Below are 57,671 nucleotides of genomic sequence, written 5' to 3' on the forward strand. Positions count from 1 at the left end.
GCCAGCGTGCCGGCCTGCTGTTCCAGCGCATGCGAGGCCGCGGTGGCCTGCTCCACCAGCGCCAGGTTCTGCTGCGTGCTGCGGTCCATCTGCGCCATCGCCTGGCCGACCTGCTCGATGCCGGCCGACTGCGCCTGCGAGGCCACCGCGATCCCGGCCACGACGTCGTTGACCTCGCGCACCGAGGCCAGCACCCGGCCCATGGTCTGGCCGGCGCCGTGGACCTGCGCCGAGGCCACCGCGACCTGGGACAGGGATGCTTCGATCAGCGTCTTGATCTCTTTCGCCGCCCCGGCCGAGCGCTGCGCCAGCGCACGCACCTCGCTGGCGACGACGGCGAAGCCGCGCCCCTGCTCGCCGGCGCGCGCCGCTTCCACCGCCGCGTTCAGGGCCAGGATGTTGGTCTGGAACGCGATGCTGTCGATCACCGCGATGATCTCGCCGATCTTGCGCGACGACCCCTGCACGCCCTCCATCGCCGCCACCGCTTCGTCGATCGCCGCGCCGCCCTGGCGCGCGACCGACGCCGCGACGGTCGCCAACTGGTTGGCCTGGTCCGCGTGCGCGGCGTTCTGTTTGACCGTCTCGGTCAGTTGCGCCGCCGACGCCGCGGTGCGCTCCAGCGCGCCGGCCTGCTCGGCGCTGCGGCGCGACAGGTCCTGATGCCCGCCGGCGATGGCGCCAGCCTCGCTGTCGATCGCCGCCGCCGCCTGCTGGATGCCGGCCACGATCCCCGCCAACTGGTCGGCGGTGGCGTTGGCGTCGTCGCGCATGCCCGCGAACACGCCATGGAATTCGCCGTGCATGCGCACGCCCAGGTCGCCGCAGGCGATCGCGCGCAGCAGCGTCGACAGCGCGCCGAGGTTGCCGTCCACGGTGGCCATCAGCTGGTTCAGGCTTTCCAGCATGGTGCGGAAATCGTGCTGGTGGCGGCCGACGTCGCCGCGCGCGCTGAAATCGCCGGCCGCCGCGGCCGCCGCCAGGTGCCAGATGTCGCGGTTGAGCGCGCCGAGATTGGCCTTGATCGCGTCCATGGTGTCGGAGATCGCCGCCTGCTCGCCGGGCAGGCGCGGCATGTCCTCGCTGAGGTCGCCGATGGCGTAGCGCTGCATCAACGCGACCGTGGACTGCACCGTGCCCACGTGCAGGTCGACCAGCGCATTGGCATCGTGCAGCAGTTGCCCGTATTCGCCCGGGAACCCTGCCGCGTCGCTGCGGTGCGCGACCGCGCCGGCGGCGTGGCGCTGCGCCATCTGCCGTTGCTCGGCGAGCACTGCGCGCAGCTGCGCCTGCATGGTCTGCATGCTGCGCAGCAGCTCGGCGGCCTCGTCGTTGCCGTGCACCGGCAGCGGCGCGTCGAGCCGGCCGGCGGCGATCGCCGCGGCGATCCGCGTGCCTTCGCGCAGCGGCCGCACCAGGCTCTGGGTGATGCACCAACCCAGCCAGGTGCTGACCGCCAGCAGCAGGCCGCCGCCGATCAGCAGCATCCAGCGCGCGCGGTCCATCGTCGTCACCGCATCGGTATACGCCTGGTCGCTGAGCGAGCGCAGGTGCGTGGCATTGCGCTGGATCGCCTGCTGCCAGTTCGCCAGCAGCGGCTGCAGCGTGTACAGGTGCAGGGTCTGCGCGTCCAGGTTCTGGTTGTCGGCGGCCAGCGCCAGCACCTGGGCCTGGAACGGCTGCACCTGGACATAGGCCTGGTCGATCGCGGCGCGGCGCTGCGCGCCGGTGCGGTCGGCCGGATCCAGGCGCATCGCGAACAGCTTGCGGCGCACCTGCGCGTAGTCGCGCGCGGCCTGGTCGATCGCGCGCACGATCTCGCGCTTCTCGTCGGGGTTGGTCAGGATCACATCGTTGAGCAGGCCGATTTCCAGCCGCGCCTGGGCGGTGACCATGGCATCGGACAGGCGGATCTTCTCCATCTTGTCCAGGCTGATGTCGTCCAACTGGTGACGCGCCATGGCCATGGAGGCCAAGCTGGCGACGATCAGTGCGCCGCAGAGCAGCAGCAGGGCCGCGAAGGCGAAGGTCAGTCGGGGACCGACGGGATAACGGCGAAGGAGACGGATCATCGGGGCGGGGAAGGTTCGGGCGCAATTGCCCACGCGTACCCTGGCCAGCAAGCTTTACCGAAACGCGACCGACCTACGACAACATGACGAACTGTGACGCCGGGTGGATCGCAACCGCGGCGCGCCGCGCGTCCCAGGCGTTTATCGGCGGCGATGCCGGGAACTTGAGCAGGCGCTGGCGCCGTTCGTGCACGCGTTGACGTCTACAGGCGTGTGCTGGCGGTGCGACGGCATCGGTTCGGGTGAGGCGAGCGGCGCAGCGTCCCACTGCGGGGGTCGCACGATGCCGCGCTGGCAGGGCGGCGCAACGGCGCCGGCCGGCGGCTCAGAAGAAGTCGTGCAACAGCGCCGCCACCGCAGCCGGCTGCTCCATGTGCAGGTGATGGGTGCCGGGCAGCACGTGCACGCGGCCATGGCGCAACCGCGCTGCACGTTCGTTGCGCAACGGCTCGGGGAAATACGGCTGCGCCGGGTCGGCGTAGATCACCCGTGCCGGGCACTCGATGCCGGCCAGCAGCGCCTGCACCTGCGCCTCGCTCAGCCGCACCGCGGTAGGCAGGGTCAGGCGCCGGTCGCTGCGCCACACGTAGCCGCCCTCCACCGCCTCGACCCCGCGTTCCACCAGCAGCCGCGCCGCCGGCTCGCTGAGCTGGTTGGCCAACATCCGCGCGCGCACCGGCGCGGCCAGGTCGGGGAACACGCGCAGCGGCGAGGCGCTGGCGTTGGCGCGGCGGGTCGCGGCGACGCTGTCGCGCAGGCGTTCCAGCGTACCCTCCACGGTCTCGGCCAGGCCGCCGAGCATTTCGATCGCGACCAGCTTCTCGATGCGCTGCGGCGCCGCCGCGGCCAGGGTGCTGGCGATCGCCGCACCCATCGAATGGCCGATCACCGCGAAGCGTTCCCAGCCCAGCGCGTCGGCCGCGTCCAGCAGCGGATGCAGCGCGCCGGTCAGCAGATAGTCGGCGCCGGCCGGCAACGGTTCGCTGTGGCCGTGGCCGGGCAGGTCCAGCATCACCAGGTCCAGTTGCGGCAGCTGCGCGCTCAGCGGCACGAAGCTGGCGGCGTTGTCCAGCCAGCCATGCACCGCCAGCACCTTGGGGCCGTGCGGATCGCCGCTGCGCAGACCGGCCAGCGTGCCCACCCGCGACGGGCAGGCGAAGGTGCGCAGCGTCATGCGGCGCGGGCGGCCAGCTGCGCCAGCGCGCGCGCGTGCGCCGGGGCGTCGTTGAGGCAGGGGATGTAGCGCACCTGCATGCCGCGCGCAGCGCAGGTCTCGACGAAGCCCATCGCCACTTCTTCCAGCGTTTCCAGGCAGTCGGTGGCGAAGCCCGGGCAGATCACGTCGACCCGCTTGGTGCCCTGCTCGGCCAGCTGCCACAGGCTCGGCTCCGCATACGGCTGCAGCCATCGCTCGGCGCCGAAGCGCGACTGGTAGCCGAGCTGCCATTCGTTGGCGCCCAGGCCCAGCGCCGCGGCGATCGCCTGCGCGCTGGCCTCGCAGCGCTGCGGGTACGGGTCGCCGTTGTTGGCCACGCGCTGCGGCAGGCCATGGAAGGAGAAGAACAGGGTCTCGCCGCGGCCGTGCTGCGCCCAATGCGCGCGCACGCTGTCGGCCACCGCCTCGACCCAGGCCGGGTCGGTCGGATAGTCCTCGATCAGGGTCACCGGCAGCTGCGGATTGCGCGCCTGCCAGGCCTGTACCACGTCCTCGATCGAGGCGGTGGTGGTGGTCGAATACTGCGGGTACAGCGGCAACACCACGATCCGGCGCACGCCGCCGTCGCGCAGCGCGTCCAGCGCTGGCGCCAGTGCCGGGGTGCCGTAGCGCATCGCCCAGGCCACGCGGTGCCCGGGCAGTTCGCGCTGCATGCCCTCGGTCAGGCGCCGGGTGTACACCGCCAGCGGCGAGCCTTCCGGCAGCCACACCAGCGCGTACTTCTCCGCCGAACGCGGCGAGCGCCGCGGCAGGATCACCCAGTTCAGCAGCGGCCACCAGAACAGCTTGGGGATGGCGACCACGCGTTTGTCGCCGAGGAATTCGGCCAGGTAACGGGCGACCGCAGGCGCGGTCGGCGCCTCGGGCGTGCCTAGATTCACCACCAGCACGGCGGTCTCGGGTGCGTCGCTCATGCACGCATTGTGGCAGAGGCGCCCGCCGCGCGCGTCGCGATCGTGTCTATCGCAACGATCGATGCGCCCGCGCAACGCCGCGCGCACTCATTGCCGATTCATTGCGCTGTGACTAAGTTCAAGGACTTGCAGTATCTTGCTGCGGACCTATTTCGGAAGCCCGCCATGCCCCGCCTGCCGCGCCTCGCCCTGTTGTTGAGTACCACGCTGTTCGTCGGCCACGCCGTGGCCGGCCCGGAAGAAGACGAGCGCGCCCGCAACGCGCTGCGCGTGCTGAGCGACATCCAGGAGATCCCGGAGCAATCCATCCCCGACAAGCTGCTCGACGAGGGCCGCGCGATCGTGGTGATCCCGGACACGCTCAAGGCCGGCCTGGTCATTGGCGGCCGCCGCGGCCATGGCCTGATGTCGGTCAAGCGCCCCGACGGCACCTGGTCCAACCCGGTGTTCGTCAAGCTCACCGGCGGCAGCATCGGTTTCCAGGTCGGCGTGCAGTCCTCCGACGTGGTGCTGGTGTTCCGCAACGACCGCAGCCTGGACAACATCGTCAACGGCAAGTTCACCCTCGGCGCCGATGCCGGCGTGGCCGCCGGCCCGGTGGGGCGCAACGCGTCGGCCGCCACCGATGGCCAGCTCAAGGCCGAGATCTGGTCGTGGTCGCGTGCGCGCGGCCTGTTCGCCGGCGTGGCGCTGGACGGCGCGGCGCTGCAGATCGACGATGCCGCCGACCTCAACGTGTACGGCAGCAACACCACCCCGCGCATGATCTTCGAAGGCCGCACCACCGGCCTGCCGTCCAACGACGTGGTCGCATTCCGCGACAAGCTCGAGGAGGCCACCTACGCCGCGCGGCAGAACCGCGGCACCGACAGCGCCGGCCGCACCGCCACGGCGCCGCCGCCGCGGCCGCAATCGTCGGCGCAGGCCGCACCGCCGCCGGTCGCCGAACCCGCCGACGGCGCCAGCACCGCACCGTTGCAGGCTCCGCCGCAGACGCCGCCGCCACAGGGCGGCTTCCAGCCGGTGTCCGAAGGCGAGATCCGCACCGAATCGCTGGACGGCAACCGCTAGAATCCGCGGTACGGCGTGCAGCACTGAACGCACCGCGGCGCGGTGCGTTATCCTCTTTATTCCTTACGACTTCTCTGCGAGCGGATCATGGGCGGTTTTAGCATCTGGCACTGGCTTGTCGTGCTGGTGATCGTGCTGCTGGTGTTCGGCACCAAGCGGCTGACCAGCGGCGCCAAGGATCTGGGCAGTGCGGTCAAGGAATTCAAGAAAGGCATGCGCGACGAGGACAAACCCGCCGGCCAGCTCGGCGACGAGTCGCGCAGCAGCGAGCAGTCCCGCGAGACCCAGGCCGAACGCGACCGCGACGCGCGCTGAATAGGACGCTGTCGGCGTGTTCGATATCGGATTCAGCGAACTGCTGCTGATCGCAGTGGTGGCGTTGGTGGTGCTCGGCCCGGAACGCCTGCCCAAGGCAGCGCGCTTCGCCGGCCTGTGGGTGCGCCGCGCGCGCGCGCAGTGGGACTCGGTGAAGCAGGAACTGGAGCGCGAACTGGAAGCCGAGGAACTCAAGCGCAGCCTGCAGGACGTGCAGGCCTCGCTGCGCCAGGCCGAAACGCAGTTGCGCGACAGCGGGCAGCAATTGCAGCGCGAGACCGACGCGCTGCGCCGCGAGATCGACCCGACCGGACCGGAACCGCTCGCCGAGACCGCGCCTGCGGCGCCTGCCGCCATCGAATCGCCGGCGACGGCGGCGGTGCCAGCGCCGGAATCGTTGCCGCCGCAGGGCGCTTCCGCTCCTGCCGCCGCAGCGCCGGCCACCCCGCCAGCGGCAGCGGCGGCACCGGCGGCACATACGCACGTACCCGCCGACACGACGTCACCCGCCGCGCACGACCCGGCCCCCGCACCGCCAGCGCCTGGCGCCGCACCGCCCAATGGCGATCCTGAGGCGCCGCGATGAATCCGGAAGCCGAAAGCAGCCTGATCGAGCATCTGGTCGAACTGCGCGCGCGCCTGGTGCGCGCGCTGCTCGGCCTGGGCGTGGTGGTGCTGGCGCTGCTGCCCTTCTCCAAGCCCATCTACACCTGGCTGGCCGCGCCGATGCTGGCGCAGCTGCCGATCGGGCAGAGCGTGATCGCCACCCACCCGGCCGGCGCTGTGTTCGCCCCGCTCAAGCTGACCTTCTTCGTGGGCGTGTTCATCGCCGTGCCGTGGCTGCTGTACCAGGCCTGGGCGTTCGTCGCCCCGGGCCTGTACCAGCGCGAGAAGCGCCTGGCGCTGCCGCTGCTGGCCTCGGCGGTGCTGCTGTTCTACGTGGGATGCGCCTTCGCCTATTTCCTGGTGCTGCCGGCGGTGTTCCACTTCCTGACCACGTTCAAGCCGGACATCATCCAGCTCACTCCCGACGCCGGCGCCTACCTGGATTTCGTGCTGGCGATCTTCTTCGCCTTCGGCGCCAGTTTCGAGCTGCCGGTGGCGCTGGTGATCCTGGCGTTGCTGGGCTGGGTCACTCCCCAGCAGTTGCGCGAAGGCCGCGGCTACGCGGTAGTCGGCATCTTCGTGCTGGCCGCGGTGCTGACCCCGCCGGACGTGGTCTCGCAGCTGATGCTGGCGATCCCGATGTGCCTGCTGTACGAGATCGGCATCATTGCGGCTAGTGCGGTAACCAAGAAGCCGTCTGAAGCAGAGATTCGGGATTAGGGATTGGGGATTCGCGAAGGCCGTGGCGGCCGCGCCTTCGCCACGTAGCGCGGCTCCAGGAACCTCAGGCTTCGTCAATCGCGGCAATCCACGAAGCCGAAAGCGTCGGGGCTGAAGCCTCTCCTACAGATGCGACGACCTGGCAAGGCCAGAGCTCTGCAAAAGCGGACGACCGGAAAACCGTCAGCTCCCGCTTTTACGAATCCCCAATCCCGACTCCCAAATCCCGGCCCTTAAGCCGCAAACACATTAGAAGGCGGCGGCGGCACCGCCGGCGCGGCGTCGCCGCTGTGCACGAACATCTGCTTCCAGGCCGCGTAGACCGCGCCGGCCAGCGCCGGCATCGCCAGCGCCATCAGCAGCAATTGCGCGACCAGGGCGGCGATGGTCGGCCCGGCCAGCGCCTGCACCAGCAGGATCACCAGCACCAGGGCGAAATACAGCGCGAACATCGCGATGAAGGCGAGGATGAAGAACACCAGCATCGCCGGCAGGTTGTGCAGGCAGGCGCGCAGGCTGTTGCGCATCGCCGCCAGGCCGCCGCGGCCGTCGAACATCACCTGCGGGGCGAGCACGAACAGGGTCAGCGTCACCGCCACGAAGCCGACGAACACCAGCAGCAGCCACAGCAGGATGCGCATCGCCGGCAGCGTGGCCACCAGCTGCTCGACCTGCGCCGGATCCGGCTGGGCGCTGGACTGGCCGAGTTCGTTGAGCTTGTTCATCACCGTGCCCAGCTGCTCCCAGCCGCTCTGGCCGACCACCACCAGCGCCAGCGCGCCCAGCGCCAGGCCGACCAGCACCTGCGGCAGCAGCGCCACCAGCAGGCGCGGCGCACGGCCGTCGTGCAACCCCTGCAGCAAGTGCGCCGGCTGCGCGACGCGGCCCTGATCCACTTCGCGCACCGCCCACACCAAGCCGCCGAACAGCAGCGGTCCGGCCAGGCCCAGCAGCAATTGCGCCAGCATGCCCAGGGTCGGGTTCAGCGCGCCCATCAGCAGCGCCAACAGCGCCGCCAGGCCCCAGATCACGCCCAGCAGGCCCAGCGCCAGCGGCGCCCGGCGCAGCAGCGCAATTCCGCTCAACAGCCATTCCGCGCCGGCCGAGGCCGGCAGCTTGCGAATCTCGATCATTGCCAATCCGAAGTGGGGGAACGCCGTACAGCGCGGCGCCTGTACAGATTATCGCGGTTTTGCCTGGCCGCCGGCGGTTTGCTGGCCGCGCGCGTGCTGAACGAAGCGCCGCAGCAGCTTGCGCGCCAGCGGCGCGGCGCTGACCTCGCGGGCGATGGTACGGGCGCAGCGGCCAGCGCTGCGTAGACACTCGGCGCGGGCGTGCACGTAGCCGCGCATGTGGTGGGTGGCGAATTCCGGGTGGAACTGCACGCCCCAGGCCGCCTCGCCCCAGCGGAAGGCGTGGCACTGGTCCTGGGCCGAGCGCGCCAGCACGGTGGCGCCGGCCGGCGCGCGCAGCACCGTCTGCAGGTGCGTGGCGTGCGCCGGGAAGCGTTCGGGCAGGCCGGCGAACAGCGGATCGTCGAACGCCGGCGGATGCAGGTCGATGTGCACGGTGCCCGATTCGCGCCCGGCCGGGTTGTACGCGACCTCCCCGCCCAGCGCATGCGCCAGCAGCTGATGCCCGTAGCAGATGCCCAACAGCGGCGTGCCGGCGTGGGCGGCCTCGCGCAGCCAGTCGGCCGAGCGCTCGCTCCAGTCGGCGCGGTCGGTGACGAAGGCGGCCGAGCCGGTGACGATGATCCCGGCGAACCCGGCGCGCGCGGGCAATGCGGCGCCGCCAGCGACATTGGCGACCACCGTGTCGCGCTCGGCCAGGCCGGCGGCGACGCGGATCCAGTGCGGGAAGCGCCCATAGCGCCGCATCGTCGCCACCGGCTCGCCGGTTTCGAGGATCAGGAAGGGCGCTGCAGGCATTCGGGCGAGTCCAACGGCATCGCCTGATTCTAGACGCCAGCGCAGCGCTTTTTCCAAGTGACGTCGTTGCCGGCGGCATAGCGAGATAACCAGGGCTCATGAGGCCAGCACGCTCGGCGGCGGCCGCATGCAGAGGCTCGGCTTCGACAGCGCCTTGGCCGCGAGCCGATCAGAGCACCGATAGCGGGTGCGCCACCGACAGGCGCAGGTCGATGTCCAGCAGGCGGCCGTCCGCGGCATACAGCAGCAGGTGTTCGGCTTGCTCGCGCGCACCCAGCGGCAGACCCGCCGGCGTCTCCAGTGTGGCGATGCAAGCGGCATCGGACAAACGGATGACGAAGTAGCGGCTGCACTCGTGCAGATGCACGCCGACCAGGATGCCCTGCTCGAGCGCGACGAAGTGCTCGCCCTGGAGCGCTTCCGCCTGCACCTGCGGCAGCACGCATGCCCTCTGCTGCAGGCCGTCGCGGTAGACGAAGGCGACCTCGCCGTCCTCGCGCACCTCCAGCTGCGGCTGTTGCATCGCGCCGCAGCGGTGTGGCAGCACCGGCAAGCCGTGCAGCAGCACGCGCTCGTCGCGGCCGCGCAAGCGCCTGTGCGGCAAGGAATACGTCCAGTCCTGCAGCGTGTTGCCGCTGCGCACCAGGAACACTTCGCAGTCGGCGAAGAAGCCGGCGGCGGCGACCGGACCGGGCAGGTCGCCCACGTGCCACAGCACCTCGCCCAGGCCCTTGCCGACGTCGACCACCAGGATGCGGTCGTTCACCACCACGGTCCAACCGGTCCCGTTGAGCGTGGGGGCGGAGAACTGCAGAGCCATTGCGCCGAGCTCGACACTGCTGCGGGTCGCCAGGTCCAGGCGTGCGATCCGCGCCACATGCTCGCGCGGCGCCACCGCCAGGGCCACCTGTCCGCTCGCCGCGAGCACCAAGCGGTACGCCGGCACCGCGTAGCGCTGGGTCACCCGGCCGCGTGCATCCAGCACGGCCACGCCGGCTTCGCCCAGGGCGACCAGGTAGTGGCGGTCGGGCAGCACTGCCGCATCGTGGATCCGTTGCACGCCGGCGGCGGGCAGCGGCAAGTCCAGGGCCGCGTCCAGGCGCCAGAACGGCGACGGGCTGCCGGCCTGCGCAACGCGCCACGCTGGCATGTCTCTCTTGAGGCAGGCGTCGGCAGCGAGCTGCATCAGCCGATCCAGGTCGCTGCGCCCCATGCCGTTGCGGCCCGCGCTGCAATCGGCGGCGACGGCCGGCAGCACGCAGGCGGCGAGGCGGCGCAGCGCGACCCCGTTGCCCTTGATCGCCAGCAAGGCCTCCGCCAATGCAGCCCGCGGGTAAGGGTCGGTGCCTGGATCGGCCAGCGCCTCGATCCTGGCCGCGTACTGCTGCAGCGTGTCCGGCAGCAGGCTGGCGCGCTGCACCAGCGCGCGCGCCGACAGGGCATCTCCCGCCTGCTCGGCCGCCAGCAGCCATTGCAGCGCCAGGTCGCGCGCCTCGCGCAGCGGCCAGACCACCTCGACCGCTTGCAGCCAGTGGCCGCCTTCGACCAGGGCGTGGCCCCATTCCAGGCGCAGCTGCCGCGCCAGCGCCGGGTGGGCGCCTTGCAGCTGCTGTACCGCGTCGGCGAAAGCACCGTCGCGCCGCGCCACCTGGATCGCGCGGCGATGGTCGCCGGCCAGCATCAGCAGGCGGATGATCAGCGATGGCGGCATCTCCCAGCCCAGCGCCAGTTCGGCGGCCTGCGCATGGCGCCCGTGCTGGACCAGATAGTCCAACGCCTCCTGCCGCGCATTGAGCAGCTCGGCCAGCACGAACACGGCCTCGTCGATCCTGCCCTTGCGGTCCAGCGCGGCGAACGCCTCGCGGTACATGCGCCGCAGGTGCGCGGTCAGGTCCTCGCCCAGGCCGAGGTTGGCGCTCTGCCCGATGCGGCCGGACAGCTGCAGGCTGTCGCGCCGGCCCGGGGCGCCGAACGCCTGGCCCAGGGATTGCCCGACACCGTCCAGCGGCAGGGCATTGCGCAGCGCCTCGTCCAGATCGCCCTGCTCGAACATCGCCATCATGCGCCGGAGATAGGCGCCGTGCCGATAGCCGATCAGCTTGCCCAGGCGGCTGATCGCGGCCAGCCGCGCGAGCGCGTCGCGCCAGGCGCTGGGACGTCCGCCGGACTGGCGTGCGGCCACGCTGCCATGCGGCGCGGCAACCGCGGTCTGCCGCGGCAGCATGTGCGACAACAGGGCAAGGACGACGCCCAGCACGCCTTCGCGCACCGCGGCCATGCCTCCCCGCGGGGATCCTGACGGACGTGCCCCGGCCATGGCCTGCAGGAACGCTTCGCTGTCGGCACTGCGTGGTGGGATGACCTCGCCGAGCGCACCGCGCACGTCCTTGCCTTGCAGCTGCGCCACGTCCAGCGCCGGCGGCGGGATGCGGCAATCGTAGGTGTCGTGCAGCGGGTAATCGTCCAGCGCGATCGCTTCGGACAGGTCCAGCAGCGTGCCTTGATCGAAACGCAGCCCCACCACCGCGGCACCGGCGACCAGGCCGAGATCGATGGCCGGAAGCGCGGCCAGCTCCGCCTCGGTCAACGGCGCGGAGCACAGCGCGCCGTGCAACCGGCGCAACGGCACCGCACCCACGCGTTCGCAGTACAGCGGCTGCGCGTGGGCGAAGCACAGCGCGTCGCCGGCGTCGAATCGATAGGCCCGGCAGCCGGGGTGCCAGGCGGCCAGCATGCGCGCCAGCCGCAGTGGCGCAGGCAGGATGCCGGCAGGCCACCACAGGCCGTCGAGCTCCTGCAGACCGCGCCACAGCGGATCGCGCACGCTGCCGGCCGCGGTCGCCGCATTCACCGCTTCATCCATCGAGATCGCCTCCGCGCTGCCCGTGCACGCACATCAGCACCCGGCGGCCACCATCGCCCAGGACCAGCAACTGCCCTGCCAGGTCGACCAACGCCACCGCGTCGCCATCGAAGGAGACCGACGCGGCGCTGATGTCGCTGGATGCCTGGAACAGGATCTCCTGGCCGTGCTCGCCGATCCCGACCAGAGCGCGGCGATCATGGCGCAGCATCAACAGCTGGCTGCGTTCGGCGCTGTGCGGGTCCGGCACCAGGCCCAGCAGCTTCCAGCCCGGCGGCGGACGCAGTTCCAGTTCGGAATAGCCGTCTTGCGGCCCGCCTTGATACAGACGGTAGACACGTCCGCCATCGCGCTGGTCGCTGCGGTATTCCAGACAGATGGCGCCCTGCCACTGCCCATCTCGCATCAGCCCGCGGAACACCAGCTGGGTCGGTCGCGATGGCGCGGTCAGCTTGGTCAGCAGTTCCGTGTTGCCCTCGCGGTGCAGGCAGCTGATCCGCAGGTGGCCGGACGCGTAGCAGGCATACACCAACCGCTGCGCGTCGATCTGCTGCATCGCCAGCACGTCGTCGGCGACCTTGGCGTGGGCAGGAGCATCGCGCCCGGGCCTGGTGCTGGCGTTGGTCCACGACAGCAAGTGCCCGGCGCCATCCAGGACGACCACGCGCTGCGTCTGCGCCTTTTCCGCGCCGCCCTTGAGCCAGGCGCAGCGCAGCCAGCGCGCGGTGCCCGGTACCGCGTCGAAGGTGTCGGCCGGCGGCCGCGTGACCACGCTGAAGCCGGGCATCTTCCAAAAATACAGGCCTCTCCCCTGCGTCGCCACGACGCCGGCGAAATCCTTGTGCACGATGACCCCGCCGATCAGATCGGCGTCGGCGGTCCATGCGCTGTAGCGCGGCGCAGCCCGCTTGTGGCGGCCCTCGCGCGGAATCTTCAGCATCACCGCCTGGTGCTCGCCCGCCAGCGGCAGCGCCACATAGCGGCCATCGACGCTGAACAACGGTGGCTGGCGCAGCGACAACCTGCCCTTCAGCGTGTCGGCGGGGACCGCCGCCGGTTGCGTCGGCGACACGCTGAACTCCCCGCGCAGCAGGTGCGCGGCGCAGGGCGAACGCGGCATGCCGAGTGCCAGTTCGCGACGCGCGTGATGGGTCCTGACCACCACGTGCAACTGGCCATCGAAGCCCTGGCGGATCCTCACGCTGTGGTCGCCGGCGCCGGTGGCCTCGTCGTTGCCGCTCATCCACCAGCACTCGCTGGCCGCCTGGCCGCTGCCGGCGAGATGCGCGCGCCAGGCGCTGCGTTCGGCGTCCGTCGCCAGCTGGTGGGTGCGGGCCTGCAGCAGCGCGCGCAACGCGTCAGGCGTGCCCGCGTCATGCATCTCGCCCGGCCGCTGCAGCACACCCCAGGCGAAGCGGGCGCGTGCCGCCTGCGCGCGGCGCGCCAGCAGGATCCACATCGCCACGTGCAGCAGGCGCGGCGCGCCGCGCTGTGCGGGGCCGGCGTCGAACAGCGCGACGACCAGCGCGTCGGTCTGGCGCTGGATCAGCTTCGGCGCCAGGAACAGGTGTTCGTGGTGCGCGGCGCGGCGCAGGAACTCGTCCGGCAGCAGGTCGGCCACCGCCCACTCGCTCAACAGCAGGCGTTCGTAGGGTCCGCGCCGGCGCAGATCCTCGATGCCGTCCGGATCGGCGATGCCGTGCTGCACGCGCGCGGCGCCGCGGCCGAGCAGCGGCTCCAGCCGCACCAGCCAGTCGCCTAGCATCGCGGCGATCTCCGGCTCGAACCATGCCAGCCAGGCGTGCCATGGCTGCAGCGCCGGTGGCAGCGTCGGCGCCGCGGTCATGCCGCCCAGCGCCGGCGGATCTGCTCCGCAAGCGTCGCGCCGAGCGGCAGCAGGCGGTTCAGCGGAACCAGCGCCGCCGGCGCGCGCAGCATCAGCCACGGCGGATCGGGATGGCGGCGAGCAACGGCCTGGGCCAGCAGGTCCAGCGCGATGCCCGGACGCTGTGCGGTCGGCAGCCACAGCGCCGGCGCTTCGGGGCGCGGCGCGATGTACAGCACGCCGTCGAGCCAGGGCAGCGCCGTCGCCGGTCCGGTCAGGACCAGCAGCCCGTCGCTGGCCGTCGCCATCAGCGCATCTGCCGTCTCGCTGCGCGCGGCGCGCTCCAGCAAGCGCTGCGCGAGCTGGCCGATGCCCACGACGCCCTGCGGCGGTGGCGGCGCAGGATCGTCGTGCCACGACCACGTCATGCGGCGGCGCCGATCCGCTCGATCAGGCGCGCGCGCTCGGCGGCGAGCGCCTGCGGCAGCGACGCGGCGGTGAAATTGGCGTCGATCTCGCGCAACACGGCTTCGGCAGCGGTGCGCGCGGCGGCGTCCTCGGGATCGGCAGCGGCCAGGCAGCTCTGGGCGGTCTCGAGCAGCCGCGCCACGCGCGACATCGGCTGCAATGCCGCATGTTCCACCGCCGCACGCAGCGTCGGATTGGTGGCCAGCGCCAAGGTGTCGCGCAGCGCATCCTGCGCGGCGGCCTGCGCCTCGCGCGTCGGCATCACGTAGAACAGCGGCCACAGGTCCGCCTCGGTGGCGACGTTGCGCCCGGCCAGCACGGTGGCCGCCGCCACCAGGCGCTGCGTCTTGACGATGCGGCGGTCCGACAGCGTCAGCCCTGCCTGGCGCAATGTGCGGACCGCCTGCGCCAAGGCGCTGCGCGCTTCCTCCATCTGCACCTGCCGCACCTGGCTGGCGAGCATGTCCAGGTCGGCCAGGTCGGCCGCATGCACCACCTCGGCGCGCTCGGCCTGCCAGCCGCCGGCCAGCAAGGCTTCCAGTTGGTGGTCCGGCACCGCGTCGACGAACAGATGCAGCAGGAACCGGTCGGCGAAGGCGGCCAGCGACTCGTCCTCGGGCAGCGCATTGGCCGCGCCGACACAGATGCGCAGCGGGCAGGCCACATCGGTATGGCCGCGCCGGAACCGACGTTCGTTCAACACGCCGAGCAAGGTGTTGAGGATGGCGGTCGAACCCAGGAACACCTCGTCGAGGAAGGCGACTTCGGCCTCCGGCAGCATGCCGGCCACGTCGGTTTCGACCAGGCCCTCGCGCAGCTTGCGCAGGTCCACCGGACCGAACAGCTCGGATGGCTCGGTGAAGCGGCCCAGCAGATACTCGAAATAGCGGCCGCCCAGCGCGGCGGCGACGCGCCTGACCACCGCGCTCTTGGCGGTGCCGGGCGGACCGACGATCAGCAGGTGTTCTTCGGCGATCGCCGCCAGCACCATCAGTTCGGCGAGCTGGTCGCGCCCGACCAGACCAACAGTGGCGGAATGGACGGCCTCGCGGACGCGCGCAGCGGCAGATTCGATGGAGAGGGACATGTAGGCTATCGGCGATGCGCGCCATGCGCGGGAAAGCCGCCACGGCGCGCGAAGAAGGAGGGTCCGGCGCACTTTAGATCAATTCGAATGCAGCGCAAACCGCGCCGGGCACGGGCATGCTGCCGGCAGAACGCGGCCAAGGCGCACACCGATCGGCTGGCGCAGCGCTGCGGGGCGACGCTGTGTCGTGCATCTGCTGCCGACATGTTGGGCCGTGGTCGCTGATGCCGGCCTGCGCGCGCGCGTCACCGCACGCGCATTGCGCTCACTCGCGCGGCGGCAACACCGACAGCACTTCCTCGATGGTGGTCAGGCCGGCGGCGACTTTTTCCAGGCCGGCGCGGCGCAGGCTGCGCACGCCCTCGGCCTGCGCGGCGCGGCTGAAGCCGGCCAGATCCATGTCGGCGCGGATCAGCGTGCGCAGGCGCGGCGTCACCGGCAGCAGTTCGTACAGGCCGACCCGGCCCAGGTAGCCGGTGCGGCGGCATTCCAGGCAGCCGACCGGGGCGTGCACCTGCAGGTCGTCCGGCAGCGCTTCGCCGGGTTCACGCAGCGCGTCCCATTCGAGGTCGCTGAGCGTGTGCGGGCGCTTGCAGTGGCTGCACAGCGTGCGCACCAGGCGCTGCGCCAGCACGCCGTTGAGGGTGGAGGCGACTAGGTAGTGCGGCACGCCCAGGTCGAGCAGGCGGGTGATCGCCGAGGGCGCGTCGTTGGTGTGCAGGGTGGACAGCACCAGGTGCCCGGTCAGCGAGGCCTGCACCGCCATCTGCGCGGTTTCCAGGTCGCGGATCTCGCCGATCATGATGATGTCCGGGTCCTGCCGCAGCAGGGTGCGCACGCCGCTGGCGAAGTCCAGGTCGATGTTGGTCTGCACCTGCATCTGGTTGAACTCCGGCGCGATCATCTCGATCGGGTCCTCGACGCTGCACACGTTCACGTCCGGGGTGGCCAGGCGCTTGAGCGTGGAATACAGCGTGGTGGTCTTGCCCGAGCCGGTCGGGCCGGTGACCAGCACGATGCCGTGCGGGCGCTCGACCAGCGCCGCCCAGCCGGCCGCCTCCTGCGCGCTGAAGCCGAGCTGGTCCACGCTCTTGAACGCCGCGTCCGGGTCGAAGATGCGCATCACGCACTTCTCGCCGAACGCGGTGGGCATGGTGGACAGGCGCATCTCGGTCTCGCGCCCGCCCGGCGAGCGGGTCTTGATGCGTCCGTCCTGCGGGCGCCGGCGCTCGGCCAGGTCCATGCGCCCGAGCACCTTGATCCGGCTGACGATGGCGGTCATCACCGCCGGCGGCACTTCCAGCACCTTGTGCAGCACGCCGTCGATGCGGAAGCGCATGCGCCCGGCCTCGCGCCGCGGCTCCAGGTGGATGTCGCTGGCGCGCTGCTCGTAGGCGTACTGCAGCAGCCAGTCGACGATGTGCACGATGTGGTGGTCGTCGGCGTTGACGTCGCCGCCGCGGCCCAGTTCCACCAGCTGCTCAAAGCTGGGCAGGCCGCTGCTCTGCTCGTTGCGCCCGTCCTTGGCCCCGCGCACCGAGCGGGTCACGCCGAAGAACTCCATCGTGTAGCGATGCAGGTCCAGCGGGTTGACCACCGCGATCTCGATCCGGCGCCGCGCCAGGTGTTGCACGTCGGCCAGCCAGTCCAGCGCCAGCGGCTCGCTGGTCGCCACCAGCAGGCGTTCGCCGTCCAGCGCCAGCGGCAGGATGCGGTGGCGGCGCGCGTAGGCATGCGAGACCACGGCGGTGACCGCGGCCACGTCGACCCGGGTCGGATCGATGCGCAGGTAGCGCAGGCCGCAGCGCTGTGCCAGCCATTCGGTCAGCCGTTCCAGGCCCAGTTCGCTGCCGGGCGGACGGGTGGCGGCCAGTTTCAGGTTGGACAGCAGCACCAGCGGATGCACGTCGCTGACGGTGCGCGCGGACTGCGCCGAGAACTGCATGCGGCCGCGCTCGGCCGGCGCGACCAGGCCGTCGGCGAGCAGCGCGGCGACCACGCGCTCGAAATTCAGGCGCCCGGGCGGCAGCGACACGGCGGCGGGTACAGGCACGGCGGGCGGCTGCGCGGCAGGTCGCGTATCCATGGTCAGGTCCGGTGCGCGGAAGTCCCCGCAAGTCGGTCGCTATACTAGCGCACCCCCTTTGCCGGCCTTTGCTGCATGCCCGTCTCCCGGTCCGTTCCGATCACGTTCCAGGGTCTGATCCAGACCCTCAACCAGTTCTGGGCGCAGCACGGCTGCGTGCTGATCCAACCGCTGGACCTGGAAGTGGGCGCCGGCACCTTCCACCCGGCCACGTTCCTGCGCGCGCTCGGGCCGGAGCCGTGGAACGCGGCCTACGTGCAGCCGTGCCGCCGCCCCACCGACGGCCGCTACGGCGAGAACCCGAACCGCCTGCAGCGCTATTACCAGTACCAGGTGGCGATGAAGCCGAACCCGGACAACATCCAGCAGCTGTACCTGGATTCGCTGCAGGCGCTGGGCATCGACCCGCTGGTGCACGACCTGCGTTTCGTCGAGGACAACTGGGAATCGCCCACGCTCGGCGCCTGGGGCCTGGGCTGGGAGGTGTGGCTCAACGGCATGGAAGTCACCCAGTTCACCTACTTCCAGCAGGCCGGCGGCCTGGAGTGCAAGCCGGTGCTGGGCGAGATCACCTACGGCCTGGAGCGGTTGTGCATGTACCTGCAGAACTGCGACAACGTCTACGACCTGGTGTGGACCTACGGCCCGGACGGCGCGCCGGTGACCTACGGCGACGTCTACCACCAGAACGAGGTGGAGCAGAGCGCGTACAACTTCGAGCATGCCGACGTGGCCGAGCTGTTCCACCGCTTCGACGCCTGCGAGCGCGAGGCGCAGCGGCTGGTCGAGCTGGGCCTGCCGCTGCCGGCCTACGAGCAGGTGACCAAGGCCAGCCACGCCTTCAACCTGCTCGACGCGCGCCGCGCGATCTCGGTGACCGAACGCCAGCGCTACATCCTGCGCGTGCGCGCGCTGGCGCAGGCGGTGGCCAAGGCCTACCACGCGCAACGCGAGAAGCTGGGCTTCCCCGGCGTGAAGCGCTGAGGCATTGAGCCCCTCTCCCCCCGGGAGAGGGGTTGGGGTGAGGGTACGCCGGCACGAGAACCTGCCACTCCCAAACTCCACAAGGCTCCGCCGTACCCTCATCCGCCCCTTCGGGGCACCTTCTCCCGCAGGGAGAAGGGAACCGCTAGCAAGGTCTGACACATGAGCGCACTACATCCCCTGCTGATCGAACTGGGTACCGAGGAACTGCCGGTCAAGGCGCTGCCGGGCCTGGCGCAGGCCTTGTTCGACGGCGTGATCGCCGGTCTGGAGAAGCGCGGCATCGCGGTCGAACGCGGCGATGCCAAGCCGCTGTCCACCCCGCGGCGGCTGGCGGTGCTGCTGCCGGGCGTGGCCGCCGAGCAGCCGGAGCAGCGTTCGGAAGTGCTCGGCCCCTATCTCAACATCGCGCTGGACGCCGACGGCCAGCCGACCAAGGCGCTGGCCGGCTTCGCCGCCAAGGCCGGCATCGACTGGACCGCGCTGGAGCGCACCAGCGACGCCAAAGGCGAGCGCTTCGTGCACCGCGCCGTGACCGCGGGCGCGCAGACCGCCGCGCTGCTGCCGGAGATCCTGCGCGAAGCGATCGCGGCGATGCCGATCCCCAAGCCGATGCGTTGGGGCGACCACGACTACGGTTTCGCGCGGCCGGTGCACTGGCTGGTGCTGCTGTTCGGCAACGACGTGGTGCCGGTGCAACTGTTCGGCGTGCAGGCCGACCGGGTCAGCCGCGGCCACCGCTTCCTGCACGACGCGCCGGTCGCGCTGGCGCAGCCGGGCGACTACGTGGCCGCGCTGCAGGCGGCGCAGGTGCTGGTGGATCCGGATGCGCGCCGCGCGCGCATCGTCGCCGAGATCGAGCAGGCCGCGCGCCAGGCCGGCGGCAGCGCGCGCATCTCCGACGACAACCTGGAGCAGGTGGTGAACCTGGTCGAATGGCCGTCGGCGGTGCTGTGCCATTTCGAGCAGGCGTTCCTGGCGGTGCCGCAGGAAGCGCTGATCGAGACGATGGAGAGCAACCAGAAATTCTTCCCGGTGCTCGACGACGGCGGCAAGTTGACCGAGCACTTCATCGGCATCGCCAACATCGTCTCGCGCGACGTGGCCGAAGTGGCCAAGGGCTACGAGCGGGTGATCCGCCCGCGCTTCGCCGACGCCAAGTTTTTCTTCGACGAGGACCTCAAGCAGGGTCTTGAGGCGATGGGCGCGGGCCTGGCCAGCGTGACCTACCAGGCCAAGCTCGGCAGCATCGCCGACAAGGTGCAGCGCGTGGCCGCGCTGGCCGAGGCGATCGCGCCGCTGGTCGGCGTGGACGCTGTGCAGGCGCGCCGCGCCGCCGAATTGAGCAAGAACGACCTGCAGTCGCGCATGGTCAACGAATTCCCGGAACTGCAGGGCATCGCCGGGCGCCACTACGCCAAGGCCGCCGGCGAGCCGGGCGAGATCGCGCTGGCGATCGACGAGGCCTACCAGCCGCGCTTCGCCGGCGACGACATCGCGCTGTCGCCGCTGGGCAAAGTGCTGGCGATTGCCGAGCGCCTGGACACGCTGGCAGGCGGGTTTGCCGCGGGGCTGAAGCCGACCGGCAACAAGGACCCGTTCGCGCTGCGACGCAATGCGCTGGGGTTGGCGCGGACGGTGATTGAGAGTGGGTTTGATGTAGACCTACGGAATTATCTTTCCCTCTCGCGCCATTTTGCTTTGACTTCGGCAGCAACAATGGCAGAGGCGGCAGTTACCGGCGCGAAATCTGATAAGGAACGTAACGCGGCGATCCAGTACCGAGATGAAGTAATCCGAAAGCGAGATGGTGATCCTACTCAAGGAATCGAGGAGCTGTTCGACTTCATCCTCGACCGCCTGCGTGGCTACTACGCCGACAAGGGCGTGCCGGCCACGCATTTCAACGCGGTGGCCGCCCTGTTCTCGGTCGGGGTTGAAGGAAGCGCAGCTTCTGTAGGAGCGGCTTCAGCCGCGACCGCCACCCACGGCTCGCTCTACGACTTCGACCGCCGCATCGACGCGATCGGCATCTTCGCCACGCTGCCGGAGGCCGAGGCGCTGGCCGCGGCCAACAAGCGCATCCGCAACATCCTGCGCAAGGCCGAGGGTGCGATTCCGGCGCAGATCGACCCGACCCTGCTGCGCGAGCCGGCCGAAAGCGCACTGGCCGAAGCGGTGGAAGCGGCGATCGTGGAAACCGACGGTGCGCTGCGCCAGCACGACTACGTCACCGTGCTGAACTTCCTGGCGCGGCTGCGGCCGCAGGTGGATGCGTTCTTCGACGGGGTGATGGTCAACGTCGACGACCCGGCGATCCGCGGCAACCGCCTGGCCTTGCTCAAGCGCCTGGGCGACCGCCTCGGCAGCGTCGCGGCGATCGAGCATCTGTCGTCCTAAGTAGCGCGGCGGACAGAGGCATGTAGGGGCTGCGAAAGCAGCCTCTTCTTTTTGTGGGGAGCGATTCTGGGTCGCCTTGGGCCATCAGTCGCGACAAGCGAAGCCAGCACTCCCACAACCCAGTGAAACAGCGTCGGGACTGAAGTCCCTCCCACAGTGCACCCAGCCGGCTACGTCCGAATGCCTGCCGCGTGACGCTGCTTGAGAGAGCCGCAACCTCTGGCAACACCGCTTCTTGTGGGAGCGACTTCAGTCGCGACGCGCGAAGCTGCAATCCCCGTTGTGCTGAGAAAAAGCGTCGGGGCCTGAAGCCCCTCCTACAGTGCACTCGGCCGGCCATGTACAAGCACCTGTTTTGAGCCCCTCTCCCCTCGGGAGAGGGGTTGGGGTGAGGGTACGGCGCGAAGCGTCTCGCGGAGTTTGGGTACACGAGGCTGCGCCCGTACCCTCATCCGCCCCTTCGGGGCACCTTCTCCCGGAGGGAGAAGGGAACTCCAGCACATACCCGCGCTACACCAGAACCCGCCAACCGCGGCACCACGCACAACCGCCTTTACGAATCCCCACTCCCGGCTTTTCCACAGCCGAACGGCTGGTCATCCCCAATCCCCGCCGTCAATCAAACAACGCCTGGATCGCCGCCAGCCCCGCATTGGCGCGCTCCTTCTTGCGTTCGGCGTCGGCCACCGGGTCGGCGCCGTCGCGTTGCATTTCCTCGGCCGGGATTTCGTCGAAGAAGCGGCTGGGCTTGAGCCGGATGTGCTCGCCGAACTTGCGGGTCAGCTTGCTGTAGCTCATCCACAGCTGTTCCTTGGCGCGGGTGATGCCCACGTACAGCAGGCGCCGCTCTTCCTGCAGGTTGCCCTCCTCCAGGCTGACCTCGTGCGGCAGCACGCCGTCCTCGCAGCCGACGATGAACACGTAGCGGAACTCCAGGCCCTTGGACGCGTGCATCGTCATCATCCGCACCTGGTTGCCGCCGTCGTCCTTGTCGTTGCGCGACAGCAGCGCCAGCTGCGCCGCCAGGTCGCCGACGGTGGCGCCGCGCGGGCCGCCCTCGAACCACTTGGCCAGTTCTTCCAGGTTGCTGCGGCGGCGCTGGAACGTGGTTTCGTCCTTGCACTGGCTGCGCAGTTCGCGGATCAGCCCGGATTGCTCGGCGAGCTGGCGCACCACGTCGGCCGAGGACAGGGTCAGCGAGGCGGTACGCAAGTCATGCAGGACGTCGACGAAATCGCTCAGGCCGTTGGCCGCGCGCGGCGGCAGCTGCTGCAGCGCGCCCATCGACTCGGCCGCGCGCGACATCGGTAGATTTTTCGCCGACGCCAGTTCCGCCAGCTTGGCCAGCGAAGTCGCGCCGACCTCGCGCTTGGGCGCCTGCACCGCACGCAGGAACGCGGCATCGTCGTCAGGATTGACCAGCAGCCGCAGCCACGACAGCACGTCCTTGACTTCCTGCCGTTCCAGGAACGCGGTGCCGCCGGTGATGTGGTACGGCACGCCGGCGATCTGCAAGGCCTTTTCCAGCGGCCGCGACTGGAAGTTGCCGCGGAACAGGATGCAGAAATCGCTCCACGGCACCTGCTTGGCGGTGCCCAGGTAGGCGATCTCGGCGGCGACCTTTTCCGCCTCGTGCTCGCTGTCGCGGCATTCCCATACGCGGATGCGCTCGCCGTCGGCCTGGTCGCTCCACAGGGTCTTCAGGTGCTCGTGCGGGTTGTGCGCGATCAGCGCATTGGCCGCGCGCAGCACCCGGTTGGAGCAGCGGTAGTTCTGTTCCAGCTTGACGATCTGCAGCGCCGGATAATCGCGCCCCATCTGCATCAGGTTTTCCGGATTGGCGCCGCGCCAGGCGTAGATGCTCTGGTCGTCGTCGCCCACGCAGGTGAAGTTGCCGCGCGGACCGGCCAGCATCTTCAGCAGCCGGTACTGCGCGTCGTTGGTGTCCTGGCTCTCGTCCACCAGCAGGTAGCCGATGCGCTCGCGCCAGGCCATGACGATGTCCTCGTTCTCCTCCAGCACCTGCACCGGCAGGCGGATCAGGTCGTCGAAGTCCACCGCGTTGAACGTGCTCAGCCGCGCCTGGTAGCGCTCGTACAGGCTGGCCGCTTCCTGCTCGCGGTTGCTGCGCGCCGCGGCCATCGCCTGCTCCGGCGACAGCCCGGCGTTCTTGGCACGCGAGATCAGGTTCTTGGCGTCGTCGATCGCATCGGGCTTGGCGCCGTGCATCAGGTCCTTGATCTGCGCGGCGGCATCGTCGGCGTCGAAGATCGAGAAGCCGCGCTTGAGGCCGACCGCGGCGTGCTCGATCTGCAGGAATTTCAGTCCCAGCGCGTGGAAGGTGCAGATGGTCAGGCCATCGGCGGCGTCGCCGCGGATGCGCTTGGCCACGCGCTCGCGCATTTCCTTGGCCGACTTGTTGGTGAAGGTGATCGCGGCGATGCGCTTGGCCGGGTAGCGGCCGGTGGCGATCAGGTGCGCGATCTTTTCCACGATCACGCGGGTCTTGCCGCTGCCGGCGCCGGCCAGCACCAGCAACGGGCCTTCGCAATTCAGCACCGCGGCGCGTTGGGGGGGATTGAGACCGTGCATGAAGACTTCCCTGGGCCGCGCATTGTAGCGGGCGCCGGCCGGCGGCGAGGACCGCGTCGCCGCGCTGGCGCTGAACGGGTTTTCCCGCGCGCCTCCGGCCTGCGACGGGGCCGGCCGCCGCGCTAGAATCGGGCCATGGCGAAACTGTACTTCTACTATTCGGCGATGAACGCCGGCAAGACCACGACGCTGCTGCAGTCGGCGCACAACTATCGCGAGCGCGGCATGCGCACCGCGATCCTGACCCCGCGCCTGGACCACCGCGACGGCAGTGGCGTGGTCGCCTCGCGCATCGGCCTGCGCGCCGATGGCAACACGTTCGTGCCGCACACCGACCTGCTGGCGCTGCTGCAGGACGACATCGCCCGCGACGGCGCGCTGCATTGCGTGCTGGTGGACGAGGCGCAGTTCCTCAGCCGCGCGCAGGTCTGGCAGCTCAGCGAGGTGGTCGACCGGCTGCGCATCCCGGTGCTGTGCTACGGCCTGCGCACCGATTTCCGCGGCGAGCTGTTCGAGGGCAGCCAGTACCTGCTGGCCTGGGCCGACGAGCTGCAGGAGATCAAGACCATCTGCCACACCGGCAGCAAGGCGACGATGACAGTGCGCGTGGACGCCGACGGCCACGCCGTGCAGGACGGCCCGCAGGTGGAGATCGGCGGCAACGAGCGCTACGTGTCGGTGAGCCGCGCCGAGTTCAAGAAGATCATGCGCGGCGAGGGCCGCATCGATCCGTTGCAGATCGCGTTGCCGCGGTAGAAGACAGGGGGCAGGAAGCGGAGCGCCCACGCAGAACCGGAGCTTGAAAATACGCCCGGCCTGGTAAATATCGGCAATATCGATACATCATCAGGAAACCGCGCCGAAACCGCAGCAACCAGCCAAGCCCTGAGGCCGCCGCGACGCGCGATGCCGGACAGTCACGCGTCGGGACTGAAGTCCCTCCCACGGTGCAGCCGGCCGCTATCCGCACTGTAGTAGCGGCTTCAGCCGCGACAAACGATGTCGGGTAAGGCGCAGCAGCGCTCGGCCGCAACTCAATACAGCTTGCGCTCGGCCGCCGGCGGCGGCGTCCACTGGTATAGCCAGGTCTCGGTCAGCGGCTTGTCGCCGGCGCGCAGGAACAGGCGGATGTCGATCTGCTGCGTACCGTCGTCCGGCGGCACCACGTCGAACATCGCGCGGTAGCCGGAGAGTTCGTGCAGCGGCCGCGCCGAGACGATCTCGGTGCTGCCGCGGCTCAACTGCAGCACCGCCTCGACCTTGGCGTCCTTGTCCTTGCCGAGCCTGGCCAGTTCGCCGCCGACGAAGTCCACCGCGAAGCGCCAGGAGAAATGGCTGCGCTTCTGCCCGACCACGCCGCCCAGGCCGGTGCGCGTGGCCACGCATTGCGCCAGCGGCGAGGACGCTGGCGGCTTCGCGCCCCAGTACAGGCGATAGCCGAACAGCAGTTCCTGCCCAGGCTGCGGCTTGTCCTGCGGATTCCAGAACGCGACGATGTTGTCGAAGGTCTCGTCGATGGTGGGAATCTCCACCAGCTGCACCGAGCCCTTGCCCCAGCCCTGCTTCGGTTCCACCCACAGGCACGGGCGCTTCTCGTAGTACACGCCGTCGTCGTGGTAGTGGTCGAAGTTGCGGTCGCGCTGCAACAGGCCGAAGCCGCGCGGGTTCTCGTCCACGAACATGTTGAAGCGCAGCTGCGGCGGATTGCACAGCGGCCGCCAGATCCATTCGCCGCCGCCGGTCCACATCGCCAGGCCGTCGGTGTCGTGGATCTCCGGGCGCCAGTCCCAGTCCATGCGGCGGTCGTTCTCGCCGACCTGGTACATGCTGGTGCACGGCCCCAGGCCCAGCCGCTCGATGGCCTTGCGCGGATACAGCGCGCTGTCGATGTCCATCAGCAGCACATCGCCGTTGGTGATCGCGAAGCGATAGGCGCCGGCCACGCTCGGCGAGTCCAGCAGCGCGTACACCACCACGGTGTCCGAGCCGGCCTTGGGCTGCTCCAGCCAGTAGGCGATGAAGTCCGGGAATTCCTCCGGGCCGCCGGTGCCGGTATCGATCGCCAATCCGCGCGCGGACTGGCCGTACTGGCCTTCCTTGCCCACCGCGCGGAAATAACTGGCGCCCAGGAACGCGGCGAAGTCGCGGTCGGTGTCCTGCTTGGTGTTGAGGCGGAAGCCGGCGAAACCCAGTTCCTTGGGCAGGTGCTTGCCCTGCAGACCGCTCTTGCCGTAATCGAACGCGGCGCCGTCGTAGGCCAGTTCCTGCGCCTGCCCGTCGACCAGGTCGAACATGTGCACCGGCGACTTGAAGTACAGGCCCAGGTGGAAGAACTTGGCCTGGAACTTCGACTCGTTGTCCACCGCCCACAACGCGTGATCCTGGCGGTAGCGGATCGATTGGTACTGGTCCCAGTTCAACGACTCCAGCGGTCCCGGCAGCACCCGCTTGTGGCTCTGGTAGGGCGCCTGGGCCATGGCCCGGGCATGGCCCTTGAGCCAGGCGTAATCGAAGGGCTGCGGCTTGCCCAGCCGGCGCAGGCCGACCGCGGGGGCGGCCTGGCCGAGCATCGGCATCGCGGGCAAGCCCATGGCGGCGAAGGCGGCGGCGGCGTTCTTGAGGAAATCGCGTCGTTGCATGGGCCGGATCGAAGCGGAAAGGGCCTCCATCATAGACAAGCGGCGTTAAACGCGAGAGCTAGGGCGTGGCGCAGGCGCCCGCCAGCGCCAGCGTCGTGGCATGCCGGCACAGGAAGCTGCGCTGCTGCGCCGGGTCGTCGCCGCCGGTGTAGTCCAGCAACGTCCATTGCTCCTCGGCCTGCATGGTCTGGCCCGGCGCAAGGGTCCGGTACGGCGCGTGCACTTCCATTTCCAGCAGGCCGCTGCCCGGATCGGAGGCTGGCGCATCCAGGTAGAACTCGACCTGGCCCTGCTCGGGATGGATGCGCGCAAGCGGCTGGTGCGCGAAGCGGATCACCCAGGCCTGGCCGCCGGCGAAGGCGGCGATCCAGCCCGCCGACGGCTGCAGCAGCAGCTTGCCGCGCTGTCCGGCGCTGCCCGGCGGCGCGGTCGCCAGCGCCATCAGTCCGTCCTGCAACACGTACTGCGGTGACGCGTAGCCGGCGCCATCGCTGGGCTGCACGCGGATATCGGCGGCGGCCGCGACCGGCACCAGCACCCGCGTGGCCGCGCTGACCCGGGTGTTGAACCACAGGTCCCAGGCCACCGCGGTCTTGCGCACGTTCTGCGCCTGTACCTGCAGCAGCACGCTGTCGGCGCGCTGCGGCGAGACCGCGAAGGTCTTGCGCAGGCGCACGCCGCTGACCGGGCTGTCCACGCCGCGCAGCTGCAGGCGCTGCGGCGCGCGCGCGGTGACGGTGGTGGTGGCGAAGCTCAGATACGGATCCGGCGGCCAGTTGGCATGCGCCGCGCGCCGCGCCGGATTGGCGTCCTGGTGCTGCCACCACGCGCTCTGCGGCCCGACCCAGACGTCGTGGCCGAAATAGGGAATATCGTTGGCCGCCGCGTTGACCGTGGGCAGCGGCTGGCGCTGCACCGCGTCGCCGACCTTGATCAGGTTCGGCCCGCCGCTGCGCTGGAAGCCCAGCACGCGCCCGCCCAGGGTCGGTGTGACCGTGAGCCGGACCACGCCGTTGTCCATGATCCATGGCGCAGGCGCATCGGTGCCAGGCGCGGTTGCCGGGGCGGCGGCGGCGAGCAACGGCCAGGCGCCGAGTAGCGCGAGCAGCACCGCGCGCGGGCGCCGCCGTCCATTCTGCGTATCGGTGCGCATGGCGAACCTGCGATCGAGGAAGGAGGCCCGATTGTGGCGACTCTGCGGCCGCGGCGACAGTCGGCCGGTTGCGCATGCGCCGCGGCCGTTGCCGCTCGGCGCACTCCGGCGGACGTGGCTGTCGCAGAAGGGCGCGCAGCGTCGGCAGCGGGCCGATTCGAACACCTGCACGTGTCGCAGCAGCGAAGACGACGGTCGTGGCGATTTCGGTTGCGGCTGGCGAAGTCCTTGAGCAGACGCGATAGTTCCGCCACTTCTCGACGACGAGGTGGCGGAGGCACTGCACTGGCACAGTCGTAGCGAGCGGCGCCGTGCGACCGCGCGGCAAGTAAGACGTTCGCGGCTGCGCCGGTGGCGTCAGGCGTCAGGCCACGGGTTGCGGCGCGGCCACGCCGCGTGCCTCTCAAACCGCCGGATGACGCCGCGGCAGATGCGGCGTCACCGCTTGCTGCAGCCGCCGGACCAACGCCGGATCCATGAACGCATAGTCGTCGGGAATGTCCAGGCAGACGATGCGCTTGCCGCTCAGGTGCCGCTGGAACGCGGCCGACAGTTTGCTGCGGTGGCGCCGTTCCATCACGAAGATCAGGTCGGCCCAGGCCAGCAGCTCCGGCGTCACCGGGGTATCGGCATCGGCATTGACTCCGGCCGACGCGGTCTGGATGCCGGGCCAGTCGGCGAAAAGCTGTTCGGCGGTCGGGCTGCGCAGCCGGTTGCGGGCGCACAGGAACAGGACATGGCGGACGGGCACGGCGCGGCGGATCGAAGGGCGATGGCCCATGGTAGCGGCGATCGCCGGCGGTTCGGGGCGGCGATGCCAGGCCGCCGTCGGCTGTGGCCCACACTGCACCGGGAGCGGCCGGCGTCACGCCGCAGCAGGACTCAGCGCGCCGCAGTCAACGCCGCCGGCGCGGCGCATGCGGCACGCAGCTCCTCCACCTCGTGCACCAGCGTGCCGCCCTGCGGCTGCGCCTGCGCCAGTTCGCGCTGCAGCGCCTGCAGTTCGCCACGCCCGTCGCCCGCACCTCCGCGGCGTTGGCAATGCAGCTCGGCGGCATAGGCGCGGGCGCGCCAGCGCAGCTTGCGGCTTTCGATGCCGTCGCCGCCCTGCCGCGCCTGCGCCTCCAGTTCGTGCAGCGCCTGCGCGTCGCGGCCGAGCCGGCCCAGGTTGCGCGCCCAGGCCACGCGTACTGCGCGCGTGCGCGGATGGGTAGGGCCGTAGCCGGCCTCGGTGCGGCGCAGCGCCTGCGCCAGCAGCGCATCGGCCTGCCGCGGTTCGCCGAGCGCGGCGCGCGCCTCGGCGATCAACCGCTCGCTGTCGCCGACCGCCGGGTTGTTCTGGCCGAGCTGCGCGATCCAGCGCGCGCGCGCTTCGTACAGCGGCGCCAGCGCGTCGCGGTGGCGGCCCGCCGCCGACAGCGCCAGGCCCTGGTTGAGCAGCATGTACGGCAGCAGCGCCTGACTGTCGGGCGCACGCATGATCGCGACCGAGCGGTCCATGTCGGCGATCGCCTGCGCATCCTGGCCGCGCTCCAGTTCCAGCATCGCCAGCGAACTCCAGCTCATGCCGGTGTCGCGATGGGTGGGGCCCAGCCGTTCCACGGTCAGCGCATGCGCGGCACGCAGTTCGCGCTCGGCGATGTCCAGGCGGCCCTGGTCGATCATCACCGCCGCCCGCAAGCGCCGCAGCCCGAGACTGACCGGGTGGCGATCGCCGTTCAAGCTGCGCGACAACGCCAGCGCCGCGCTCACCGCCTGCTCGGCCTGGTCGACATCGCCGCGATCGCGGTAGGCCACGCCCAGGCTGCGCAGCAGGTTGACGCTGAGCGGATGCCGCGGCCCGGCCTGGCGATCGAGCAAGGCGAGGGCCTGCAGATAACCGGCGATCGCCGCATCGGTGTTGCCGATGTCGCTGTCCATCGAGGCGATGTCGGTCATGCTCTCGACGATGCCGGCCGGGTCCTTGAGCACGTCGCGGTGCAGCGCCAGCGCGCGCTCGAACCAGGCCCGCGCCGGCGTGCGTTCGCCGAGCACGCGCCGACAGCGTCCCAGTTGCGAGAAGAACCCCGCGGCCTGCAGCGGCAACTGCGCCTGCGCTTGCTGCGCCTGCGCCGCCAGCGGCTGCAGCAGCGCCACGCACTCCTGCGAACGGCTCAGCAGGCGCAGCGCGCGCCCATGCTGCGCCGCCGCTTCCAGGCGCAGCGCCAGCGGCACATCGTCCTGCGTGGCCAGCAGCGCGCGCTGCCGTTGCAGCAGCAGCAAGGCTTCGCGATAGTCGCCCAGGCCGATGCGCAGGCGCGCGATCACCCCCTGCAGTTCCGCACGCGCCAGCGGCTGCCGCAGCAGTTCGCGTTCGCCGCGCTGTTCGCCGCTGGCAAGCAGCCCGCGCAGGTCGAAGCCGTCGCCGCGCTGCGCGTTGCCGGCGCGATCGAACAGGCCGATCACGAAGTCCTGCATCGCCTGCGCGCGCACGGTTTCGCGGTGCGCCTCACGCACCTGCCACAGCGCCACGCCCGCCGCGCCGAGCAGCGCGGCGGCGGTCAGGCTGCCGAGCACCACGCTCCAGCGATGGCGCTGCAGGTATTTCTGCAGGCGATAGGCCACGCCCTGCGGGCGCGCCTGCACCGTCCGCCCCTGCAGATAGCGGCGCAGATCCTGGGCCAGCGCCTCGGCCGAGGAATAGCGCTGCGGCAGCGGCTTCTGCAGCGCCTTGAGCAGGATGTTGTCCAGATCGCCGCTCAGCCGCCGGGCCAGGCGCCGCGCCTCGGCCGGATCGCGTTGTCCTTGCTGTGCGGCGCGCGCCACCGCCGCCGACGGCCGCGGCGCCTCCACCGCCAGGATCGCGCGCTCCCATTCGGCATCGCTGCTGCGGCGCAGGTGGTAGGGCTTCTGGTCGGTGAGCAGTTCGTACAGCACCACTCCCAGCGAATACACGTCGGTCAGCGTGGTGATCGGCTCGCCGCGCACCTGCTCCGGCGCGGCGTAGTGCAGGGTGAACGCGCGCGCTTCGGTGCGCGGATGCGCGTCGGCCGCGGGGTCGGCTTCCGTGTCGAGCAGCTTGGCGATGCCGAAGTCGAGCAGCCGCACGTCGCCTGCGGCGTTGACCAGGATGTTGGACGGCTTCAGGTCGCGATGCACGATCAGGTTGGCGTGCGCATGGCTGACCACCTCGCACACCTGCAGGAACAGCCGCAGCCGCGCGCCGACCGGCAGGTGCAGGCGCTGGCAGTAATCGGTGAGCGGCTCGCCTTCGACATAGGCCAAGGCCAGGTACGGGCGCCCGTCGCTAGCGATGCCGGCGTCGAGCAAGCGCGCCAGGTGTGGATGCTCCAGCCGCGCCAGGATCTCGCGTTCGCGGGTGAAGCGCTGGCGCAGCGCGGCATCGGCATAGCCGGGGCGCAGCAGCTTCAGCGCCACCTGGCGCTGGTACAGGCCATCGGCGCGCTGCGCCAGCCAGACCTGGCCCATGCCGCCTTCGCCGAGCAACCGCTCCAGCGCATACGGCCCGATCCGGCTACCGGCACACAGGCACTCGGTGGCGGTGGCCAGCAACGGCTCGCTGAGCAGGTCCGAGCCGGCCGCGTCCAGCGCCAGCATGCGCACCAGGTCGTCTGCACTGGCCGGATCCTGCGCGTGCACCTGCGCCAGCCGCGCCGCGCGCGCCTCCGGGGTCAGATCCAGCAATTCGTCGAGCAACGGCGACAGGCGTTGCCACTGCAGCGCGTCCATGCGGTGCTCCGGTCGGTCCTAGTGATCCTGCATCGCCGCCAGCAGGAAGATGCGCGCCTTCTGCCAGTCGCGGCGGATGCTGCGTTCGGAGCGCTGCATCAGCTCGGCGATCTCCTGTTCGGACAGGCCGGCGAAATAGCGCAGCTCCACCACCTTGGCCAGGCGCTCGTCGATCGCCTGCAGCCGGTCCAGCGCCACGTCCAGCGCCAGCAGATCCTCGTCCAGGCGCACCCCGCCGCTGTCCTCGGGGATCTCGGCGACGCGCTTGAGATCGCCGCCGCGCTTGCGGGTCAGGCGGTTGCGCGCGTAATCCACCACCACGCTGCGCATCGCCGAAGCGGCGTAGGCGAAGAAATGCGCGCGGCCGTCGAAGCGGGCCATGCCGTGCGCGCCGAGCAGCTTCAGATAGGACTCGTGGACCAGCGAGGTCGCATCCAGGGTCTGCGCCTGCTGCCCGGCCAACTGGCGCCGGGCCATGCTGTGCAGTTCCTGGTAGAGCGTGCTGAGCACGCGATCGAGCGCCTCGCGGTCGCCGCCGCGCGCGGCATCCAGCCACACGGTGATCTCGGGGGCGGTCTCTACCACGGCGGTCTCTCCTCCGGCCGGGAGTCGCGCGGACTATAGCGCGCGCCGGCGGCCAGCGGCTGCCGTCCGTCAGCGCTGGCAGCTCCCGCACCAGACGCTGGCGCGCTGGCCGATGCTGGCGTGGCGCAGCGGCCGCCCACAGCGTTTGCAGGCCTCGCCCTCGCGGCCGTAGACCGCCAGCTCCTGCTCGAAGTAGCCGGGCGCCCCGTCCGGGCTGATGAAGTCGCGCAAGGTGGTGCCGCCGCGGGCGATGGCGTAGCCGAGGATCGCCTTGGCCGCCTCGGCCAGGCGTGCATAGCGTGCCCGCGAGACCTCCCCGGCCTCGCGCAGCGGACTGATTCCTGCCTGGAACAGGCTTTCGGCGGCATAGATGTTCCCGACTCCGACCACGATGCGTTGGTCCATCAAGAACGTCTTTACCGGCGCACTCCGGCCACGGCTGCGCCGGAACAGGTAATCGCCGTCGAATTCGTCCGACAGCGGCTCCGGCCCCAGCTCCTCGAGCAACGGATGAACCTGCCCCGGCGCCTGCCACAGCAGGCAACCGAAGCGGCGCGGATCGTTGAAGCGCAGCACGCGCCCGTCTTCCAGACTGATGTCGACGTGATCGTGCGCCCGCGGCGGCGTGTCCCCGGGCAGCACGCGCAGGCTGCCGGACATGCCCAGGTGCAGCAGCGCGCTGCCGGCGTCGGTGTCCATCAGCAGGTATTTGGCGCGGCGGCGGATGCCATCGATGCGCTGCCCCGGCAACTGCTGCGCCACCTCCGGCGGGATCGGCCAGCGCAGGTCCGGCCGGCGCAGGATCACGCCGTGGATGCGCCGCCCCAGCAGATGCGGCTCCAGGCCGCGCCGGGTGGTTTCTACTTCGGGGAGTTCGGGCATGGGGCTGGACTGCAGTGGCGTGCGATTGACAAGCTTAGCTGGCGAAGTGTGTCGCGATTGTCGGACGTGGCGGCGATGGGGGACGGGGATAGGATCTGGCCAAGTCTTTATTCCGACTATCAAGACACCTGTTCGGCGCTGTAACACACGGTGCGCCAGGCCAACACGCGTACCGCCCGGACATGCCCTGCCAGCCTTGGATGGGCGAGGAGAGATGCATCACAAAACATGGCACGGCCAATTTCATCGCTCCCTGATGTCTTGTAGCTTATGTTTCGAGTGTTGGACCAAATGGATTCTGGGCGGGGTAGCTGCAAAGGCTGTCATAGGAAGGGATATCGAGTCAGTACACACTCTGTCGCGGGTATGCGCGAAACGCTGTGGAGCCATCTAAGAGAGCCGAGGGTCGTCAAGCGGCATCTTGTTCTTGTGGCCTGAAGTGCTTTACAGACATCTGTTAAAGATATCAATCGTAACTAGTAGCCAATCGAAATCAACTGACTAAGGAAGAGTCATGGCGTACAAGAACAAGAATTTCTCGGCGCTTGGTCTCTTCCATATTTTGAAATCGAGGTGGCCACGAATAGCGGTTGCTACTCTCATGATTTTTACTTGGCTACCTTTGTTGGCGATTGGGCAGGAAGCCAATCAAACCTTTCGCGTGAACAAAAGCGATGGCACATTAGTTGGAACTTACGAGACCCAGCAGCAGGCCGAAGCAGCGATCCGAGCCATTCCGGGACCTGCAAATGCGCCCGATGCCTACCAGTATGTAACCGAGATTAAATCGACTTCGCTCTCTGCAGACGGCAAAATTTCAATAGTTTATTGGATGGGAAAAAAGGAGAGAACACTCCAGTATTTCGGAGTCAACGGGCAAAGTGCCGATACGGAAGAGGAACTAATTAGAAACTCTATTGGGGCGCTCAATCAAGGAGGTAGCCCACCATGCGCATCGGCAACATTCTTGCGCACAAGCGAATGGAGCCCGTATTCCCCAGACTTTGAAGGCATGGAAGTCGCAGACTACTACTACACTTATCCGTACTTTAATGATTTGGATGGAAGTTGCACCGTAGAATCTGGTGGAGCTCAGATCATGAGGTTTTCGATTTGCCCGAATCCGTATATGAACTGGAAAGTTGACCAGAACGCTTGCATAAATGAGGAATTTACGGCGACTGTAGTCACCACTCAAATGGAATGTACTCGTGGCACCAACAGCCCGTCAGGACTTTTCGGAAACCCCTGCGATGTAAAGACCGGCGACAAATACGAGACAGAAAAAGACATCGACCTCGGCTGGATAGAGCTGGAGCGGTATTACCATTCCGGTGTCGTGACGACATCGGGGCGCTGGGGATTGGGTTGGTCGGACTCTCACCAGATCCGTCTTTCCATAGCTTCCCCGTATTTCGGAGTCATTGAGGGGAGTGGTTATGCAACTCTTTTTATGCCGGCCAGTGGAGAATATCTGGCAGCTAACGGAAGCGGCGAGCGCATAACGGCCGACGGAAGCAACTGGAAGCTGTATCGCCAAGATGGTGTCTACACATTTGATAGGGCGGGTCGCCTTGTTTCGCGTGACAACGAGGACGCAAGCCGGCTCTTCTACAGCTATGACCAGCATGGAAGGCTGCAGTCAATCGTTTCCGCTCAAGGACGCGCTATCGAATTCGCTTATGCAGATACATCGAGCGACGCTCAGATTACTGGGGTGAGTTCCCAAGGGTCTCTACTAGCCTCCTATACATACGATAACGGGCGACTCAGTACCGTGACATATCCAGATGGGGAACAACGCACATACCATTATGAAGATGCTCGCTTTCCGCGACACTTGACCGGTATCACCGCAGAGGATGGTCAGCGGTTCAGCACATTTGCATACGATGACAAAGGGCGCGCTATATCCAGCACGCACACAGGCGGCGCCGATGCGAGCAGCTTTGTTTATACGCCGGCAGGGACGATTGCCACCGATGCGCTTGGCGAGCAATCCACCTTTACCATGACAAGCGCTGGCGAAGGCCCGCCAAAAATAGCGTCAATCACGAATAGTGCCGGAACTGAGACCTACTCGTACTACGATGCTTCCACCGATTTTCGTCGTCGTCTTAGCGCTAAAACCGATCGCGCCGGGGTGGTTACCAAGCATACTTACGGTGACGTGGTCGAGTTCGGCGTAAGAATGAGTGTGCATACAGTTCAAAGAGGTTTTGGGCTTCCGGAACAGAGTACGGTCATTACTCATACCACCACTGATTCGAACCGTGTGCTGCGTCTCCAGTCCGATCGTGCAATCGTCACCTATACGCGCAATGTCAGGCTGCAACCGCAGACCGTAACCACGACCGACATAGACACCAACCAGGCCCGCGTCACCGCGATCAGCTACTGCGAAGCAGCGGATGTTTCAGCACCGGGAAGCACGTGCGCCATCGTTGGGCTGATCAAGGCAGTTGACGGTCCCCGAACCGATGTCGCCGATAGTGCGCAGTACGCTTATTACCCCAGCGACGACGCGGGCTGCGCGAACCCTGGTGGAGTTTGCCGTTATCGAAAGGGCGACCTATGGAAGGTCACCAACGCCCTCGGCCAGGTGACCGAGTACCTGTCCTACGACGGCGCCGGTCGCGTGCTATCGATGAAAGACGCTAACGGCCTCATGACCGACTACACCTACCACCCACGCGGCTGGCTCACTGCCAGCAAGGTACGCGGTAACGACGACAGCAGTGAGAGCGACGACCGCGTCACTCAGATCGACTACTGGCCGACCGGGCTGGTCAAGCAGGTAACCCAGCCGGATGGCGCATTCACCCACTTCACCTACGACGCGGCGCATCGGCTGACTGATATCACCGACAACGCCGGCAACACCCTCCACTACACCGTCGACCTCGCCGGCAATCGGGTCAAGGAAGATACCAAGGACGCATCGGGCACGCTCAAGCGCACGCTGTCGCGTGTCTACAACCAGCTCGGCCAGCTCGCCACGCAGGCCACCGCCAACGGCGACCCGACCGACTTCGGCTACGACGCCAACGGCAACACCAAGACCGTGACCGACGCGCTCGGCCACGTCACCCAGAACGACTACGATCCGCTCAACCGCCTGGCGCGCACGCTGCAGGACGTGGGCGGCATCGCGGCTGAGACCAAGTTCGGCTACGACGCGCTCGACAACCTGACCAAGGTCACCGATCCGAAAGGCCTGGATACGACCTATGCCTACAACGGCCTGGGCGACCTGACCACGCTGACCAGCCCGGATACCGGCACGACGACCTATACCTACGACAGCGCCGGCAACCGCACCACGCAGATCGATGCGCGTAACGTCACCACCACTTACAGCTACGACGCCCTGAACCGGCTGATCCAAGTCGCCTATCCGGCCAGCAGCCTCAACGTCACCTATACCTACGATGTAAACCAAGCCGTGTGCGCCAGCGGTGAGACCTACGTGATCGGCCGCCTGACCCGCATGCAGGACGGCAGCGGCACCACCGACTATTGCTACGACCGCTTCGGCGACCTGGTCCGCAAGGTGCAGACCACCAACGGCAAGGTGTTCGTGCTGCGCTACGCCTACACCAAGGCCGGCCAGCTGAGCCGACTGACCTATCCCGACGGCGCAGCGGTGGACTATGTGCGCAACGCCCAAGGCCAGACCACCGAGGTGGGTGTGACTCCGGCCGGCGGCACCCGGCAGGTGCTGCTTGGCAACGCCACCTATTACCCGTTCGGCCCGATGGCCAGCTGGTCCTACGGCAACGGCCGCCCGATGCAGCGCGTACTGGACCAGGATTACCGCCCGCTGGCAGTCAGCGATACCCGCAGCGACGGCCTGAGTACCGGCTTCGCCTTCGACCCGGCCGGCAACCTCAGCGCCCTGACCGCCGCCGGCAATACCGCTCCGGTGGTCAGCCTGGACTACGACGCGCTGGGCCGATTGACCGCGTTCAAGGACGGCCCGACCGGCACGGTGATCGACGGCTACAGCTACGACGCCACCGGCAACCGGCTCAGCGCCAAGATCAACACCACTACGCAGACGTACACCTACCCGACCACCAACCATCGCCTCAGCACGGTGGCAGGTACCGGCCGCACTTATGATGTGATCGGCAACACCCTTTCGATCGGCGGCACGGCGCGGGAATTCGTGTATGACACCAATGGCCGCATGGGCCAGGCGAAGCGTGCGGGCGCGGTGGTAATGAACTACCAATACAACGGGCGCGGCGAACAGGTCCGCAAGTTCCTAGGCACGGCCGGCACCTACACGCTGTACGACGAAACCGGACACTGGCTGGGCGACTACGACTCCACCGGCCAAGCACTGCAACAAGCGATCTGGCTGGACGACCTGCCGGTCGGCGTGCTGGCGAGCAACAGCCTGCATTACGTGCAGCCAGACCACCTGGGCACCCCGCGCGCGGTGATCGATCCGGTCCGCGATGTCGCGATCTGGAAGTGGGACTTGAAGGGTGAAGCTTTCGGAAACACTCCGCCGAATCAGGACCCGGACAACGACGGCACGGCCTTCGTGTTAGATATGCGCTTCCCGGGGCAGCGCTATGATGCCGCGACTGGACTCAACCAAAACTATTTCCGGGACTATGATGCTGGTACCGGACGGTATGGGCAGAGTGACCCGACTGGGTTAATTGGTGGTATCGCAACATACAACTATGTCGTGAATAGCCCACTGGGCAACACTGATTTCTTTGGATTGCGGCCGCTAAATAATAGAGAAAAAGATTACCTGTCTCTTTATATTCCAAAACGAGATTTAGACAGTACTGATGTCCGCGTAGGCGAAATGCCTTTTTATGCGCCAAGCTGGGCAACAGGAATTACCAGAGGAAACACGATCTATTTTAGGAATCCAAAACAAGAATTCATCACTGCCGCTGATTTAGGTCTTTTAGCGCACGAGTTGGTTCATGTCGGACAATATGCACAGGGAATGACTTGGATTTCTTACCTATGGTCTACAAAAAATGGGTATGAAAACAGCGAGTATGAAGTTGATGCTTACAATCAGCAATATAAGATAATTCATGAATTACAAGTGAGAATGACAAATGAATTTCGACAAAAGCACGCGGACAATTGCAAGTAAGCTCTGGAAAATGGCGACCCCTCTTATTTTACTTTTACTTGTTCCTTCTTGCGTGGTTGCTGAAAATAAAACTGTTTCAATGAAGAATTTTTTTCAGCAAACGACCTCTGAACAGATCGATACTTTTGGAAGGTATCAGATTGAAGATCAATACGCGATACTTTATTTTGGGAATAAAATTATTCATCCGCCAGCGGTATATTTAATGCAGCCATTTGCAGAACACGGGCAGTCGGCGGTTCCTTTCTTAGAAAGGAAACTGATCTCTTCAAGAGATGATTCAGACATCCGGAACATCGTTCTAATATTTAATGAGATGTCACTCCAGGGCAACTATTTAATTCCATGTGAATCAACAATTATGTCTGTGCTGGAGAAAAAGGTTCTCTCTCTGAAGAATTTATGGAAACCATCGCTTGAAAATACTGTTCGAGAAATTAAACTGAGGAGTTGTGCGTTATCGAAAAGTACCTGAGTGTGCAATCATTCAATTGCTGCAGCAAAGGGACCAGAGGAAATATCTGTTTGAAGTGAATATTTCCTCTCGCCCCTTTGATCGTCCACACACGCCCGATTCCCACCCGACGCCCGCGGCTGCGTGGGTCGCGGGCGCTTGGCGGAGACACGCCAGTGCGCGCGAGCGGAGCAAGCCTGCAGCAGCATCGCATTGGAACCTCCCATATCCGTTAAGGAAGCACGATTTTTTGAAGGAGAGTTGGGGCAATGAGCTGGACAAAGCATCGCGTGTTATCTGCATTTCTATTTGTCGCCGCGTCGACGCTTTCCACGCTGGCATCGAGCGAAGAGATAGAGGAGCGCACATCGATTCTCGATAGCACGAAGGAGGCGCTCAAGAAGGACGACTTCGCAACGCTCGAGCGGCAAGCCACGCAATTTCGAACGCAGCAGGCCCGTACCTCCAGCGGCGTCTGGAAATTGAGCGTGCTCCATGGCGGCGTCGATCGCTATTTCCTCATAGGTACGTACGACGAGGCGACATGGGCGGAAAAGGAGCAGACCGCCAAACGCTGGATCGCGGCATATCCGAAGTCTCCGACCGCACGGTTGGCGTACGCGGAGTGGCTGTCCAGACGCGCCTGGAGCCATCGCGGCGGGGGCTATGCCAATACGGTTCAACCGGAGGACTGGGCACCGTTCAGAGCCGGAATCGAGGCGACGAGACGCTATCTGGAGGACAACAAGAAGATCGCATCGTCGGATCCGGAGTGGTACGTCAAGATGGAATCCGTCGCCAAGGCGCAGCAGTGGGACGATGCCCGTTTCCAGACCTTGATCGATGAAGCGATGACGCGGTATCCCGAGTACTACGAGATATATTTCCACGCGATCGAGTTCTATTCGCCAAAATGGGGAGGCAGTGCGGCCGACATCGAACGGTTCACCAGGATGGCGATGGACCGCACTCGTGCGCGGGAAGGGAAAGGGCTGTACGCACGCATCTATTGGTACGCCTCGCAATCGGTCTACGACGAACGACTGTTCAGCGAGTCGCTTGCGCGCTGGTCGACCATGCATGCGGGGATCGACGATGTGCTCAAGGTCTATCCGGATGAGTGGAACCTGCAGAATTTTGCCCGCTTCGCCTGCCTCGCTCGCGATCGCGAAAAGGCCTTCGAACTGATCGGACGCGTGCGGGGCCCGACCTACATCATGGTCTGGAACAACGAAGAGAATTTTCAGCGTTGCAAGAGCTGGGCGTTGCAGAGCGTCATCTAGGCGTCAGCGGTGGACGGCGGCGTAGGGCAACGGCGAGGAGACACATCGAACTTACCTGCAGAACGAAACGACCATGCGCTCTTCCTCGCACGGTAAACTGGCCGCGATGTACTGCTTTCTCGCCTTGGCGATGGTCGGTATTCGAAGCGATGCGACCGCCGTCTGTTTCCTTTCGATGGCGCTGCTGCACCTTTCCTTAGGTGCCAAATCGTCCAGGTGACGGAACCCACGTCTCAAGCCCCGCGCTAAGACCCGACATGGACGACATGGGCCGGGGCAACCTCTCACTGCGGCGGCGCCGCCAGCTCCCTGGCGCTGAGATAACCATCGCCATTGCTGTCCTGCTTGCGAAAACGCACAGTCAGGGTGGCCTGGTGTTGGACGCGGCTGATCGCCTTGCCACGGCCGCCGGGAAGTTCGGCCGGGCTGAGCACGCCGTCGTGGTCGGTGTCGCGCGCATCGAAGGCGTAGCTCATCCAGGCCAGGTATTCGTCCAGGCTGACGCGGCCGTCGCCGTCGCGGTCCATGCGCTGCAGGTAGCTTCCGGTGCTGTCGACGACCTGCGCGCTGGCCGCGCCAACGGCGCCGCCAAGTGCGACCGACGCCACGAACACGGCCATGAACGACGAACGCAGCACGAGGCGGCGTTCGCGAAGCGGCTGCAGGAGACCGCGGGTCATGCCAGGGCGTAGCCCTTCAGACGCGCGGCGTAGGCCTGCAACGCGGCGATGCCGCTGGCCTCGGCGTCGTGGCACCAGGCCTGCAGTTGCTTCAGGCGTTCGCTGGCGTCGTGGCTGCGCGCTTCCAGCAGGGCCGCCAGACGCGCGCGGTGTTCGACCAAGGTACGCATGCGCGGGCGCTGCGCGACCCAGTGCTGCAGCTGTTCGCGCGCATCGGGCTTGAGCCAGCGGCCGTCGTCGACCAGGCCCTTGCGCAGGCGCCGCGGCAGCAGCTGGCGCAGCTTGGCGCCGGCCTGCGCGGCCTCTTCCTTCAGCGCCGGGGTGAAGACGTTGCGCTGGTAGTCGGTCATCGCCTGGAAGCGGTGCGAGAGCAGCGCGCGCAGGGTGTCGGCATCGGGCACGGCGATGTTGGGGCGCACGTCCAGGGTCGGCGCCACGCGCAGGACCTTGGCCAGGCGCAGCGCGGCCAGCGCGCGGATCGCGACCCAGCCGATGTCCAGTTCCCAGCGCCGCATCGAGAAGCGCGCCGAACTCGGGAACGCGTGGTGGTTGTTGTGCAGTTCTTCGCCGCCGATCCACAGTGCCCACGGGGTCAGGTTGGTGGAGGTGTCGGCCGATTCGAAGTTGCGGTAGCCCCACCAGTGGCCGAGGCCGTTGACCACGCCGGCGGCCCAGAACGGGATCCAGGCCATCTGCAGCGCCCACAGGGCGATGCCGGGCAGGCCGAACAGCAGGAAGTTGAAGGCGAGCAGGGCAATCGGACCCCAGTTCGCGTGCGCGGTGTACAGGCGGCGCTCGATCCAGTCGTCTGGGGCGCCCTTGCCGTACTGCTCGATGTCGCCGCGCATGGCGCGCGCTTCGCGGTACAGCTCCACGCCGCGCCAGAACACGCGGCCGATGCCCTTGGTCTGCGGGCTGTGCGGATCTTCGTCGGTCTCGACCTTGGCGTGGTGTTTGCGATGGATCGCCACCCACTCCTTGGTGATCATGGAGGTGGTGAACCAGGTCCAGAAGCGGAAGAAGTGCGACAGCAGCGGATGGAAATCGACGCCGCGATGCGCCTGGCTGCGGTGCAGATACAGGGTCACCGCGAAGATGGTCAGCTGGGTGAACACCAGCAGCACCGCCAGCATGCCCCACCAGCCGACGTCGAGCAGGCCGGTACTGAGGAAGTCGAGGATCGCGTCGGACATTGCCAGAACTCCAGGCCGGTGAAGGCGTGCGCCAGGTTGGTATAGGAGACATGATGGGGCCAGTGGCGGCAAACTTCACCCATCGCCTGCGTACGGTATTCAGCCGCTGCGCGCTCTTGATCACAGAACGGTTTCACTTCCATGTCCGTCGCCATCCCCGATGCAACTCCCATGCCGGCCGCCGCGCCGCTGATCGAACTGGACCGCGCCAGCGTGGTGCGCGGCCAGGTGCGCGTGCTGCACGAGCTAAGCCTGCGCATCGCGCTCGGCCAGCACACCGCGTTGCTCGGCCCGAACGGCTGCGGCAAGTCCTCGTTCATCAAGCTGATCACGCGTGAGCTGTATCCGCTGGCGCGCGCCGGCGAAGCCGCGCCGGTGCAGGTGCTGGGCCAGAGCCGCTGGCAGGTGGACCGGCTGCGCAGCCAGTTGGGCATCGTCACCGGCGACCTCAGCGTCAATCTCGCCGACATGCCTGGGCTGGACGTGGAGAGCGCGGTGCTGTCCGGCTTCTTCGCCAGCTACGTGGTGCCGCCGCATCGCGAGGTGACCCAGGCCATGCGCGACCGCGCACGCGAGGCGCTGCAGCTGGCGCATGCGTTGCCGCTGCTGCAGCGGCCGTACGCGGAGCTGTCGGCCGGCGAGACCCGGCGCGTACTGATCGCACGGGCATTGGTCAACCGGCCGCAGGCGCTGCTGCTGGACGAACCCAGCACCGGGCTGGATCTGATCGCGCGCCAGCATTTGCTGGCGACGATGCGCGGCCTGGCCCGCCAGGGCATCACCCTGGTGCTGGTGACACACCACATCGAGGAGATCGTGCCGGAGATCGATCGGGTGATCCTGCTGCGCGGCGGCCACGTGTACGCCGACGGCACGCGCGAGGAACTGCTGGCCGATGCGCCGTTGTCGGCGGTGTTCGGCGGCCCGGTGCGGGTGCGCCGCGATGGCGCGACCTATAGCGCTAGCGTGGCCGAGGTGGAATAGGCGGGTGCGCGGGCTTGTGGTCTGCGTGCTGCCATCGACGCTGGTCTTTCATGGCCAGCAGTGTGTGGGCTGGATATGCCGTCGAGACATCGGTGCCGATGCGTCCACTCGACCTGGTGTGCCGATGACTTCGTTCGTCGCGGCTGAAGCCGCTCCTACAGTGGAGCTATGGCGTTATGGCGTTGCTGCATCGGCTAACGCACGAGCATGCTGGAGCAGCTGGTCTGTTTATCTGCGCATCCGATCGTATCGCGGGCAACACCTGTGGGAGCGACTTCAGTTGCGACGCGCGGTCCCGACACGCCATCGCAACTGAAGTCCTTCCGACACCACCACGTCTGCTCCCACCGCTCGCCAATCGCAGAAATCTGCTCCGAAACCCGCTAGCCGCCACGTCCATCGGCAGCCGGCGGTTGCGCCTGATGCAGGTCCAGCGCCAGGAAGTGGTGCACCGCCGGCCGCTCCGGGCCGATGTGATAGCGCAGCGCGGCCTCCTGCAGGTCGGCGTCGGCATGCGACACGCGCTGGTGCTGACGCAGGTGCTCGGCCCAGGATTCGACCAGGAACCATTCCATCACCCGCTCCGGCTCGTTGCTGTGCTCGGTGATGCCCCAGGCGTAGGCGCCGTCACGGCGCCGCTCCTGCGACAGTGCGCGCAAGGCGTGCAGGAACGGCGGCCGGTCGGAAGCGCGCACGCGGTATTCGATCTGCACCATGACCGGGCCGCGGTCGTGCGCCACCGGTGCATTGAGCAAAGGTTCGGGCCAGTGGTTGGACGGCTGCAGGTCGGCCTCGCCCTTGGGCAGGCGCAGGCGATGGAACACCAACGCGACCAGCAGCAGCGCGCCGGCGCCGAGCAGCAGCGTGGCGGCGATGCCGAGCTGCGCGGCGATCAAGCCCCAGGCCAGGCTGCCGCCGGCCATCGCGCCATTGAACACGGTCAGGTACACCGCCAGGCCGCGGCCGCGCACCCAGTTCGGCAGCACCGCCTGGGCCACGCCGTTGAGCGTGGTCAGCGCCACGATCCAGCCGACGCCGAGCACCAGCAGCAACAGCACCGCGACGGTCTTTGACGGTGTGGCCGCCAGCGCCGCCATCACCGCCGCGGTCAGCACCGCGGCCAGCAGCACCAGGCCATCGGCGTCCAGGCGCTTGCGCAACTGCGGCAGCACGATCGCGCCGAGGATCGCGCCGACTCCGACCGCGCCAAGCAGCACGCCGTAGAACCCGGCGCTGCCGCCGAGCATGCGCCGCGCCACCAGCGGCAGCAGCGCCCACACCGAACTGGCGAAGACGAAGAACACCGCCGCGCGCAGCAGCACCACGTGCAGTTCGCGGCTGGCGCGGGCGTAGCGCAGGCCGGCACGGAAGGCGCCGAAGAACTGCTCGGACAGGCCGCTGTCGGCGACCTTGGCGCGCGGCCACCACAGCAGCGCGGCGACCACGAACACGTAGCTGAGCACGTCGCTGGCGTAGGCGGCGGCCGCGCCCAGGCTGGCCAGCAGCAGGCCGCCGCCGGCCGGGCCCAGCGCGCGGGCGATGTTGATGCCCAGTGAGTTCAGCGCCACCGCGTTCTTCAGGTCCGCGCGCGGTACCAGTTCCGGCACGATCGCCTGCCAGGTCGGCCCCATCAGCGCGCTGCCGATGCCGCCGACGAAGGTCAGCGCGACCAGGTATTCGACGGTGAGCGCGCCGGTCTTGGACAGCAGCAGCAGGCTGGCGCTGACGCTGGCCAGCAGCAGTTGCACGCAGATCAGGAAGCGGCGCCGGTCGAGGATGTCCGACAGCACCCCGGCCGGAATCGCCAGCAGGAACACCGGCAGCGTCGCCGCGGTCTGCATCAAGGCCACGGCGGCGGGATTGTTCGACAGGTCGGTGACCAGCCAGGAACTGGCGACGTCGCGCATGAAGCTGCCGACGTTGCCGAGCACGGTGGCCGCCCACAGCACCGCGAACACGCGATGCCGCAGCGGGGCGAAGCTGCCGGTCGCCGGCACGGGCGCGGTGGACTCAGCCATGCGCACGCTCGCGCAGGTCGTGCCAGGCCACCAGCACGAAGCCGCCGACCAGGCCCAGGTGCTCGTAGAACGCGTTCATCGCCGCGAAGCGTTGCATGCCGCTCATCTCCCAATAGCGGTTGGCCACGCACGCGGCCACCAGGGTGAAGCCGGCCAGCGCCAGCGCGCCCAGCCAACGATACGCGCCGCTGAGAATCAGCAGCGACGCGCCCAGTTCCAGCACGATCACCGCCGCCGCCAGCGGCGCGGCCGGCGCCATACCGAAATGCACCATCTCCGCCACCGCGCCGTCGAAGGCGAAGGCCTTGACCAGCCCGCCCTGCAGATAGGCCGCGCATAGCCCGAGCAGCGCCAGCCAGCGCAACCAGGCTGGCGTCAGGCGCGTGCCGATCGAACGGGTCGCCTCATGCATGGCGCACGCTCCGCGCGATGCTGGCGGCACGCGAGGCGCGCGGTAGGTTCCGCGCACCGATGCCGGCCTGCGTGCTCATCGTGCCCATCGCGCTCCTCCGGCTCATACCGCCCAGCACGCGCAACCCAGCGCGCCCCAAAAGCTCTTCAGGTCGGCGATCGGCAGTTGGCTGCTCCACGCGGTGGCGTGCTGGTGCCCATGGATGGTGCAGTCGTGGGCGCAGCCGCAACTGGCCGCGATCTGTTGCGACTGCGACAGCGCCGCCTTCGGCGCCTCGCCCCAGGCGCCGTAACCACGGAAGCTGCGTGCCGGCGACCAGTCCGGCAACGCCGGCGGCGGCGCTTCGTCGTGTTCGGCGAACGCGCCGCTGGCCCACACCACCTTGCCGCCGACCATGGTCAGCAGCGCGGTGGTATCGGCGATGTCGCTTTCGGCGCAGCCGAAGAAGTCGCGGTCCGGCACCACCAGATCGGCGAACTGGCCGGCCTGGATGCGGCCCTTCTTGCCTTCTTCGTTGCTGAACCAGGTGACGTGCTCGGTCCACATCCGCAACGCGGTTTCGCGGTCCACGCAATTGCGCTGCGGATACAGGCGCAGGCCGCCGACGGTGCGCCCGCTGACCAGCCACGCCAGCGATACCCACGGGTTGTACGAGGCGACGCGGGTGGCGTCGGTGCCGGCCGAGACCTTGACCCCTTTCTCCAGCATGCGCTTGACCGGCGGCGTGGCCTGCGCCGCGCCGATGCCGTAGCGCTCGACGAAATACTCGCCCTGGTAGGCCATGCGGTGCTGCACGGCGATGCCGCCGCCGAGCGCGGCGATGCGGTCGATGGATTTTTCGGAGATGGTTTCGGCGTGGTCGAAGAACCAGTGCAGCCCCTGCAGCGGGATCTCCCGGTCCACGCGTTCGAACACGTCCAGCGCGCGGCTGACGGTCTCGTCGTAGGTCGCGTGTAGGCGCCAAGGCCAGCGGTTCTGCGCAAGGATCCGTACCACGTCCTCCAGCTCGGTTTCCATCTGCGGCGGCATGTCCGGCCGCGGCTGGCGGAAGTCCTCGAAGTCGGCGGCGGAGAACACCAGCATCTCGCCGGCACCGTTGTGGCGGAAGTAGTCGTCGCCCTGCTGGTAGCGCGAGCTGGCGGTCCAGTTGAGGAAGTCTTCCTTCTCCTGCTGCGGCTTCTGGGTGAACAGGTTGTAGGCCAGACGGATGGTCAGCTGGCCGGCGTCGGCCAGTTCCTGGATCACCTTGTAGTCGTCGGGATAGTTCTGGAAGCCGCCGCCGGCATCGATCGCGCCGGTGACACCGAGCCGGTTCAATTCGCGCATGAATTGGCGGGTCGAATTGATCTGGTAGGCGTAGGGCAGCTTCGGCCCCTTGGCCAGGGTTGCGTACAGGATCGAGGCGTTCGGCTTGGCCAGCAGCAGCCCGCTCGGATTGCCCTCGGCATCGCGCACGATCTCCCCGCCCGGCGGCGCCGGCGTGTCCTTGCCGTAGCCCACCGCGCGCAATGCGGCGCCGTTGAGCAGCGCGCGGTCGTACAGGTGCAGCAGGAACACCGGCGTATCCGGCGCGACCGCGTTGAGTTCGGCGATGGTCGGTAGCCGCTTCTCGGCGAATTGGTGTTCGGTGAAACCGCCGACCACGCGCACCCATTGCGGCGCGGGGGTGATCGCCACCTGCCGGCGCAGCATGTCCATCGCGTCGGCGAGGCTGCGCACGCCGTCCCAGCGCAGTTCCAGGTTGTAGTTGAGGCCGCCGCGGATCAGGTGCAGGTGGTTGTCGATCAGGCCCGGCAGCACGCAGCGGCCATGCAGGTCGATGCGCCGGGTGTGCGTGCCGGCCAGCGGCACGATCTCCTCGTCGCTGCCGACCTGCAGGAAGCGGCCGTCCTTGATCGCCACCGCCGTGGCACTGGGACGCGCGCGGTCCAGCGTGGTGAAACGACCGCGGTACAGGATCAGGTCCGGCGCGGTGTCGGTCGCATGCGGCTCAGCCATTGTCGTGTTCTCCCCGTTCCGGTTGCGCCGGCGCTCGCGTGCGCTGCGGCAGTTCGCCGAACACGTGCGGCTTGACCTGGTGGTGGAACCACGCGGTCGGGTTGGCGTCGCTGCGCAGCAGGCGCTGCACCAGCGGCGGCAACTGCTCGCCGAGCAGGATGCCGAGCAGACCGACCAGCGCGATCACCGGCGGCGCCGGCGAGCGCACCTTGAACAGCGCATAGATCACCCCGACCAGCAGGCCCAGGCCCAGCGATACCAGATAGGTCTTCATCGGCGTGCTCCGCTCAGCCTTCGTGGGCGCCGAACATGGTCCGGGCATAGACGATGCCCAGGCCGTAGGCGCCGCCGTACTTGCGCGCCACCTCGGTGGTGGTGGCGTAGGTGTCGGTACGCGCCCAGTCGCGCTGCAGTTCCAGCAGGTATTGCAGCGCGGTCATCGGCCGGCCGCCGGCCTGCACGATGCGCTCGATGGCGCGGTTGTGCGCCTCGGCCGACACGTCGCCGCAGGCATCGGCGATCACGTAGACCTCGAAGCCCTGGTCCAGCGCCGACAGCGCCGGGCCGACGATGCACACGCTGGTCCACAGCCCCGCCAGCACGATCCGCGGCTTGCCGATCTCGTTGACCCGGCGGATCACCGCCGCGTCTTCCCAGGTATTCATCGACGTGCGGTCGAGCAGCGCCTGGCCCGGGAACGGCGCCACCACTTCGTCGAACATCGGCCCGGAGAAGCTCTTTTCCGCGACCGTGGTCAGGATCGTCGGCACGCCGAAGCTGGCCGCGGCGTTGGCCACCAGCGCCGCATTGGTGCGCAGCGCGCTCGCATCGATCGAGTGCGTGGCGAAGGCCATCTGCGACTGGAAGTCGATCATGATCAGGGTGTGGTCGCCCGGGGAAAGCAACGAGGCGCCCGGAACGGGCAGAGCGGCGAGCGGCATGGCGACATCCTGGTGTGCGGGGGAAGCACGATGCTGGCGCGCGCTGGCGGCCGCGTCTTGGAGATTCGTGTCGCTTTGTGCGCAAAGTACGTACCCGTTCCATGCAGCCGCAGCGCTACCAGGCCCAGCGCAACTCCACGCCGACATAGTCGCTGTCGCGCGCGCCGCCCTGGCGCAGCGTGCTGCCGACGTCGTAGCGCACCGCTTCCAGCGCCGCGGTGAGCTGCGGCGACAACGGGCGCTGCAGCCGCAGTTGGGTGTAGCGGCCGGTCCAGCGCCCGCCGTGGCCAGCGGTGCCGGCGACCGGCACAGTGGGCTGCAGGTACACCGCATCGGCGCTGCTCTGCCGCCACAGCAGGCCAACGCCCAGGGTCGCGGTCAGTGCCGGGGCGGCCTGCCACTGCAGCGACGGCTTCACGTGCAGCAGATTGCTGTAGCCGGTGTAGCCGGCGAGCGCGAAGTAGTAGCCGTTAGGGAACAGCGGATTGAACGTGCCCACGCGGCCGTCGCCGGCATGCGCGTCGCCGGACGCGGCATCCAGTTGCAGGCCCAGGCGTGGCTGCGTGGCGAAGCGTTGCAACGTGTAACCGGCACGCGCGCCGACCGCCCAGGCCCGGATCGCCTGCTGGCCGACGCTGCCGCGCTGCGCCATCGTTTCCAGGTCCCAGTCCGCGCCGCTGGCGGTGCCGGCGAAACGCAGGTCGAGCACATGGCGGCGCTCGCGGCCGCTGCCATCCAGGTAATGCGCCTGGTCACGCGCGTACAGCGCGTAGTAGGCGGACAGTTCGTTGTCGCCGAATACCTTGCGCTCGGCGCGCAGTGTGCCGAAGCGCACGCGGCGGCTGGAGCTGTCGTCGAAGGCGTGCGTATCGGCGTACTGCACCGGCTGGCTGAGGAAACCGAGCACGCGCCAGCGCGCGGTTTCCCAATCGGCCCACACCGCATCGAACGATTGGCGCACGTTGGGACCGTCGCGCGAAGACACGAAGCGTTGCAGGTCGAAGGCGAAATCCTGCCGTCCCACGCGCGCCTTGAAGGTGCCGGCGGCGAACGCATGCTGGTAGGCGACGAAGGCCAGACGCAGGTCGAGCCGGTTCTGGTCCGCGCCGGAATGCACGCGCTTGGCATAGGCGCGTACGTCCTCGAGTTGCGCGAACGCCTGCCATTCATCGCCCAGGCGCAGGTCGGCGTGCAGCTGCAGCCGCTGCAGCAGGTAGGCATCGGCCGCGTCGCCGCTGCCCAGGCCGGGCGCGTCGTTCGATTCGAAGCGCTCGCGCAGGTTGGCGCCCAGCGACAGGTAGCGTTGCGGGTCGTCGGCGTCCAACGGCAGATACTTCAAGCGGTCCAGTGGCGCTTGCCGCAGGGCCGGATCGGCAAGCGCCGACCAGTCTTCCTGCCAGCGGTTGGTGCTCGGCTGCGGCCGCGTCGCCGCCACGGCCGACTGCGGCGCCTGTTCCTCGGCACGCACCGGCGCCGAGAGCGCGACCATGCAGGCCAGCGCCAGCAACGCGCCGTGCCGCAGGCGCCCGGCGCCGTGCATGCCCCCGCTCAATGCGCCAGCGGGCTATGGATCTCGGCGACGTAGCCGCCCGGGAACTCCACCACCGCGCTGCGCCGGTCCTGCGCGACGAACGGCGCCACCAGCACCTGCACGCCGGCCGCCTTGGCCTTGTCCAGGGTCTGTTGCAGGTCCTCGACTTCGTAGCCGGTGGTGTCGCGGCCGTATGGATACGGCAGGTGGCCGTCGCTGACCGCCACCGTGGTCTTGCCGAACTCCGAGAGCAGACGGATGCGCCGGTAGTGTTCGCCCGGGCGGCCGATCTCCTGCCCCGGCGCCTGCCGCGCATCGTCCACGAGCTTGCCGTGGGAGAAGACGAGGAAGCTGCGCACGAAGGCGTCGGCGCGGTCCGGCGACAGATACACGCGGTTCTCCGGCAGTGTGCGGAACGCCGCGTACGACGGTGCGGTGGTATGCCAGTACAGCTGCGTGTTGACCCCGCCCGGCCATTGCACCACCGCATCGCGGCCGATCGGATCGGGGAACGGCGCGACCAGCACGTCGGCACCGGCGGCGCGCGCGGCGGCGACGGCCTGGTCCAGGTCGCGCACCAGCAGGCCGTTGCGCTCGGCGCCGAACGGATGCGGGATCGGCGTGGTGAAGCCGAACAGCGAGACCGTGCCGACCGGGGTCTGCAGCAATTGCGAGGTCGTGCTGCTAGGCGTCGGCGTCACCGTCGCCACCACCTGGCGCGTGCTGGTGCCGCCGAAGGTGGCCAGGAAACTGGCGACGAAACGGTCCACATCGGCCGGCGCGACATAGACGTGCGTGGTGTCGTATTGCGGGCCGACCGCGACCGGCGGTGTGGCGGCGGTACGCGCGGCTGGCGGCGCGGCGGACGCGGCGAACGCACTCGGCGACTGCGCGCCGAGCGACAGCACGCTGAGCGACAGCAGGGCGGCGGCGATTTTCAGGCGCATGCGGAAACATCCTCGGCTTGCAGCGAAGACCTGCGCCGGCAACGGCGCAGGCAACCGGCACCCGATGCGCCGGCCTCCGCATGCTGCGCGGCGGCCAAGTGGACGTCTTGGAAATTCGCGCGGTGTTGCGCTGCCTGTATCGGGATGGCCGACATTTATAAGGTGATGCGGCTGACGGCCGCTTCCCCTCCGAGCGAGGACGCCGGATCTTCTGTGCCCATCCGCCCCGCCGCGCCGATTCCAATGGCGCGCCGCGACCGCAATGTGCGGCCGCAGTGCGCCGTCGGATCAGGGCACCTGCACCTGTCCCAGCGGCAAGCGCCGTTCGCTGTCCTGGCCATCGTTCTGCGGGGCGATGTGGCGACGTCCCGGCGCGTCGTCGGCCAGGGCCAGGCGCAGCGCGTAGCTGCCCGACGGTAGCGTAGCCGGAACGGTGAAGCTGGCGCTGCGGCTGAGGGTGGCGCCGGGCATGATCTCGTTGAGCGCGAAGTCGGCGACGGTAGCGCGTGCACGCGTGGTGCCGTCGCTGGCGACCCAGTGCAGTTCCACGTGGTAGCCGTGATAGAGCGGGGCCGAACCGCGGTTGGTCATGTCCAGTTGCAGCGTGGCCTGTTGGCCGCGGGTCTGCGTGTCGGGCCAGCTCGCCTTGGCGACCGCCAGGCGATAGCCCAGGTCGCGTTTGATGTCCTGCAGCTTGCTGGCGTTGCCGCTGGTTTCGTGCGCGCCGGCCGGGCCGAGAAAGCTGAAGTGGTAGTCGCGCAGCAGCTTGCGGATGTCGGCGGTGCGGTTGATCCAGGTGCTCTTCTGGTTGGCGTTGGGACTCTCGCCGCTGATCGGGCTCACCATCCAGTTCTGGCGCGCGGCAGGCACTTCGTTGCTCAGGCCGTACTCCAGGTTCCACCATCCGTCGTCGCTGCAACTGGGCAGCGCCGGACTGAACGCGCTGCAGCTGGCGGTGAAGGACGGGAAGAAATCCTCGTGGAAGCCGAACATCGCCGATCCCACATCGGACTGGCGTGCGTAGCGCGTCTGCAGCGGCGTGCGCTGGAACGCGGCGACATAGGCGTCGCGGATCAAGCTCCGGGTCTGCGCGTTCGGCTGCAGGTCTTCGCAGCCGCTGGTATGCCATTCGCCCCAGAAGCCGAGCAGCCCCACCTGGATGGCGGTGATGCGCGGATCGCCGTCGTAGCGCGCGCCCAACGCCGCCACGAACTGCTGCATCTGCTGGCGCGCCTTGGCGTTGTTGTAGTCCAGGCTGCGGATCGGCCCGTCGCCGTCGCAGCTGGCGCGGACCGCGAAGGGAATGGACAGCGGTTGCTGCTCGAGGAACTTGGGGTAGTCGCGCTCGTTCTCGCCACCGGTGTAGTGGGCGTCGATCTGGCTGCCTGCGCTGTCGGGATAGTCGGCGACCGGGCGCAGCACGAAGGTGGCCAACGGATCGTCGTTGAGGATCGGTTGCAGGTAATGCGTTTCGATCGCCTGCCAGTCGAAGACCTGGTCGGACGTCTCGATCATCCGCCACGGCAGGTACACGTGATAGATGTGCGCGCCATGGAAGTTGTCCACGCCGCCATCGGCGGCGTAGGAACTGCCCCACAGCATGAACCCGCGATGCGGATTGTCGAACTCCTGGGTGGACACCGCCGGACTCAGCGTGCCGGCGTGCGCGCAGGCGGCGCTGAAGATGCAGGCGACTGCGAGGGGCAAGCGTCGGGAAACGGGACGTGACGACATGGGGCGACCTCTTCGTTTTATGGAGGGGTGGAGACGTCAGACAACGTGGCGAGCGCTGGGGATTGCGTTTCCGCCGTGCCGATGCCGGCGAACGGCCGGCACCAATCCGGCACCGTGCGAGTCCTGCGTGCTGGACGGCGCTCGTTGCAGCTGGATGCACCGAACGCACCGCGCCGGCAGGCGTCGTCATGGGCGAAACGGCACCAATGCAACGGAATCGAGCCTAGTCTATGTTTCGTTATGCATCAATCTAGAAATATAACGAAACTATCTTTGTCTACCTGGATGGACTGGATCCTTGATGGCCACCCCCTTTTCATGGCCGGCGCAGCCACAACGGATCGATCCGCGTCGCGTGCGCGGCGATCCGGGCAGACCCTTTAAGGTGCGCGTTGCGCGCCATGCAGGACCAACGACATCGGGCGCACTAGCCGGATCGGCGAACCTGAGGCAGGCAGCGCCACTTCAGGCGCACCACGGCACGCCCGACCTGCCGCATTGCGCGACAGGCCCTGCTTCGATCACGCCGGCCTGTGACACAGGCAGCGCATCGCCATGCGACCGCGGTCAGGCGCTGCGGCGGGTCTGCACCGAGGTCGCGGCGCCGGGCTGCTCGTGTTCGAACGCCACGCGCGCTGCACGGACGTCGCTGTGATGGGCTTCGGCCCAGCGCACCAGTTGCGCCAGCGGTTCGCTCAACGACTGCCCCAGCGCGGTCAGCCGGTATTCCACGCCCGGCGGCACCAGCGGCAGCACCGCGCGCGCGACCAAGCCTTCGCGCTGCAGGTCGCGCAGGGTCTGGGTCAACATGCGCTGGGAAATGTCCGGCACCGCGCGGCGCAATTCGCCGAAACGGTGCGGGCGCTCGGCCAGCAGCAGCAGGAACAGCGTGCTCCACTTGTCGCCGATCTGCGCCAGCACGTCGCGCACCGGGCAGCGGTCGATCGGCATGCCCTCGCCGCGGTAGTCGCGCAGCTTCTGGCTCAGCGGCGGCTCAGTGGACACGGCGGCCAATGGCGCAGAGACGGACATGGCGGTTACCTCGAGGTAATCAGGGGCGGGAAAAGTGCCGTATTTACAGCCCTGCGGCGATCTCTACTATGCACTTGGTTCCTTTTTCAGACCACCGCAGTCCGCTGCACGGCCGCGCCGCTTGGCGAGCGCCGGCAGCGTCCACTCCCCAAGGAAACCCATGTCCCCTCATCCCGATTCCCTGCTCGTCACCGGCGCCGGCGGCCAGTTCGGCCAGCGCGTGCTGGCCCATCTGCTGGACACGCTGCAGCTGCCGCCGACGCGCATCGTCGCCCTGACCCGTCGTCCCGAGACCCTGGCCGCCTGGACGGCACGCGGCGTCGAGGTGCGCCACGGCGACTTCGACGCGCCTGCCTCGCTGGATGCCGCGTTCGTCGGCGTGGCGCGCCTGCTGCTGATCAGCACCGATGCGATCGATCGTCCCGGCCACCGCCTCGCGCAGCACCAGGCGGCGATCGCCGCGGCCGCGCGCGCCGGCGTGCGCCATGTGGTCTACACCTCCTGCCCCGAACCGCAGGATTCGCCGCTGCTGATCGCGCCCGACCACGCCGGCAGCGAGGATGCGCTGGCCGCCAGCGCCCTGCCCGGCTGGACCGTGCTGCGCAACCACTGGTACTTCGAAAACCTGTTCATGAGCCTGCCGTCGGTGCTGGCCTCGGGCCACTGGTACAGCGCCGCCGGCGACGGCCGCATCGCGCATATCGCACGCGACGATCTTGCGCGCGCCGCCGCGGTGGCACTGGCCGGCGGCGGCGAGGCCAAGCGCACGCTGACCCTCAGCGGCGCCCGCGCCTACAGCACCGCCGAGATCGCCGCGTTGGTCGCGCAAACGCTCGGCACGCCGATCCAGGTGGTGCCGGTACCGGTCGAAGGCCTGGTTCAGGGCATGGTCGGCGCCGGGTTGCCGGAGCCGCTGGCGCGCGTGCTGGCCTCGTTCGACAGCAACACCGCCGCCGGCCGCGTGGCCACCGTCAGCAGCGATTACCAGGCGCTCACCGGGCAGGCGCCGCAGCCGTTCGAACAGTGGCTGCAGGCCAACCGCGCGCAACTCGCCGCACTGGCGCCCTGAACGCCGCAGGCAAGTGGGCGTGCCCTACTTGCCGATGCAGAAGCTGGAAAAGATCCGCCCCAGCAGGTCGTCGGCGCTGAGATGGCCGACGATCTCGCCGAGCGCGGCGTGCGCCAGGCGCAGTTCCTCTGCGGCCAGTTCCAGCCGCTCGTAGCCCAGTTCGGCGGCCGCGGCCGCGGCGTGTTCCGCGGCGCGCTGCAACGCCTCCACGTGGCGCGCACGCGCGGAGAATTCGCCGTCGCTGCCGTCGCCGGCGGCATGCCCGGCGATCGCGCGCAGTTGCGCATGCAGCTGTTCGAGACCGCTGCCGGTGCTGGCGGAGACGTAAATGCTGTCTTCCGTCGCTTCCGGCACGACATCGAGCAGATCGCTCTTGTTGTGGATCCACAGCCGTTGCGGCACGCCGGCGATGGCCTCGGCGATGGCGGCGCGGCCGGCGTCCGCATCGCGCGCGTCCAGCACGATCAGCGCCAGGTCGGCGCGCTGCAATTCCAGCCGCGCGCGGCGCATGCCTTCGCGCTCGATCGCATCGCCGCCGTCGCGCAGGCCGGCGGTGTCCACCAGGGTCAGCTCGACGCCGTCCAGGCGCACCGTCTCGCGCAAGGTGTCGCGAGTGGTGCCGGCGATGTCGGTGACGATGGCGCGCTCGCTGCCGGCCAGCGCGTTGAGCAGCGAGCTCTTGCCGGCGTTGGGCGGCCCCACCAGCACCGCGTGCAGGCCGTCGCGCAGGCGCCGGCCGCGTTCGGCGTCCAGCAGCAGTTGCGCCAGGTCCGCGCGCGCCTGCGCCAGGCCGGCGCGAACCTGTTCGCCGCCGAGCGTGTCCAGCGATTCGTCGGCGAAATCGATCGCCGCCTCGGTGTGGATGCGCAGCCGGATCAGGTGTTCGGCCAGGGCCTCGACCCGGCGCGAGAACACGCCGTCCAGCGACCTGCGCGCCGCGCGCGCCGCGCGCAGGTCGCCGGCGGCGATCAGGTCGGCGATCGCCTCGGCCTGGGCCAGGTCCAGCTTGCAGTTGAGGAAGGCGCGCTCGCTGAACTCGCCCGGCCGCGCCGGCCGCGCGCCGAGTTCGCAGCAGCGCGCCACCAGTTGCCGCAGCAGCACCGGGCTGCCGTGCGCCTGCAGTTCCAGCACGTCCTCGCCGGTGAAGCTGCGCGGCGCCGGGAACCACAGCGCGATGCCGTCGTCGAGGGTCTCTCCCTGCGCATCGCGGAAGCGCGCATAGCGCGCGGTGCGCGGTGGCAGCGCGCCCAGGCCGAGACCGGCGCCGATCGCCGCGGCCAGCCGCCCGGACACGCGCACCACGCCGACCCCGCCCGCACCTGGGGCGGTGGCGATGGCGGCGATGGTGTCGGCGGCGTGCGGCATGGCGAAAAACGTCCCGGCGGCGCTGCAGGCTACAACGTCTGCAGCTGGGTGCGCGCGTAGGCCGCCGAGGCGCCGCCCGGCTGCAGTTCCAGGTAGGTCTGGAACGCATGCTTGGCCTTGGCCGCATCGCCCATCTGCCGATAGGCGTCGCCGAGATTGATGTAGGCCACCGCGCGCGAGGGATCGATCTTCAGCGTGTTCTCCAGCCAGCGCGCGGCCTGCGCGTACTTGCCCTGGCGGTAATAGATGAAGCCGAGATTGTTGGCCGCCAGCGCGAAGTCGGGACGCAGCTTCAGCGCTTCGGTGAACTGCGCCTCGGCCTCGTCGTAGCGCTTTTCCTTGTACAGCTGCAGGCCGCGGTCGTTGGCGCGCTGCGCCTGTTGGCGATCGGACAGCGGCCCGGCCGCGACCGGCACCGCCAGCGGCCGCTCGCCGCCCTGCAAGTCCTTGACCACGGTCGGCTTGGCCGCAGGCGCCGCGGCCGATGCTGCCGCCGTGGCGGGCGTGGCCACCGCCGGCACCGCTGCGGCGACGCGATCGTTCATCGCGATCGCCGCCGAGGAGAGCTGCTGGGTATTGGCGGTCAGGAATTCGTCGCCTTCCGGCACCTGCAGCACGAATTCGCCGCCCTGCGAGCCGGGCAGGCTGCCGAACGCCGGCGTCTGCGGCGAAATGCTCGACACCGCCGGCGCCACGTACGCGGCCAGTTCGGTGCCGGTGATCAGGCCGTCGCCATTGAGATCGCCCTTGCCCGACAGCGCCTGCAACAGCACCCAGGTGAACACCGAATGGCCGTTGGGGCCGCTGTCGGCGACCTGCTGGTCGGCGCCGCCGGCGGTGAGCATCTGCCGCGCTACGCGCCGCGCGTTCTCGCGCAGGTAGGCGCCGGTGCCGCCGCCGCCGCGGGTCAGGCCCAGGCCGCTGTAGCAGGCGTCCATCACGAACAGCACGTGCTTGGCTTCCAGGCTCTCGGCGATGTCCTGGATCTCGGTCATCGGGATCGCGTCGGTGGCGAACTGCGCCGGGTCCGAATCGGCCGGCACGATGTAGCCCAGGTCGCGCCCGGAGGCGAGCTTGCGGGTGGCGCCATGCCCGGCGAAGAACACGAACACGCGGTCGTTCTTGCCCACCCCGCCGTGCGCCAGGCGGTCGTGGAACGCGGCCAGGATGTTGTTGCGCGTGGCCTCCTGGTTCTTCAGCACGATCACCTGCGACGACGGGAAACCGAAGCTGCCGGTCAGCGTCTGCGCGATCGCCTGCGCGTCGTTGGCCGCGTACTGCAGCTTGGGCCAGTGCGCGTAGTCGTCGATGCCGATCACGATGGCCCACGACTTGTCGTAGCCGCTGGTCACTGCCGGCGCCGCCGCCTTGGCCGCCGCGCGCGCCACGCTGAAATCGCGCCCGTTCCAGGCGGCGAACTGGTAGCCGTCGGCGCTGAGTCGGTCCAGGATCTGCGGCAGCGCCTTGACCGTGCGTGCGTGAATATCGTGGAACAGCAGGATGCCGCGCTGCTCGCGGCCGACCTGCTCGAGCACGCGCTGCACGATCGACTCAGGCACCGGGTCGGCCCAGTCCAGCGAGTCCACGTTCCACATCACCGACTTCAACCCGGCCTCGCCGAGGATCTGCATGCCCTCGGCGTTGCGCGCGCCGTACGGGAAGCGGAACAGCGGCGCGCGCTTGGCATCGACCGCGCGCAGCATGCGGTCGGTGTCCAGGATCTGGCTGCGCAGCGCGGCGCCGGTTTCCTTGGACAGCTGCGCATGGGTCAGGCTGTGGTTGCCGACCGTGTAGCCCTGCTCCATCAGCTCGCGGCTGACGCTGGCCAACGGCGCCAGTTCGACCTTGCCGTCGGCATCGAGCTTGCCCAGGTTGCGGCCGACCTCGAAGAACGTGGCCGGCACGTCGTAGCGCTTGAGGATGGCGACGATCTCGTCGGTGTACTCGCGGTGCGGGCCGTCGTCGAAGCTCAGCACCACCGTCTTCGGCGGCAGGTCGCGGCCGAACACTTCGCGGTCGCTGTCCTGCATCGACATCGGATACGGGGTGATCACCCCGTAGTCGCGCAGGATCCGTTCGCGCGTGTACAGCGTGCCCAGGTGGGCGACGTAGTCCTCCCACTTCTCGCGCTTCTGCACGATCGCGCGGGTGCGGTCGAAGCGGCTGAAGATCGCGGTGATCTCGCGGTTGTAGGTGCGCTCGATCTCGTCCAGCGCTTCCAGATCCTCGCCGATGCGCTGGTGCAGCTTGATCGCCGGCAGCGAGGAATCCTTGCCGATGCGCGTCTGCCAGTCGGCCAGGATCTCGCGGAACGCCAGGCGGTCGGCGTCGTACAGGTCCGGCGCCGATTCGACGTAGTCGAGCAGCGCACCGACCGCGGCGAAACGCTGCGGGTCCGGCTGCGCCAGCAACGCATCGAACTGCTTGGCCAATGCATCGCGTCGCTCCAGGCCTTCATGGAACAACTGCTGGCCCACGCCGCTGGAAGTCTGCCGCTCGGCCGGCGATTGCTTGGCCTCGTCAGCCAGCAGCACGATGATCTTGCGCTGCGCCGCCAACTGTTCCTGCAGCTGCGTGCGGATCGCCGCGGCCTGCGCCTGCAGCGCGGGCGAACCCGGCAACGGCGTGGCACCGGGGTCCGCCGCGTGCGCAGACGGCACTGCGCCGCCCGTGGCCGAGGCCGTGGACGACGTACTGCGCTGGCAGGCCGGCAGCGCAAGCGCGATCAGGCACAGCGCGGTGAACGGCAGGGAGGCGG

Annotated in this window: 43 protein-coding genes (2 of these 43 cut by a window edge); 13 read left to right on the top strand and 30 right to left on the bottom strand. The window is 68.5% G+C overall.

All coding sequences use genetic code 11. From position 1 onward, the window contains the following. From HEP73_RS22175 to hemH, 3 genes are all read right to left on the bottom strand, one after another. On the bottom strand, window positions 1-2,072 hold the 5' portion of the coding sequence (locus HEP73_RS22175; RefSeq protein WP_185821600.1) for a methyl-accepting chemotaxis protein. 109 nt of this gene lie to the left of the window's left edge; only the first 2,072 of its 2,181 coding nucleotides appear in the window; the start codon lies at window positions 2,070-2,072; its stop codon lies beyond the left edge, outside the window. Window positions 2,073-2,397: 325 nt separating this feature from the next. Beyond that, window positions 2,398-3,246 carry an alpha/beta fold hydrolase gene (locus HEP73_RS22180; protein WP_185821601.1) on the bottom strand — a complete coding sequence of 283 codons (849 nt, stop codon included), beginning with the start codon at window positions 3,244-3,246 and terminating at the stop codon, window positions 2,398-2,400. Then, window positions 3,243-4,202 carry a ferrochelatase gene (gene hemH, locus HEP73_RS22185; protein WP_185821602.1) on the bottom strand — a complete coding sequence of 320 codons (960 nt, stop codon included), beginning with the start codon at window positions 4,200-4,202 and terminating at the stop codon, window positions 3,243-3,245. Before hemH ends, HEP73_RS22180 begins: the two co-directional genes overlap by 4 nt. A 165-nt stretch (window positions 4,203-4,367) precedes the next feature. On the opposite strand from hemH, the gene HEP73_RS22190 reads away from it, so the two are divergent. The 4 genes from HEP73_RS22190 to tatC all read left to right on the top strand — a co-directional run bounded on the left by HEP73_RS22190 (window position 4,368) and on the right by tatC (window position 6,914). Beyond that, the gene (locus HEP73_RS22190) at window positions 4,368-5,273 is read left to right on the top strand and encodes a lipid-binding SYLF domain-containing protein (protein ID WP_185821603.1); all 906 of its coding nucleotides are present in this window, start codon (window positions 4,368-4,370) and stop codon (window positions 5,271-5,273) included. Between the two features lie 87 nt (window positions 5,274-5,360). After that, window positions 5,361-5,588 carry a Sec-independent protein translocase subunit TatA gene (gene tatA / locus HEP73_RS22195; protein WP_179570189.1) on the top strand — a complete coding sequence of 76 codons (228 nt, stop codon included), beginning with the start codon at window positions 5,361-5,363 and terminating at the stop codon, window positions 5,586-5,588. A 16-nt stretch (window positions 5,589-5,604) separates the two neighbouring features. Further along, window positions 5,605-6,174 (top strand): Sec-independent protein translocase protein TatB, encoded by a 570-nt coding sequence (gene tatB / locus HEP73_RS22200; protein ID WP_185821604.1) that lies wholly within the window; start codon window positions 5,605-5,607, stop codon window positions 6,172-6,174. Next, entirely contained in the window at window positions 6,171-6,914 is a 744-nt protein-coding gene (tatC, locus tag HEP73_RS22205) for a twin-arginine translocase subunit TatC (protein WP_185821605.1), read from the top strand. Before tatB ends, tatC begins: the two co-directional genes overlap by 4 nt. Window positions 6,915-7,147: 233 nt before the next feature. On the opposite strand, the gene HEP73_RS22210 is transcribed toward tatC, so the two are convergent. From HEP73_RS22210 to HEP73_RS22240, 7 genes are all read right to left on the bottom strand, one after another. Further along, the gene (locus tag HEP73_RS22210; protein ID WP_185821606.1) at window positions 7,148-8,047 is read right to left on the bottom strand and encodes a BPSS1780 family membrane protein; all 900 of its coding nucleotides are present in this window, start codon (window positions 8,045-8,047) and stop codon (window positions 7,148-7,150) included. Between the two features lie 48 nt (window positions 8,048-8,095). Continuing rightward, complete coding sequence (locus tag HEP73_RS22215; RefSeq protein WP_185821607.1) at window positions 8,096-8,845, bottom strand: glutamine amidotransferase; 750 nt, start codon at window positions 8,843-8,845, stop codon at window positions 8,096-8,098. A gap of 169 nt (window positions 8,846-9,014) precedes the next feature. Beyond that, window positions 9,015-11,708: a bpX6 domain-containing protein gene (locus HEP73_RS22220; RefSeq protein WP_185821608.1), complete on the bottom strand. Its 2,694-nt coding sequence runs from the start codon at window positions 11,706-11,708 to the stop codon at window positions 9,015-9,017. Then, window positions 11,701-13,554 (bottom strand): hypothetical protein, encoded by a 1,854-nt coding sequence (locus tag HEP73_RS22225; protein ID WP_185821609.1) that lies wholly within the window; start codon window positions 13,552-13,554, stop codon window positions 11,701-11,703. Before HEP73_RS22225 ends, HEP73_RS22220 begins: the two co-directional genes overlap by 8 nt. Continuing rightward, window positions 13,551-13,961 (bottom strand): bpX5 domain-containing protein, encoded by a 411-nt coding sequence (locus tag HEP73_RS22230; RefSeq protein ID WP_185821610.1) that lies wholly within the window; start codon window positions 13,959-13,961, stop codon window positions 13,551-13,553. Before HEP73_RS22230 ends, HEP73_RS22225 begins: the two co-directional genes overlap by 4 nt. Further along, a complete protein-coding gene (locus tag HEP73_RS22235; protein WP_185821611.1) occupies window positions 13,958-15,088 on the bottom strand; it encodes an AAA family ATPase in 1,131 nt (376 codons plus the stop codon). The genes HEP73_RS22230 and HEP73_RS22235 overlap by 4 nt, the downstream gene beginning before the upstream one ends. Window positions 15,089-15,353: 265 nt before the next feature. After that, entirely contained in the window at window positions 15,354-17,174 is a 1,821-nt protein-coding gene (locus HEP73_RS22240) for a GspE/PulE family protein (RefSeq protein WP_185821612.1), read from the bottom strand. Window positions 17,175-17,249: 75 nt separating this feature from the next. On the opposite strand from HEP73_RS22240, the gene glyQ reads away from it, so the two are divergent. Together glyQ and glyS are read left to right on the top strand one after the other, a co-directional pair. After that, the gene (gene glyQ, locus HEP73_RS22245; RefSeq protein ID WP_003469925.1) at window positions 17,250-18,158 is read left to right on the top strand and encodes a glycine--tRNA ligase subunit alpha; all 909 of its coding nucleotides are present in this window, start codon (window positions 17,250-17,252) and stop codon (window positions 18,156-18,158) included. Between the two features lie 162 nt (window positions 18,159-18,320). Then, window positions 18,321-20,558, top strand: a complete 2,238-nt coding sequence (gene glyS, locus HEP73_RS22250; RefSeq protein WP_185821613.1) for a glycine--tRNA ligase subunit beta — start codon at window positions 18,321-18,323, stop codon at window positions 20,556-20,558. A gap of 615 nt (window positions 20,559-21,173) precedes the next feature. Here glyS and rep read toward each other — a convergent pair. After that, window positions 21,174-23,150 (bottom strand): DNA helicase Rep, encoded by a 1,977-nt coding sequence (gene rep, locus HEP73_RS22255; protein WP_185821614.1) that lies wholly within the window; start codon window positions 23,148-23,150, stop codon window positions 21,174-21,176. A 135-nt stretch (window positions 23,151-23,285) separates the two neighbouring features. Here rep and HEP73_RS22260 point away from each other — a divergent pair, with 135 nt between their 5' ends. Further along, a complete protein-coding gene (locus HEP73_RS22260) occupies window positions 23,286-23,906 on the top strand; it encodes a thymidine kinase (RefSeq protein WP_185821615.1) in 621 nt (206 codons plus the stop codon). Window positions 23,907-24,184: 278 nt separating this feature from the next. Here the strand turns inward: HEP73_RS22260 and HEP73_RS22265 are convergent, their stop codons facing one another. The 6 genes from HEP73_RS22265 to mutM all read right to left on the bottom strand — a co-directional run bounded on the left by HEP73_RS22265 (window position 24,185) and on the right by mutM (window position 32,138). Beyond that, on the bottom strand, window positions 24,185-25,789 hold the full coding sequence (locus HEP73_RS22265) for a glucan biosynthesis protein (protein WP_185821616.1): 1,605 nt from the start codon (window positions 25,787-25,789) through the stop codon (window positions 24,185-24,187). A 58-nt stretch (window positions 25,790-25,847) separates the two neighbouring features. Continuing rightward, window positions 25,848-26,810, bottom strand: a complete 963-nt coding sequence (locus HEP73_RS22270) for a DUF4380 domain-containing protein (RefSeq protein ID WP_185823554.1) — start codon at window positions 26,808-26,810, stop codon at window positions 25,848-25,850. Window positions 26,811-27,345: 535 nt separating this feature from the next. Further along, window positions 27,346-27,693 (bottom strand): low molecular weight protein tyrosine phosphatase family protein, encoded by a 348-nt coding sequence (locus HEP73_RS22275; protein ID WP_255423610.1) that lies wholly within the window; start codon window positions 27,691-27,693, stop codon window positions 27,346-27,348. A gap of 131 nt (window positions 27,694-27,824) precedes the next feature. After that, the gene (locus HEP73_RS22280; RefSeq protein WP_185821618.1) at window positions 27,825-30,671 is read right to left on the bottom strand and encodes a serine/threonine-protein kinase; all 2,847 of its coding nucleotides are present in this window, start codon (window positions 30,669-30,671) and stop codon (window positions 27,825-27,827) included. Window positions 30,672-30,689: 18 nt separating this feature from the next. Next, complete coding sequence (locus tag HEP73_RS22285; protein WP_179570204.1) at window positions 30,690-31,256, bottom strand: ECF-type sigma factor; 567 nt, start codon at window positions 31,254-31,256, stop codon at window positions 30,690-30,692. Window positions 31,257-31,325: 69 nt separating this feature from the next. Continuing rightward, window positions 31,326-32,138, bottom strand: coding sequence for a bifunctional DNA-formamidopyrimidine glycosylase/DNA-(apurinic or apyrimidinic site) lyase (mutM, locus tag HEP73_RS22290; RefSeq protein WP_185821619.1), 813 nt, complete (start codon window positions 32,136-32,138; stop codon window positions 31,326-31,328). A gap of 514 nt (window positions 32,139-32,652) precedes the next feature. On the opposite strand from mutM, the gene HEP73_RS22295 reads away from it, so the two are divergent. The 4 genes from HEP73_RS22295 (at window position 32,653) to HEP73_RS22310 (ending at window position 39,229) form a co-directional block, all read left to right on the top strand. Then, entirely contained in the window at window positions 32,653-37,272 is a 4,620-nt protein-coding gene (locus HEP73_RS22295; RefSeq protein WP_185821620.1) for an RHS repeat-associated core domain-containing protein, read from the top strand. Next, a complete protein-coding gene (locus HEP73_RS22300) occupies window positions 37,235-37,747 on the top strand; it encodes a hypothetical protein (protein ID WP_185821621.1) in 513 nt (170 codons plus the stop codon). The genes HEP73_RS22295 and HEP73_RS22300 overlap by 38 nt, the downstream gene beginning before the upstream one ends. Before the next feature lie 248 nt (window positions 37,748-37,995). Continuing rightward, on the top strand, window positions 37,996-39,009 hold the full coding sequence (locus tag HEP73_RS22305) for a DUF4034 domain-containing protein (protein WP_185821622.1): 1,014 nt from the start codon (window positions 37,996-37,998) through the stop codon (window positions 39,007-39,009). 73 nt (window positions 39,010-39,082) lie between these two features. Further along, window positions 39,083-39,229, top strand: a complete 147-nt coding sequence (locus tag HEP73_RS22310; RefSeq protein WP_185821623.1) for a hypothetical protein — start codon at window positions 39,083-39,085, stop codon at window positions 39,227-39,229. A gap of 64 nt (window positions 39,230-39,293) precedes the next feature. Here the strand turns inward: HEP73_RS22310 and HEP73_RS22315 are convergent, their stop codons facing one another. Together HEP73_RS22315 and HEP73_RS22320 are read right to left on the bottom strand one after the other, a co-directional pair. Further along, a complete protein-coding gene (locus HEP73_RS22315; protein ID WP_458309701.1) occupies window positions 39,294-39,629 on the bottom strand; it encodes an EF-hand domain-containing protein in 336 nt (111 codons plus the stop codon). A 56-nt stretch (window positions 39,630-39,685) separates the two neighbouring features. Continuing rightward, complete coding sequence (locus HEP73_RS22320; RefSeq protein WP_185821625.1) at window positions 39,686-40,882, bottom strand: DesA family fatty acid desaturase; 1,197 nt, start codon at window positions 40,880-40,882, stop codon at window positions 39,686-39,688. A 141-nt stretch (window positions 40,883-41,023) separates the two neighbouring features. Between HEP73_RS22320 and HEP73_RS22325 the strand changes: the two genes are divergently transcribed. Next, window positions 41,024-41,866, top strand: a complete 843-nt coding sequence (locus HEP73_RS22325; protein ID WP_185821626.1) for an ABC transporter ATP-binding protein — start codon at window positions 41,024-41,026, stop codon at window positions 41,864-41,866. 383 nt (window positions 41,867-42,249) lie between these two features. Here HEP73_RS22325 and HEP73_RS22330 read toward each other — a convergent pair whose 3' ends face one another. From HEP73_RS22330 to HEP73_RS22370, 9 genes are all read right to left on the bottom strand, one after another. Then, window positions 42,250-43,884, bottom strand: coding sequence for an MFS transporter (locus HEP73_RS22330; protein WP_185821627.1), 1,635 nt, complete (start codon window positions 43,882-43,884; stop codon window positions 42,250-42,252). Then, entirely contained in the window at window positions 43,877-44,296 is a 420-nt protein-coding gene (locus HEP73_RS22335; RefSeq protein ID WP_185821628.1) for a DoxX family protein, read from the bottom strand. The genes HEP73_RS22330 and HEP73_RS22335 overlap by 8 nt, the downstream gene beginning before the upstream one ends. A 102-nt stretch (window positions 44,297-44,398) precedes the next feature. Beyond that, complete coding sequence (locus HEP73_RS22340) at window positions 44,399-46,294, bottom strand: amidohydrolase (protein ID WP_185821629.1); 1,896 nt, start codon at window positions 46,292-46,294, stop codon at window positions 44,399-44,401. Next, complete coding sequence (locus HEP73_RS22345) at window positions 46,287-46,568, bottom strand: DUF1427 family protein (RefSeq protein ID WP_185821630.1); 282 nt, start codon at window positions 46,566-46,568, stop codon at window positions 46,287-46,289. Before HEP73_RS22345 ends, HEP73_RS22340 begins: the two co-directional genes overlap by 8 nt. A gap of 13 nt (window positions 46,569-46,581) precedes the next feature. Continuing rightward, on the bottom strand, window positions 46,582-47,235 hold the full coding sequence (locus HEP73_RS22350; RefSeq protein ID WP_185821631.1) for an isochorismatase family protein: 654 nt from the start codon (window positions 47,233-47,235) through the stop codon (window positions 46,582-46,584). Window positions 47,236-47,350: 115 nt separating this feature from the next. Beyond that, window positions 47,351-48,775 carry an alginate export family protein gene (locus HEP73_RS22355; RefSeq protein ID WP_255423611.1) on the bottom strand — a complete coding sequence of 475 codons (1,425 nt, stop codon included), beginning with the start codon at window positions 48,773-48,775 and terminating at the stop codon, window positions 47,351-47,353. A gap of 8 nt (window positions 48,776-48,783) precedes the next feature. Then, entirely contained in the window at window positions 48,784-49,713 is a 930-nt protein-coding gene (locus HEP73_RS22360) for a VOC family protein (protein ID WP_185821632.1), read from the bottom strand. Between the two features lie 288 nt (window positions 49,714-50,001). After that, window positions 50,002-51,420: a DUF4832 domain-containing protein gene (locus tag HEP73_RS22365; RefSeq protein ID WP_185821633.1), complete on the bottom strand. Its 1,419-nt coding sequence runs from the start codon at window positions 51,418-51,420 to the stop codon at window positions 50,002-50,004. Between the two features lie 594 nt (window positions 51,421-52,014). Further along, window positions 52,015-52,398, bottom strand: a complete 384-nt coding sequence (locus HEP73_RS22370) for a winged helix-turn-helix transcriptional regulator (protein ID WP_345776860.1) — start codon at window positions 52,396-52,398, stop codon at window positions 52,015-52,017. A 241-nt stretch (window positions 52,399-52,639) separates the two neighbouring features. Here HEP73_RS22370 and HEP73_RS22375 point away from each other — a divergent pair, with 241 nt between their 5' ends. Next, a complete protein-coding gene (locus tag HEP73_RS22375) occupies window positions 52,640-53,548 on the top strand; it encodes an NmrA family NAD(P)-binding protein (RefSeq protein WP_185821635.1) in 909 nt (302 codons plus the stop codon). 24 nt (window positions 53,549-53,572) lie between these two features. On the opposite strand, the gene mnmE is transcribed toward HEP73_RS22375, so the two are convergent. Next, window positions 53,573-54,913 carry a tRNA uridine-5-carboxymethylaminomethyl(34) synthesis GTPase MnmE gene (mnmE, locus tag HEP73_RS22380; protein ID WP_185821636.1) on the bottom strand — a complete coding sequence of 447 codons (1,341 nt, stop codon included), beginning with the start codon at window positions 54,911-54,913 and terminating at the stop codon, window positions 53,573-53,575. A gap of 29 nt (window positions 54,914-54,942) precedes the next feature. After that, window positions 54,943-57,671, bottom strand: the 3' portion of a protein-coding gene (locus HEP73_RS22385; RefSeq protein WP_185821637.1) for a polysaccharide deacetylase family protein. The gene runs 16 nt beyond the window's last position; the window shows 2,729 of its 2,745 coding nt (coding positions 17-2,745); its start codon lies off the right edge, out of view — the gene reads right to left on this strand; its stop codon occupies window positions 54,943-54,945.

Source organism: Xanthomonas sp. GW (assembly GCF_014236815.1).
Lineage (GTDB): Bacteria > Pseudomonadota > Gammaproteobacteria > Xanthomonadales > Xanthomonadaceae > Xanthomonas_A.

What these genes read in the sequence shown, in the direction of transcription:
- HEP73_RS22180 (WP_185821601.1), bottom strand. Translation starts at nt 3,246, where the DNA reads ATGACGCTGCGCACCTTCGCCTGCCCGTCGCGGGTGGGCACGCTGGCC.
- hemH (WP_185821602.1), bottom strand. Translation starts at nt 4,202, where the DNA reads ATGAGCGACGCACCCGAGACCGCCGTGCTGGTGGTGAATCTAGGCACG.
- HEP73_RS22190 (WP_185821603.1), top strand. Translation starts at nt 4,368, where the DNA reads ATGCCCCGCCTGCCGCGCCTCGCCCTGTTGTTGAGTACCACGCTGTTC.
- tatA (WP_179570189.1), top strand. Translation starts at nt 5,361, where the DNA reads ATGGGCGGTTTTAGCATCTGGCACTGGCTTGTCGTGCTGGTGATCGTG.
- tatC (WP_185821605.1), top strand. Translation starts at nt 6,171, where the DNA reads ATGAATCCGGAAGCCGAAAGCAGCCTGATCGAGCATCTGGTCGAACTG.
- HEP73_RS22210 (WP_185821606.1), bottom strand. Translation starts at nt 8,047, where the DNA reads ATGATCGAGATTCGCAAGCTGCCGGCCTCGGCCGGCGCGGAATGGCTG.
- HEP73_RS22215 (WP_185821607.1), bottom strand. Translation starts at nt 8,845, where the DNA reads ATGCCTGCAGCGCCCTTCCTGATCCTCGAAACCGGCGAGCCGGTGGCG.
- HEP73_RS22220 (WP_185821608.1), bottom strand. Translation starts at nt 11,708, where the DNA reads ATGGATGAAGCGGTGAATGCGGCGACCGCGGCCGGCAGCGTGCGCGAT.
- HEP73_RS22225 (WP_185821609.1), bottom strand. Translation starts at nt 13,554, where the DNA reads ATGACCGCGGCGCCGACGCTGCCACCGGCGCTGCAGCCATGGCACGCC.
- HEP73_RS22230 (WP_185821610.1), bottom strand. Translation starts at nt 13,961, where the DNA reads ATGACGTGGTCGTGGCACGACGATCCTGCGCCGCCACCGCCGCAGGGC.
- HEP73_RS22235 (WP_185821611.1), bottom strand. Translation starts at nt 15,088, where the DNA reads ATGTCCCTCTCCATCGAATCTGCCGCTGCGCGCGTCCGCGAGGCCGTC.
- HEP73_RS22240 (WP_185821612.1), bottom strand. Translation starts at nt 17,174, where the DNA reads ATGGATACGCGACCTGCCGCGCAGCCGCCCGCCGTGCCTGTACCCGCC.
- glyQ (WP_003469925.1), top strand. Translation starts at nt 17,250, where the DNA reads ATGCCCGTCTCCCGGTCCGTTCCGATCACGTTCCAGGGTCTGATCCAG.
- glyS (WP_185821613.1), top strand. Translation starts at nt 18,321, where the DNA reads ATGAGCGCACTACATCCCCTGCTGATCGAACTGGGTACCGAGGAACTG.
- rep (WP_185821614.1), bottom strand. Translation starts at nt 23,150, where the DNA reads ATGCACGGTCTCAATCCCCCCCAACGCGCCGCGGTGCTGAATTGCGAA.
- HEP73_RS22260 (WP_185821615.1), top strand. Translation starts at nt 23,286, where the DNA reads ATGGCGAAACTGTACTTCTACTATTCGGCGATGAACGCCGGCAAGACC.
- HEP73_RS22265 (WP_185821616.1), bottom strand. Translation starts at nt 25,789, where the DNA reads ATGCAACGACGCGATTTCCTCAAGAACGCCGCCGCCGCCTTCGCCGCC.
- HEP73_RS22270 (WP_185823554.1), bottom strand. Translation starts at nt 26,810, where the DNA reads ATGGACAACGGCGTGGTCCGGCTCACGGTCACACCGACCCTGGGCGGG.
- HEP73_RS22280 (WP_185821618.1), bottom strand. Translation starts at nt 30,671, where the DNA reads ATGGACGCGCTGCAGTGGCAACGCCTGTCGCCGTTGCTCGACGAATTG.
- mutM (WP_185821619.1), bottom strand. Translation starts at nt 32,138, where the DNA reads ATGCCCGAACTCCCCGAAGTAGAAACCACCCGGCGCGGCCTGGAGCCG.
- HEP73_RS22295 (WP_185821620.1), top strand. Translation starts at nt 32,653, where the DNA reads ATGGCGTACAAGAACAAGAATTTCTCGGCGCTTGGTCTCTTCCATATT.
- HEP73_RS22300 (WP_185821621.1), top strand. Translation starts at nt 37,235, where the DNA reads ATGAATTTCGACAAAAGCACGCGGACAATTGCAAGTAAGCTCTGGAAA.
- HEP73_RS22305 (WP_185821622.1), top strand. Translation starts at nt 37,996, where the DNA reads ATGAGCTGGACAAAGCATCGCGTGTTATCTGCATTTCTATTTGTCGCC.
- HEP73_RS22310 (WP_185821623.1), top strand. Translation starts at nt 39,083, where the DNA reads ATGCGCTCTTCCTCGCACGGTAAACTGGCCGCGATGTACTGCTTTCTC.
- HEP73_RS22315 (WP_458309701.1), bottom strand. Translation starts at nt 39,629, where the DNA reads ATGGCCGTGTTCGTGGCGTCGGTCGCACTTGGCGGCGCCGTTGGCGCG.
- HEP73_RS22320 (WP_185821625.1), bottom strand. Translation starts at nt 40,882, where the DNA reads ATGTCCGACGCGATCCTCGACTTCCTCAGTACCGGCCTGCTCGACGTC.
- HEP73_RS22325 (WP_185821626.1), top strand. Translation starts at nt 41,024, where the DNA reads ATGTCCGTCGCCATCCCCGATGCAACTCCCATGCCGGCCGCCGCGCCG.
- HEP73_RS22330 (WP_185821627.1), bottom strand. Translation starts at nt 43,884, where the DNA reads ATGGCTGAGTCCACCGCGCCCGTGCCGGCGACCGGCAGCTTCGCCCCG.
- HEP73_RS22335 (WP_185821628.1), bottom strand. Translation starts at nt 44,296, where the DNA reads ATGCATGAGGCGACCCGTTCGATCGGCACGCGCCTGACGCCAGCCTGG.
- HEP73_RS22340 (WP_185821629.1), bottom strand. Translation starts at nt 46,294, where the DNA reads ATGGCTGAGCCGCATGCGACCGACACCGCGCCGGACCTGATCCTGTAC.
- HEP73_RS22345 (WP_185821630.1), bottom strand. Translation starts at nt 46,568, where the DNA reads ATGAAGACCTATCTGGTATCGCTGGGCCTGGGCCTGCTGGTCGGGGTG.
- HEP73_RS22350 (WP_185821631.1), bottom strand. Translation starts at nt 47,235, where the DNA reads ATGCCGCTCGCCGCTCTGCCCGTTCCGGGCGCCTCGTTGCTTTCCCCG.
- HEP73_RS22355 (WP_255423611.1), bottom strand. Translation starts at nt 48,775, where the DNA reads ATGCACGGCGCCGGGCGCCTGCGGCACGGCGCGTTGCTGGCGCTGGCC.
- HEP73_RS22360 (WP_185821632.1), bottom strand. Translation starts at nt 49,713, where the DNA reads ATGCGCCTGAAAATCGCCGCCGCCCTGCTGTCGCTCAGCGTGCTGTCG.
- HEP73_RS22370 (WP_345776860.1), bottom strand. Translation starts at nt 52,398, where the DNA reads ATGCCGATCGACCGCTGCCCGGTGCGCGACGTGCTGGCGCAGATCGGC.
- HEP73_RS22375 (WP_185821635.1), top strand. Translation starts at nt 52,640, where the DNA reads ATGTCCCCTCATCCCGATTCCCTGCTCGTCACCGGCGCCGGCGGCCAG.
- mnmE (WP_185821636.1), bottom strand. Translation starts at nt 54,913, where the DNA reads ATGCCGCACGCCGCCGACACCATCGCCGCCATCGCCACCGCCCCAGGT.